The 57,671-nt window shown below is 44.6% G+C and carries 54 protein-coding genes (2 of these 54 cut by a window edge); 42 read left to right on the top strand and 12 right to left on the bottom strand.

Annotated features, from left to right (window positions below):
• From RT034_RS06140 to RT034_RS06115, 6 genes are all read left to right on the top strand, one after another.
• Window positions 1–843, top strand: partial view of a DUF475 domain-containing protein gene (locus RT034_RS06140; protein WP_313015033.1) — the 3' portion only. Its footprint begins 231 nt before the window's first position; the window shows 843 of its 1,074 coding nt (coding positions 232–1,074); the start codon falls outside the window, past its left edge; it ends in the stop codon at window positions 841–843.
• Between the two features lie 355 nt (window positions 844–1,198).
• Window positions 1,199–1,774 (top strand): TerD family protein, encoded by a 576-nt coding sequence (locus RT034_RS06135; protein WP_313015031.1) that lies wholly within the window; start codon window positions 1,199–1,201, stop codon window positions 1,772–1,774.
• A 192-nt stretch (window positions 1,775–1,966) separates the two neighbouring features.
• On the top strand, window positions 1,967–2,719 hold the full coding sequence (locus tag RT034_RS06130; protein WP_159675841.1) for a TIGR00266 family protein: 753 nt from the start codon (window positions 1,967–1,969) through the stop codon (window positions 2,717–2,719).
• Between the two features lie 75 nt (window positions 2,720–2,794).
• Window positions 2,795–3,400, top strand: a complete 606-nt coding sequence (locus RT034_RS06125) for a TerD family protein (protein ID WP_313015029.1) — start codon at window positions 2,795–2,797, stop codon at window positions 3,398–3,400.
• 277 nt (window positions 3,401–3,677) lie between these two features.
• Window positions 3,678–4,769 carry a hypothetical protein gene (locus RT034_RS06120; RefSeq protein ID WP_313015026.1) on the top strand — a complete coding sequence of 364 codons (1,092 nt, stop codon included), beginning with the start codon at window positions 3,678–3,680 and terminating at the stop codon, window positions 4,767–4,769.
• Window positions 4,766–5,038, top strand: coding sequence for an RnfH family protein (locus tag RT034_RS06115; protein ID WP_313015024.1), 273 nt, complete (start codon window positions 4,766–4,768; stop codon window positions 5,036–5,038). The genes RT034_RS06120 and RT034_RS06115 overlap by 4 nt, the downstream gene beginning before the upstream one ends.
• 89 nt (window positions 5,039–5,127) lie before the next feature.
• On the opposite strand, the gene RT034_RS06110 is transcribed toward RT034_RS06115, so the two are convergent.
• On the bottom strand, window positions 5,128–5,511 hold the full coding sequence (locus tag RT034_RS06110; RefSeq protein ID WP_309596628.1) for an outer membrane protein assembly factor BamE: 384 nt from the start codon (window positions 5,509–5,511) through the stop codon (window positions 5,128–5,130).
• 342 nt (window positions 5,512–5,853) lie between these two features.
• On the opposite strand from RT034_RS06110, the gene fur reads away from it, so the two are divergent.
• Complete coding sequence (fur, locus tag RT034_RS06105) at window positions 5,854–6,291, top strand: ferric iron uptake transcriptional regulator (protein WP_007115777.1); 438 nt, start codon at window positions 5,854–5,856, stop codon at window positions 6,289–6,291.
• Window positions 6,292–6,436: 145 nt separating this feature from the next.
• Here the strand turns inward: fur and murJ are convergent, their stop codons facing one another.
• Entirely contained in the window at window positions 6,437–8,023 is a 1,587-nt protein-coding gene (gene murJ / locus RT034_RS06100) for a murein biosynthesis integral membrane protein MurJ (RefSeq protein WP_313015020.1), read from the bottom strand.
• A gap of 161 nt (window positions 8,024–8,184) precedes the next feature.
• Window positions 8,185–8,790, bottom strand: coding sequence for a 1,6-anhydro-N-acetylmuramyl-L-alanine amidase AmpD (gene ampD / locus RT034_RS06095; RefSeq protein ID WP_409566328.1), 606 nt, complete (start codon window positions 8,788–8,790; stop codon window positions 8,185–8,187).
• A gap of 180 nt (window positions 8,791–8,970) precedes the next feature.
• Here ampD and RT034_RS06090 point away from each other — a divergent pair, with 180 nt between their 5' ends.
• The 8 genes from RT034_RS06090 to gshB all read left to right on the top strand — a co-directional run bounded on the left by RT034_RS06090 (window position 8,971) and on the right by gshB (window position 19,736).
• A complete protein-coding gene (locus RT034_RS06090) occupies window positions 8,971–12,111 on the top strand; it encodes a DUF2339 domain-containing protein (protein ID WP_313015017.1) in 3,141 nt (1,046 codons plus the stop codon).
• Between the two features lie 559 nt (window positions 12,112–12,670).
• Window positions 12,671–14,335, top strand: a complete 1,665-nt coding sequence (locus RT034_RS06085; protein WP_313015015.1) for a DUF3999 family protein — start codon at window positions 12,671–12,673, stop codon at window positions 14,333–14,335.
• Window positions 14,336–14,397: 62 nt separating this feature from the next.
• Entirely contained in the window at window positions 14,398–15,291 is an 894-nt protein-coding gene (nadC, locus tag RT034_RS06080) for a carboxylating nicotinate-nucleotide diphosphorylase (protein ID WP_313015013.1), read from the top strand.
• A 66-nt stretch (window positions 15,292–15,357) separates the two neighbouring features.
• On the top strand, window positions 15,358–16,269 hold the full coding sequence (locus tag RT034_RS06075) for an NAD-dependent epimerase/dehydratase family protein (protein ID WP_313015011.1): 912 nt from the start codon (window positions 15,358–15,360) through the stop codon (window positions 16,267–16,269).
• Between the two features lie 70 nt (window positions 16,270–16,339).
• Window positions 16,340–17,275: a hypothetical protein gene (locus RT034_RS06070; RefSeq protein WP_313015009.1), complete on the top strand. Its 936-nt coding sequence runs from the start codon at window positions 16,340–16,342 to the stop codon at window positions 17,273–17,275.
• Window positions 17,276–17,311: 36 nt separating this feature from the next.
• Window positions 17,312–18,034 (top strand): orotate phosphoribosyltransferase, encoded by a 723-nt coding sequence (pyrE, locus tag RT034_RS06065; protein ID WP_409566322.1) that lies wholly within the window; start codon window positions 17,312–17,314, stop codon window positions 18,032–18,034.
• A gap of 127 nt (window positions 18,035–18,161) precedes the next feature.
• Complete coding sequence (locus tag RT034_RS06060; protein WP_313015006.1) at window positions 18,162–18,743, top strand: toxin-antitoxin system YwqK family antitoxin; 582 nt, start codon at window positions 18,162–18,164, stop codon at window positions 18,741–18,743.
• Between the two features lie 42 nt (window positions 18,744–18,785).
• On the top strand, window positions 18,786–19,736 hold the full coding sequence (gshB, locus tag RT034_RS06055) for a glutathione synthase (RefSeq protein WP_313015001.1): 951 nt from the start codon (window positions 18,786–18,788) through the stop codon (window positions 19,734–19,736).
• Between the two features lie 49 nt (window positions 19,737–19,785).
• Here the strand turns inward: gshB and RT034_RS06050 are convergent, their stop codons facing one another.
• Window positions 19,786–20,520, bottom strand: a complete 735-nt coding sequence (locus tag RT034_RS06050) for a DUF72 domain-containing protein (RefSeq protein WP_313014998.1) — start codon at window positions 20,518–20,520, stop codon at window positions 19,786–19,788.
• A gap of 220 nt (window positions 20,521–20,740) precedes the next feature.
• On the opposite strand from RT034_RS06050, the gene RT034_RS06045 reads away from it, so the two are divergent.
• The 8 genes from RT034_RS06045 to lpxC all read left to right on the top strand — a co-directional run bounded on the left by RT034_RS06045 (window position 20,741) and on the right by lpxC (window position 31,823).
• Window positions 20,741–22,969, top strand: a complete 2,229-nt coding sequence (locus RT034_RS06045) for a PhoX family protein (RefSeq protein ID WP_313014996.1) — start codon at window positions 20,741–20,743, stop codon at window positions 22,967–22,969.
• A gap of 205 nt (window positions 22,970–23,174) precedes the next feature.
• On the top strand, window positions 23,175–24,293 hold the full coding sequence (gene murG, locus RT034_RS06040) for an undecaprenyldiphospho-muramoylpentapeptide beta-N-acetylglucosaminyltransferase (RefSeq protein WP_313014991.1): 1,119 nt from the start codon (window positions 23,175–23,177) through the stop codon (window positions 24,291–24,293).
• Window positions 24,294–24,441: 148 nt separating this feature from the next.
• Window positions 24,442–25,851, top strand: a complete 1,410-nt coding sequence (murC, locus tag RT034_RS06035; RefSeq protein WP_313015304.1) for a UDP-N-acetylmuramate--L-alanine ligase — start codon at window positions 24,442–24,444, stop codon at window positions 25,849–25,851.
• A gap of 231 nt (window positions 25,852–26,082) precedes the next feature.
• On the top strand, window positions 26,083–27,006 hold the full coding sequence (locus RT034_RS06030; RefSeq protein ID WP_313014986.1) for a D-alanine--D-alanine ligase: 924 nt from the start codon (window positions 26,083–26,085) through the stop codon (window positions 27,004–27,006).
• 197 nt (window positions 27,007–27,203) lie between these two features.
• Window positions 27,204–28,082, top strand: a complete 879-nt coding sequence (locus RT034_RS06025) for a cell division protein FtsQ/DivIB (protein WP_313014981.1) — start codon at window positions 27,204–27,206, stop codon at window positions 28,080–28,082.
• Between the two features lie 25 nt (window positions 28,083–28,107).
• A complete protein-coding gene (gene ftsA / locus RT034_RS06020) occupies window positions 28,108–29,388 on the top strand; it encodes a cell division protein FtsA (RefSeq protein ID WP_313014975.1) in 1,281 nt (426 codons plus the stop codon).
• A gap of 149 nt (window positions 29,389–29,537) precedes the next feature.
• Window positions 29,538–30,749 (top strand): cell division protein FtsZ, encoded by a 1,212-nt coding sequence (gene ftsZ, locus RT034_RS06015; RefSeq protein ID WP_135888536.1) that lies wholly within the window; start codon window positions 29,538–29,540, stop codon window positions 30,747–30,749.
• A 195-nt stretch (window positions 30,750–30,944) separates the two neighbouring features.
• Entirely contained in the window at window positions 30,945–31,823 is an 879-nt protein-coding gene (lpxC, locus tag RT034_RS06010; protein ID WP_313015300.1) for a UDP-3-O-acyl-N-acetylglucosamine deacetylase, read from the top strand.
• Window positions 31,824–32,161: 338 nt separating this feature from the next.
• On the opposite strand, the gene RT034_RS06005 is transcribed toward lpxC, so the two are convergent.
• The gene (locus RT034_RS06005) at window positions 32,162–32,650 is read right to left on the bottom strand and encodes a DciA family protein (RefSeq protein ID WP_313014967.1); all 489 of its coding nucleotides are present in this window, start codon (window positions 32,648–32,650) and stop codon (window positions 32,162–32,164) included.
• 174 nt (window positions 32,651–32,824) lie between these two features.
• On the opposite strand from RT034_RS06005, the gene RT034_RS06000 reads away from it, so the two are divergent.
• The gene (locus tag RT034_RS06000) at window positions 32,825–33,520 is read left to right on the top strand and encodes a M23 family metallopeptidase (protein ID WP_159675855.1); all 696 of its coding nucleotides are present in this window, start codon (window positions 32,825–32,827) and stop codon (window positions 33,518–33,520) included.
• Window positions 33,521–33,615: 95 nt separating this feature from the next.
• Here RT034_RS06000 and RT034_RS05995 read toward each other — a convergent pair whose 3' ends face one another.
• Together RT034_RS05995 and RT034_RS05990 are read right to left on the bottom strand one after the other, a co-directional pair.
• Window positions 33,616–34,389, bottom strand: coding sequence for a DOMON domain-containing protein (locus tag RT034_RS05995; protein WP_313014960.1), 774 nt, complete (start codon window positions 34,387–34,389; stop codon window positions 33,616–33,618).
• 7 nt (window positions 34,390–34,396) lie between these two features.
• Entirely contained in the window at window positions 34,397–34,714 is a 318-nt protein-coding gene (locus RT034_RS05990; protein ID WP_313014957.1) for a YhbY family RNA-binding protein, read from the bottom strand.
• A 330-nt stretch (window positions 34,715–35,044) separates the two neighbouring features.
• Between RT034_RS05990 and rlmE the strand changes: the two genes are divergently transcribed.
• From rlmE to RT034_RS05960, 6 genes are all read left to right on the top strand, one after another.
• Window positions 35,045–35,677, top strand: coding sequence for a 23S rRNA (uridine(2552)-2'-O)-methyltransferase RlmE (rlmE, locus tag RT034_RS05985; protein ID WP_065262589.1), 633 nt, complete (start codon window positions 35,045–35,047; stop codon window positions 35,675–35,677).
• 243 nt (window positions 35,678–35,920) lie between these two features.
• Window positions 35,921–37,822, top strand: a complete 1,902-nt coding sequence (gene ftsH / locus RT034_RS05980; RefSeq protein ID WP_040403605.1) for an ATP-dependent zinc metalloprotease FtsH — start codon at window positions 35,921–35,923, stop codon at window positions 37,820–37,822.
• Window positions 37,823–37,926: 104 nt separating this feature from the next.
• Window positions 37,927–38,808, top strand: a complete 882-nt coding sequence (folP, locus tag RT034_RS05975) for a dihydropteroate synthase (RefSeq protein WP_313014948.1) — start codon at window positions 37,927–37,929, stop codon at window positions 38,806–38,808.
• A gap of 47 nt (window positions 38,809–38,855) precedes the next feature.
• The gene (locus tag RT034_RS05970; protein ID WP_007116167.1) at window positions 38,856–39,122 is read left to right on the top strand and encodes an FAD assembly factor SdhE; all 267 of its coding nucleotides are present in this window, start codon (window positions 38,856–38,858) and stop codon (window positions 39,120–39,122) included.
• A 9-nt stretch (window positions 39,123–39,131) separates the two neighbouring features.
• Window positions 39,132–39,653, top strand: coding sequence for a hypothetical protein (locus RT034_RS05965; RefSeq protein WP_313014943.1), 522 nt, complete (start codon window positions 39,132–39,134; stop codon window positions 39,651–39,653).
• 173 nt (window positions 39,654–39,826) lie between these two features.
• Entirely contained in the window at window positions 39,827–40,549 is a 723-nt protein-coding gene (locus tag RT034_RS05960) for a YidB family protein (RefSeq protein ID WP_313014940.1), read from the top strand.
• 136 nt (window positions 40,550–40,685) lie between these two features.
• Here the strand turns inward: RT034_RS05960 and aroE are convergent, their stop codons facing one another.
• Window positions 40,686–41,504, bottom strand: coding sequence for a shikimate dehydrogenase (gene aroE, locus RT034_RS05955; protein ID WP_313014937.1), 819 nt, complete (start codon window positions 41,502–41,504; stop codon window positions 40,686–40,688).
• Between the two features lie 239 nt (window positions 41,505–41,743).
• Between aroE and RT034_RS05950 the strand changes: the two genes are divergently transcribed.
• The 4 genes from RT034_RS05950 (at window position 41,744) to tmk (ending at window position 45,549) form a co-directional block, all read left to right on the top strand.
• Window positions 41,744–42,490 carry a hypothetical protein gene (locus tag RT034_RS05950; protein ID WP_313014934.1) on the top strand — a complete coding sequence of 249 codons (747 nt, stop codon included), beginning with the start codon at window positions 41,744–41,746 and terminating at the stop codon, window positions 42,488–42,490.
• A gap of 60 nt (window positions 42,491–42,550) precedes the next feature.
• Window positions 42,551–43,492, top strand: a complete 942-nt coding sequence (locus tag RT034_RS05945) for an aminotransferase class IV (protein ID WP_313014931.1) — start codon at window positions 42,551–42,553, stop codon at window positions 43,490–43,492.
• 86 nt (window positions 43,493–43,578) lie between these two features.
• Window positions 43,579–44,895 carry an endolytic transglycosylase MltG gene (gene mltG, locus RT034_RS05940; RefSeq protein ID WP_313014929.1) on the top strand — a complete coding sequence of 439 codons (1,317 nt, stop codon included), beginning with the start codon at window positions 43,579–43,581 and terminating at the stop codon, window positions 44,893–44,895.
• Window positions 44,896–44,907: 12 nt separating this feature from the next.
• The gene (tmk, locus tag RT034_RS05935) at window positions 44,908–45,549 is read left to right on the top strand and encodes a dTMP kinase (RefSeq protein WP_313014926.1); all 642 of its coding nucleotides are present in this window, start codon (window positions 44,908–44,910) and stop codon (window positions 45,547–45,549) included.
• An 83-nt stretch (window positions 45,550–45,632) separates the two neighbouring features.
• On the opposite strand, the gene nadB is transcribed toward tmk, so the two are convergent.
• Window positions 45,633–47,330, bottom strand: a complete 1,698-nt coding sequence (nadB, locus tag RT034_RS05930; protein WP_313014925.1) for an L-aspartate oxidase — start codon at window positions 47,328–47,330, stop codon at window positions 45,633–45,635.
• A 496-nt stretch (window positions 47,331–47,826) separates the two neighbouring features.
• On the opposite strand from nadB, the gene RT034_RS05925 reads away from it, so the two are divergent.
• The 5 genes from RT034_RS05925 (at window position 47,827) to RT034_RS05905 (ending at window position 52,552) form a co-directional block, all read left to right on the top strand.
• Window positions 47,827–49,002, top strand: a complete 1,176-nt coding sequence (locus RT034_RS05925; protein WP_313014923.1) for a metallophosphoesterase — start codon at window positions 47,827–47,829, stop codon at window positions 49,000–49,002.
• Between the two features lie 225 nt (window positions 49,003–49,227).
• On the top strand, window positions 49,228–50,121 hold the full coding sequence (dapA, locus tag RT034_RS05920) for a 4-hydroxy-tetrahydrodipicolinate synthase (RefSeq protein WP_313014920.1): 894 nt from the start codon (window positions 49,228–49,230) through the stop codon (window positions 50,119–50,121).
• Window positions 50,118–50,417, top strand: a complete 300-nt coding sequence (locus RT034_RS05915) for a hypothetical protein (protein ID WP_313014918.1) — start codon at window positions 50,118–50,120, stop codon at window positions 50,415–50,417. Before dapA ends, RT034_RS05915 begins: the two co-directional genes overlap by 4 nt.
• A 134-nt stretch (window positions 50,418–50,551) precedes the next feature.
• Entirely contained in the window at window positions 50,552–51,280 is a 729-nt protein-coding gene (purC, locus tag RT034_RS05910) for a phosphoribosylaminoimidazolesuccinocarboxamide synthase (protein WP_050325481.1), read from the top strand.
• A 195-nt stretch (window positions 51,281–51,475) separates the two neighbouring features.
• Window positions 51,476–52,552 (top strand): FUSC family protein, encoded by a 1,077-nt coding sequence (locus RT034_RS05905; RefSeq protein WP_313014916.1) that lies wholly within the window; start codon window positions 51,476–51,478, stop codon window positions 52,550–52,552.
• Between the two features lie 105 nt (window positions 52,553–52,657).
• Here the strand turns inward: RT034_RS05905 and serB are convergent, their stop codons facing one another.
• Entirely contained in the window at window positions 52,658–53,653 is a 996-nt protein-coding gene (gene serB, locus RT034_RS05900; RefSeq protein ID WP_313014915.1) for a phosphoserine phosphatase SerB, read from the bottom strand.
• An 81-nt stretch (window positions 53,654–53,734) separates the two neighbouring features.
• On the opposite strand from serB, the gene RT034_RS05895 reads away from it, so the two are divergent.
• The 3 genes from RT034_RS05895 to RT034_RS05885 all read left to right on the top strand — a co-directional run bounded on the left by RT034_RS05895 (window position 53,735) and on the right by RT034_RS05885 (window position 56,084).
• Window positions 53,735–55,117 (top strand): hypothetical protein, encoded by a 1,383-nt coding sequence (locus RT034_RS05895; RefSeq protein WP_313014913.1) that lies wholly within the window; start codon window positions 53,735–53,737, stop codon window positions 55,115–55,117.
• Between the two features lie 109 nt (window positions 55,118–55,226).
• Window positions 55,227–55,463: a PA3496 family putative envelope integrity protein gene (locus RT034_RS05890; protein WP_007116151.1), complete on the top strand. Its 237-nt coding sequence runs from the start codon at window positions 55,227–55,229 to the stop codon at window positions 55,461–55,463.
• Window positions 55,464–55,544: 81 nt separating this feature from the next.
• Window positions 55,545–56,084 carry a UPF0149 family protein gene (locus RT034_RS05885; protein WP_313014911.1) on the top strand — a complete coding sequence of 180 codons (540 nt, stop codon included), beginning with the start codon at window positions 55,545–55,547 and terminating at the stop codon, window positions 56,082–56,084.
• A gap of 56 nt (window positions 56,085–56,140) precedes the next feature.
• Here RT034_RS05885 and argG read toward each other — a convergent pair whose 3' ends face one another.
• Together argG and greA are read right to left on the bottom strand one after the other, a co-directional pair.
• Window positions 56,141–57,505, bottom strand: coding sequence for an argininosuccinate synthase (gene argG / locus RT034_RS05880; RefSeq protein WP_313014910.1), 1,365 nt, complete (start codon window positions 57,503–57,505; stop codon window positions 56,141–56,143).
• 162 nt (window positions 57,506–57,667) lie between these two features.
• A protein-coding gene (greA, locus tag RT034_RS05875) for a transcription elongation factor GreA (protein ID WP_007116148.1) crosses the window boundary here: on the bottom strand, window positions 57,668–57,671 show its final stretch. It continues 473 nt past the right edge of the window; only the last 4 of its 477 coding nucleotides appear in the window; the start codon falls outside the window, past its right edge — the gene reads right to left on this strand; the stop codon is at window positions 57,668–57,670.

Below are 57,671 nucleotides of genomic sequence, written 5' to 3'. Positions count from 1 at the left end.
ATCGCGGTATTTGGTATGCGTCTAGTATTCCCGATTGTCATCGTCGCACTGACTGCCGATATGGGCATGATGGATGTCATCAACATGGCGCTCAACAACCCGAAAGAATACTCGGCAAAGCTCATTGAGCACCATGCTGAGATTGCGGCGTTTGGTGGTATGTTTTTATTGCTCGTCTTTTTAAACTTCTTGTTTGATGAAAAAGAAGTCATGTGGTTTAAATGGCTTGAGCGTAAATTGGCAAGATTTGGCAAAGTCGATGCCATGAGCGTTTTTGTGGCATTGGCGTTATTGATGATGACGCTGTTTTGGGTTGATCCAGCGCGTAAAGCCGCTGTATTGACCGCAGGTGTGTTTGGCATTTTGATTTATCTAGCCACCAATGTTTTATCAAGCCTTTTAGAAGGGGCGGACGATGATGATGAATCAACCCCCGATGTGATTGAAGGCAAAGAAGTCGCTGGCGCGATTGCCAAAGGCGGTATTGCAGGCTTTTTATACCTTGAAGTACTTGATGCATCGTTTAGTTTTGATGGGGTGATTGGTGCGTTTGCCATTACCAATGACGTGATTATCATCATGCTCGGTTTGGCAATTGGTGCGATGTTTGTGCGATCCATGACCATTTTCTTGGTAGAAAAAGGCACGCTCGATGAGTTTGTGTATCTAGAACATGGCGCGCATTATGCGATTGGTGCGTTGGCGGTTATCATGCTATTGGCAACTGTGCATATCGAAGTGCCAGAAATCGTGACGGGTTTGATTGGTATTGCCTTTATCGTATGGGCAGTGATTAATTCTATCAGCTACCGTAAACGCGAAGAAGCCTTGGCGAAACACTAAAAAACGCTAAAAGACGCTAAACAGACTGAGGCTCATGCCTAACAGTAGCGGTATTTTGTATGCTGACTTGAGCTTAATATCCCTTAAGCTTTTGACACATAAATATAACAGCTTAATGTAGCCGAATGGTGGACAAATTATATCACCAAAGGTATAGTTAAAACGTGGGTTTCGGCTCACGTTTTGTTTTTTTAGGCGATTTTTTACGGTGTTTGGGTCTTTTATTCTGGGCGTTTTTAGTCTGGGCGCGCTTTTGGTCTAGGCACTTGTAGTCTGAGCGTGAAAGGCACAGCGCATGACAACAGACATCGATTTTCTTACTTGATTTCAAAAATTTATTACAAAGGATAAAACAATGGCAATTAGCTTAACCAAAGGTGGTAATGTTAATTTATCAAAGGAAGCACCGAATTTAACCAACATGGCCGTTGGTCTTGGCTGGAACCCACGTGCCACTGACGGGCAAGCCTTTGACTTAGACGCGATCGCGTTTTTGGTCAATGAATCGGGTAAAGTACGGGCAGATGCAGATTTTATTTTCTTTAACAACCTAAAATCATCTGATGGCTCGGTAGAGCATACGGGTGATAACCGCACCGGTGAAGGGGATGGCGATGATGAAGTCATCAAAGTAGATTTGACTAAAGTCCCAGCCGATGTAAGCAAAGTGGTATTTTGTGCGGTGATTTATGAAGGTCAAGCGCGTAACCAAAATTTTGGTCAAGTAGCAAACGCTTATATTCGTATCGTCAATACCCAAGGCGGCGCTGAAGTGGCTCGTTATGATTTGTCAGAAGACAGCAGCACCGAGACAGCGATGATTTTTGGTGAGCTTTATAAGAATAATGGCGAGTGGAAATTCCGCGCGGTTGGACAAGGTTTTGCTGGCGGTTTAGGGCCATTGGCTGCGTCATATGGCGTTGCTGTTTAGTTTTTTGGCTAAAATCTTTTAACATTTTTTTAACAATGGGGTGGCATCGGCTTGCCCCTTTTTTTCAGCATAACTATTTTTTTAACCTGAGCGCTTTTTAAGCTTCAGCGCTTTTTTAAGCCAAGGGCTTTTTCAAACTTAGCTACTTTTATTATCATTTTTGCCACTTAGTCTATAAGGATACATTAACCTATGGCAGCGACGTTTAGTATGATTGGGACGATTGAGCCATTTTTGCATTGTAATCTCAAAAAAGGCGATTCGATTTATTGCGAATCCAACGCCATGGTCATGATGGAGTCAAATCTTGAGCTCAAAGGTCAGATGCGTGGCGGCATCATGCAAGCTTTGATGCGCCGATTTGCCAATGATGAGTCGATTTTTCAACAGCAAATTGAAGCGGTCAATGGTGAGGGTGACTGCTTACTGGCGCCCACGCTTGATGGCGATATGCAAATTTTGGACGTCGGCGCCAATCAGTATACGCTTAGTGACGGTGCCTTTGTGGCAGCGACTAATGGCGTTGATTTGCGTGCCAATATCCAGCGCAATTTAGGCGGCGCTGTATTTGGGGATACGGGTGGCTTTATGGTCATGCAAACGCAAGGTCAAGGTCAGCTCGTGGTATCGGGGTTTGGCTCTTTGTTTGAGATTGATGTCACGCCTGATAAAGATGTAATTATTGATAATGGTCACGTGGTATGCTGGGATAGCCGACTGCAATATAGCCTGTCAATGGCCACCAGCCAGAAAAAAGGCTTTTTGGGCAATATCATCAATTCAGTCACGAGCGGCGAAGGCATGGTACTAAAGTTCTCAGGTCAAGGCAAAGTAGTAATTTGCTCGCGTAACCGTGATACTTACCAAGGCTGGATTCAAAGTTTACTGGGGTCAAACTCAGGCGGACGCGGTGGCAATGAAGGTATTTTAGGCGGTTTTTTATAGTCATTTTGTGCCAAGCCTTTATGAACCGCTTAAAACATAGCTAGAATAGTAAAAAAATAAAATAAGGAAACCAACATGGCAGTGAATTTATCAAAAGGTCAAAAAATCTCGTTAGAAAAAGAAGCAGGTGGTGCACTTAACCAAATCAAAATGGGTCTGGGTTGGGATGTCGGTGCTGCGCCGCAAAAATCAGGTGGATTTTTGGGTGGCTTGTTTGGCGGTGGTGGCAGTGGCGGCAGCATTGACTTGGATGCGTCGTGTATCATGCTTGATGCCAACAAACAAATGGTGGATGCAATTTGGTTTGGACAATTGCAGTCAAAAGACAGTAGCATACAACACACAGGCGACAACCGCACGGGTGCTGGCGATGGTGATGACGAAGTGATTAATGTCAACTTATCTCGTATCCCTGACCATGTGCAAGCCTTGGTTTTTACTGTCAATAGCTTTACGGGTCAAACTTTTGCCACGGTCAATAATGCGTTTTGTCGTTTGGTGAATGCCAGCAATAACAGTGAAGTTGCCCGTTATGATTTGTCAGCCCAAGGCAGTCATACCGCGCTGATTTTGGCAAAAATTTATCGTCATAACGGTGAGTGGAAAATGCATGCCATTGGTGAAACCGCGTCAGGTCGTACCTTTCATGATTTGATGCCTGCGATTTTACCGCACGTGTAACCGCGCTTTTTGATGTGAAGCAATAATGTGCAGCCATAAAAAAAGCCCTGTGATACGCAGGGTTTTTTATTTTGACCACTATTTTTGACAAGTTTGTGTGGATTTTGCGTTGGTGGGTTTTGCATACGGTGTGGGTTTGCTAAAATAGCGGCGATTTAGTTTTGCACTGTTGAATTTTACAGTCATTTTTCTACAGTCAGTTTTTTAAAATCACTTTAGCGAATTGACTCAAATAATTTTATGACAACAACCCACCGCTACAAAGGAATCCAACACCATGCCATTTAATCGTTTACAGCCGATTTTGATAGCAAGTTTGCTGCCGCTGCTGGTTTTTACTTGGTTTAGCCGTGACTACATTGGGCAGATTGATTTTTGGCTGTTGTGGCTGGTGGCGATGACCTTGGTCGGGTTGCCATTGGTGTTTGCAGAGATTGGTTTGGCGCATCGTAGTGGTACGTCGCCGCTGGTCGGTCTGCCCATGCTGACCCGTGAAGCTGACGTGTCAACGGTTTGGCGAGGTTTTGGTTGGCTGACTATTGTGTTGTTGCTCGCGGTTGTGGGGCATTTACTGGCGAGTAGTGGCGAGATTATCCATCCGCTGGTGAGCAATATTGCTCTGCCTGCCTTGTTAGCTATCATGGTGCTGCTAATGATTGGTTTGAGTTTTATCAAGCATTTGGCAGGTTGGTTGGCGGTCGGTTTTGCCGTTGCGGCGTTGGTTGTCAATGTCATGCAGGGTGGGTTTGTGGCGTGGCAGATGACAGCGACGTCCTTGACGGAGTGGGCAGGTGCGGTAGTGTTGGCGCTGGTCTGTGTGGGCGCAGGTACAGGACTATACTGGCATGCGCGCACCCACCAAATGCTCACGATGAACACTACGGCGACAGATCAAGCACGCGAATCCGCGAGTCGGTATGTATTACCGGTGTGGAGTTTTCAGTTATTAGCGGGTGCGCTGATTGCCATGACTTTATCGCCAAACAGCTCGATGGCGGCAGTGCTGAATGCATTGGCGATGTTGGCAGGGGCGGCGTATTTACTGCATATTTTGACCCATCAAGTGTCATTACGTTGGCAGCAACAGCAATTTAATTTTTTGGCATTGGTGGTGTTGGCAGTGCTTAGTCTTGCGCTAGCCATGGTACCAACCGCTTGGCTCAATCAGCTAATTATCGTGATAAGTTTAGTCACGGCGGTATGGCTAGCCGTATTTGCAGGGTGGCAAATGAAAATCAGCCATTTGCGCAAATCATTGAATTTTAGCTCAGAAGGCTTATATAACCTTTGGCGCATTGCGGTGCGTATTATTGTGCCATTGGCGGTGGTTTTGGCGATGGTGGGGTGGGTGCTAGGATTGGCAAAATGATTACCGTAGATATAGCGTTTGCGCCCGATAGCCAAACACAGTTGCGGTTAACCCTGCAACTCGCCGATGATAGCCGGGTGATTGATGCAGTCAATGCCACAGGCTGGCAACAGCAGTATCCGCAGATTTTTAGCTATAGTGTCGGTGTGTTTTCCCATAAACTAGACTGGCAAAGTGCGATCAACACAGGCGATAGAATCGAAATCTATCGCCCTTTAACTATCGACCCGCAAAACAAACGCAAATTACTGTCCAAAAAATCCAAGTGATGAGGGCGTGACCCAGTATTATTGTGTATTGCATAAAAAAAGCCAATCACAGCATCACGGCAATGATTGGCTTTTTTAGTCAAAAAAACTTACTGAGTCACCGCTGGGCGCTCGATACGGGTGACAATACCATTTTGGTCAAAATAAATTTTGGCGTATTGTTGCGCGTTGTGAATCGCTGGCTTGTTGGCGCGTTTGGCGTTAGTACCTGGGGTAAAATCATACAGGTAATCCCAACGTACCGGATTTAGGGTGTCTCTAAAGGTTGGGCTACCTAGTATATACAGCACTTGATTGGCATTCATACCCACTTGCACTTGGCTTAATTTGTCTTCATGAATCGGCTTGCCTTGTGGGATATCGATTTTGTACACGCTAAACCATGAGCAACCTGGTAATACAGTGACGCTGCTAATTACGGCAACCAAAGGCAGGACTGCCAGTTTTTTTGATAGTGTTGTGATAGATGTCATTTGTCAAACCGCTTTGAGATGGTGAACGATAAAATTTACGACTTATCATACGTGATTTGGGTTTTTTTGCCTACCTATTGACCCCAAAATTTAAATTATTTTACATACAGTTAATGTTTGGGTGTAAAACACCGCGGTGTTTGGTGTTTGGTGTTTGGTGTTTGGTGTTTGGCGTTCTGGTGGTTGAAATACTTTGTGTATAGTCTGCCTTCGCCCGTCATCTGTTAACGGGCGCTTTTGCCAGTGATGTCACGTTTTTTTACTGTGGGATTTTATCGAATTTGTTATTATAGTGAGAATTTTCAGTTTATAAGCGACACCTGATAGGGTGTAAGGATTTATATGTCGTCTTTTACCAACCAAGATTTGCGTCGTGCCGGTTTGAAAGTCACGTTACCGCGTTTGAAAATTTTAGAATTGCTAGAAAAAGCCGAATCCCATCACATGAGCGCAGAAGATGTGTATAAAGCCTTGATGGAGCACGGTGAAGATGTGGGGCTTGCGACTGTTTACCGCGTGTTAACCCAGTTTGAACAAGCGGGGATTGTCGAGCGTCACAATTTTGAAAACAACTTGTCAGTGTTTGAAATCGCCAAAGATGAGCACCATGATCATTTGGTATGTGACCAATGCGGCAAAATCATTGAATTTCACAATGAAGAAATCGAAGCGCTGCAAGAAAAAGTCGCCAAAGACTTTGGCTTTACCCTATCAGGGCACTCGCTGGTACTGTATGGAATTTGTGACAACAAAGACTGCCAAAATTCAGTAAAACGCTAATGCCTTGGTGCCTTAATAGATGAATAGGTTAAAAAACTCACTTGCAAAAATCAGTCACAAAACTTAATTAAAAAAGCGGCTAGATAAATTTTATTTAGCCGCTTTTTTTTCTGTTGTCTGTTGTCCGTTGTTTATTGTCTATCATTTATTGAACACTATGATGCGGCTTTAGTTCTGATAATTTAAAGCCAGCGATTAATAGCGCTGCGCCGTACACCACAGCGCCCACCACACACAGCGCCAATAGCGCAACAATACGAATACCTTGATGCGCGGTAACGGGGAAAAAATGAATACCAGCGGCAAGTGCCAACCCCATTGCCCCATTTGCGATGGCAAAGATAACCGCTAATCGTCGCCAAGCCGCACCAAAGCGGTAAATACCTTGGGTATGTAAATAAAAATATAACAGCGCCGCATTGATAAAAGACGCCAGTGTATTGGCAAGCCCTAGCCCTGCATGGGGCGCGATTTGCCACTTTTTAAATAACCCAGCCAGTACGAGGCTTAGCACGACATTGGCAATCACGCTAATCACACCGACTTTGACAGGGGTGCGACTGTCATGACGGGCAAAAAAAGCCGGGGCAAATATTTTAATCAGCATAAATGCCAAAATCCCACCCGACAAGCACTGTAGCGCAAGCCCACTCATCATGGCATCTTGCCGCACAAATTCCCCATGTTCAAACAGGGATATCATAAGCACATTACTAATCATGCCAAGCGCGATGGATGCAGGTACCCCGACCAGCACCGTCAGCCGCGTCGCCCAATCTAGGGTGTGTCTAAATTGTTGATGGTCATCGCTTGCGATACTTTTGGATAGAATGGGCAAAATCACCGTGCCAATCGCCACCCCAATCAGCCCTAGCGGCAACTCACTCATCCGCTCTGCGGTATACAACCAAGAGACCGAGCCATCGACCATGGTTGAAGCCAGTACCGTGTTGACCAGCATATTGATTTGGGTGACTGATACCCCAAACAGCGCAGGCAGCATGAGTTTTAAAATCCGTCGCACGCCGGGATGACGAAAGCTGACCTTTGGCATCACGAGCAGCTGATGGCTGTGCAATTGCGGTAATTGAATCAATAGCTGCAGCAAACCTGCCACCGCAACGGCATAACCGACTGCCAAAATTGGCTTGGCAAGCAGCGGCGCTACCCAAATCGCGCCCACAATCATACACACATTTAAAATCACCGGTGCAAAGGCAGGCAAGGCAAACCGCCCCACGCTTTGCAAAATACTACTAGCAAACGCGGTCATGGCGATAAATAACAAATAAGGAAAAGTGATACGAAGTAGCTCAACGGCCGTGACAAATTTGCTAGGCTCATGCAGATAACCGACCGCAAACACAGCAATCACGGCGGGCGCGAAAATGACTATCACGGCGGTTAAGCCTGATAAAATCAACAATAACGTACCTGCCACCCGACTGATAAGAATTTGAATGCCGAGCAAGGCTTGTTTGCTATCGGTCATGTCGTTATTTTGGGCTTGGTGTTGATAATCGGATAGTACAGGGACAAAAGCTTGGGCAAAAGCGCCTTCAGCGAACAGCCGCCGCAAAAAATTGGGCAATTTGAAGGCTACCAAAAACGCATCCATCATGCCCCCCGTACCAAACACGCTCATCAATACCATGTCGCGAATCATGCCCAAGATACGTGAAAATAAGGTAAAGAAACTAACAATAGCGGTGGATTTGATAAGTTTTGACATGAAAGAATCGCTGCAAGTTTTGCCGAGAAGTGGGTGTTGTGATGGGATTTTGTAGTTTGATTTGGGCGCTGTTACTTTGGAAAATCGTTATTTTGCAAAATTGTCATCTTACAAAATCGTTATTTTGCAAAATTGCCATAGGATAAATGTTGGAAAATCATCTAATGGCTGATTTCACTTTTATTGACCATGTTTCTATTGACCATGCTTCTTAATTTCACCCAATCAAAATACAGACCAGGGTCGGACTTGCGGCCGCGTGCGATATCGCTGTGACCGGCTAGATGATTGATGGTTTTGGGATAAGCTTGATAAATCGCGGCAATCACGTCACTTAAAGCTTGGTATTGCCTGTCATCAAACTCGCTATAATCATCACCTTCTAGCTCAATCCCAATCGAATAGTCATTACAGTTTGGCACGCCCAAATAACTAGATTTGCCAGCATGCCAAGCACGCGCATCAAATCTCACAAACTGCGTGACCCTACCATCGCGCTCAATAAACAAATGCGCGGAGACCTGCTGCTGATAGATGGTAGCAAAATACGGATGCGCTTTGGGGTCTAACTGATTTTGAAAAAATGCACGAACAAAATGCTCGCCTTGGTCATTTTTTAGACCAAATTCACTGGGCGGCAAGCTAATGTTATGAATCACAATCAGGTGAATATCGTTAGGGTCGGGGCGCTCACCAAAATTGGGTGACGCCACAAACTCGCATGGGCTTAACAAACCCTGCTCAATGCTAAATCCCGACATAACCATACCCCGCCCAATCATCCAAATGGTGTTTAAAATAGTTGGTAAAACGCTACTCAATGCTGTGGCTAATTTAGCATAAAATGGGCTTATCATCACCTTAACTGAAAGACACAGTTAAAAAAAAGCAATTTTGCAAAAAAATGGTATGCTATCGCTAAGCTGATAAGAAGGGTAGGGCATCTGATGGATACGATTATAGCGGCGTTGATACTGGCAGTGGTGGGGGCGCTTTATAAAATTTTTGCCCAACAAAAAGCAATTACCCGGCTTGAATCCAAGCTCGACAACCTGCAAAAACAACTCGCTGACGTTATGGCAACCGTGTATATCTTAAGCAGCGAGTCCAAGCCATCATCTACCCAGCAATCGGCAAGCGATATCCGCCAAAATCAGCCTGTCACTGAACCTGTTACTGAAACTATTACTGACCCCATCACGCAGCCCATCGGTCAAACCTCTGTCTCAGCGCCCCTTCCAGTGCTCCTCCCAGCCTTAGACTCTTTGCCAATGGCGAACACGCTTGACGCTTCGGTTAGTTCAGCTCCGCCAACGGCAACGCAGCCGTCAGTGAATGACGCAGCCCCACCGTATCAACCTAGCGTATCACCTGCATCATCTCCTTCTTTAAAAGATGATGAAAGTGCTACCAATATTGTGACATCGCTTTGGGCAAGTGCCACCCAATGGTTCTTTGGGGAAAACTTGGTGGTGCGTGTCGGTGCACTGGTGTTGCTAGTGGGCGTGGTGCTATTACTCAAACTTGCCAGCCAATATATTGAGGTATCGATGCCTGTGCGCATGGCGTTGGTAGCGTTGGGTGGCTTGGTGATAACGGCAGTCGGCTATCGCACCACTGCCAAAAAACGCAGTTATGGGTTGACTTTGCAAGGTGTCGGCTTTGCGGTGATTTATTTGACGGTGTTTGCGAGTTTTAAATTGTATGGACTACTACCATCAACCTTAACCTTCGGCGTGCTTGCGTTACTGGCAGGGTTAACAGTGATGTTTTCGGTGTGGCAAAATGCGCTGCCGCTTGCGGTCTTGGCGTTCGGCGGGGCGTTTTTTGCGCCGATACTGGTCAGCCGACCTGACGGTAGTGTGGTGATGCTATTTAGTTATTATTTATTACTCAATATAGCGGTTGCGGTGATTGCCCATTATCGCACTTGGAAATTGCTCAATGCGCTAAGCCTAGCGGTGACTTTTGGGCTTGCGTATGTGTGGGGATTTCGTGCATTTAGTGGCAATAGTGAAGGTGCAGGCTGGCTGTCATTACGCTGGCAACTGCTCGGGTTATTGGTTGGGCACATGGCGCTGTATTTGTTTATTGCAGTTAGATACTCTCAGCAGGTCGTAAGTTATAACCAAACGCTGCTACAAATGAACACAGGGGTAGCCAAACGCCCGATTATATCGATAGATTCAGGATTGTTGTTTGGTACAGCGTTACTGGGGTTTGGGCTGATGGCAAGTTTGCTCAATGATTTGCCTTATCATCTGGCCTTTGCTAGCAGTGCGTTATCAGCTATTTATTTGAGTCTAGGATTGTGGCTGCTCAAACATCATCGCCGTGGCATCGCAGGTGACCCACAAGCCAACAACCACTTTGATAACAGCTTTGAGCTACTTATTGAAGCAAGCCTTGCGCTCGGCTGTGGGTTTTTGGCTTTGGTGATACCACTGGCGCTATCAGCCAAATGGATTAGTATCGGTTGGGCAGTGCAGGGTGCTGCATTGGTGTGGCTCGGTGCGCGTACCCAAAGACGCTGGACGGTATATTTTGGGTTGGCATTGCAAGCCTTTAGTATCCTGTTATGGGTGGGCTTTGATACCCTAATGCGGCATTGGTATGGGTTACTTGATCAATTATCTATTCCGCACCAAATGTCTATAGTGGCGGCTTCATCCACCTTGCCACTGACCGTATTGACAGCGTGTGTGCTGCTGTCTGCTTTTATGTTGCGTCAGCACAGGGGCAATATTGCGGCAGCTACACCCCAAACGGCAGCCACACCCCAAGCTAAAGCCCAACCTCAGCCTCAAACGCAACCTGCGGCAGTCAAAACGACGCATAAAAGGGTTCAACAAATCGCTGATAATGCCAGTCACAGCTTTGTTGCGACCGCGCTTGTGGTTGTTGGGTTTGTGCTGTATCTGTCGGCGATTTTATCTGCAGACCCCTTTTGGAACAACGGTGGCAAAACCACCACTATCAAAATTGCCGTGGGTATAGCGGTATTTTTAATTGTGGGACAGCTGATTCATCAGCGTTTTGTTTGGCGCAGTATGCGTAAGGTGAGCCGCTTGATTTTACCGTTTGCGATGATGAGCTGGGTGCTAGTCTGTCTCACCCATGTTAAGGTCGAGACGGTTGTAGACCTAAACGATTATCACATCAAAGCATTTAGCGGGTTGGGGCGTTATTTGCTCGCCATGCTCGGCTGTTTAGCCATCGCAAAATTGCTAGGGGGGTGGCTGCTTAGTCGCTGGTACCGCGACCGACTCGATACAAGCGTTGACGCGCTCGTTTGGTTTTTGGTACTGATTGCCATGCTAACTTGGATGCTGCAACAAGTGCCATTTAACTATTGGCAACATGCCCAAGAGCTTCGAGCCATTATCACTATTTTACCGACCGTGCTGGCTGTGCTTGGGTTGATGAGTTTGTTGTTGCTGCCAAAACTTCAGGCGTTTGCTGATCGTTTGCTGGGTTGGTTAGAGGTTGATACGTTGCTCAAGCACAGTGCTTATATTTTGGTACCGATGACCTTTATTTGGAGTTTATCTGCCAATTTCTCGTTAGATGGTCAGCTGTTGGGCGTTTATCTGCCGCTGCTCAATCCGCTGGATTTGACTTTAATCAGCATTTTACTGTACCAATCTTATGTGGCACTCAAAGTTGATAGCAACTATCGTACTATCGTTTTGGTGGCTTGCGGTCTAGGGGTATTTGTGACGGTCAGTAGTATGTTGGTACGTGGGTTTGCCAGCGGTTGGGGGACACCGACTTGGGAACATGGTGCTTGGTCAGTCAGTATGGTACAGACGGGGCTGACTATCTTATGGACCGTCATAGCAATGGTATTGATGTTCTTGGCAAATAAAAAAGCCATTCGCTTGGTATGGTTTGCCGGTATCGCATTATTGACCATGGTGGTTGCCAAGTTGGTATTGATTGATATGTCGAATACCAGTGCGGTACTGCGTGTGGTGTCTTTTATTGGGGCAGGCTTGTTGATGCTAGTCATTGGTTATCTTGCACCCTTACCGCCTAAGTCAAGTAAACCTAAGGCAGGTAAACTCAAGCCAAATAAACTTAAGTAAGACAAACCCAATGCAGCCAAAAAAAGCTAGGTAAACCCCTGCTAAAAATCGTGGATAACGTGGGTTATTTTTCGTATTTACGGCAGGCGGGCTTAGCTAAATACACAAGGACTTGCTGCCTAATTGTCTTCAAATTGTAACATCTGGCTAGAATTTATCCAAAATATCAGTTCTCTTGTTAGTGGTTTGTAGCACGGTATAGAAGTTTTGAGTGGGTATTGTTAATATCCTTATAGGGTAAAGCTTTGTATCAACCAAATTATAAATCTAATTACTATCAATGAGTTAGAATGCTATTGATCATTTTTCTAATATGACAAATTAAGGTTGATACTGCCTGCTGATGCTAACCATGCGATGCTAGGCTTTTCAAATTTTTTAGATTAGTTATAACTGACGGCTTTATGTCGATAACCCAAACATACGCTACGCTGCTTCTTGGGATGATTAATCTGGTAGGTCGGGGTTTTGTCAATGTGCTTCGCAATTTGCTAAGTTATAAAGCAACATAAATTATTAAGTAGCTATGCAGCTAAAATGAAGTAACAATGAAGCTAAAATGAAAAACAATAAGCACTGTCACGTGAGATTAGCCAAACACCGCGCCTGTATTTTATCGGCAACTTTAGTTTCGCCGCTATTGTTAGTAGCTATCATTTACACGCAGGCAGATGCCCAAAACCCCACGCAAACGGCATCCGTCACTGTTGCCTCGCAAAAAACCACCACGACCACGGTAGCGCCTGCCATCGTTGACAATTCAGAGCATGACACTGACAGTATCAGCTATGGCTTTGAGGCATTGCAAAATAGCTTTGCAATCGACATTGATTTACCGGGAGAAAATCAAGAGGACAATCCCAACAGCGCCCAACTGGTAAAATTTTCGTCGTTAACGCCCAGTTTGTTAGCTTTAATCATGCAGCAAAATGGCGTAAGTATTAGCGATAAACAAAATTACCGCTTGGTTGATGCCAAAGGCCATATTATGCCGATGGCGATTCGTCCTGTCAGTAAACAATCATCCGTCAATCAAGTATTGCAAGTAGTGAGCGTGGAGACGGATAACCCCAATGCGGTGGAAAAATTACGCCATGCGTTGACTGTACAGCTTGATAACCCAGACAATCAACAATCGATTAACATTGACCTTAGCAATTTACCTTCAAACCCAGTCGCTGCTGTTACTAATAGCCCGGTCAGAACTTGGTGGTTAACCAATCCCAACTTTGCCAAAACCCAACCTGCTTTATCAACCGCGCAAGCAGTCAATCTTTGGCTAAAATTTTTACCCGTGAATTCAGCCCAGCCCAGCAAGCGCCCACTGCAACTGCAAATTTATGGCAGTGATGACTTGCAAAGCTGGCAGATGGTCAGCCAAACCGTGGTCAGTCCCTTTAGCCCTAGCCAACGTGGTCAACCTAGCCAACCTAGTCAAATGGTAGCGCCGCAAGCTGACGGCAGCAATCAGCCAATAGCGACAGGCAATGCTATTGCCATCGAGCCGCAGCAAGCCAATTATCGGTATTGGCAAGTGGTGGCAAATCAGCCTATCAATCTTGAGGCAGCCAGCTTAAATCGCATGGTGAGTGAGGCAAGTTTCTTCTTGACTCGCGCCAGTTTTTCAAAAACTAAAGATGACGCGAACCAATGGCGGCTTAGCCTTGCTCAGCCCATGTTGACCACAGGGGTGAGTTTTTTTGTCCCCGAAAATCAGCTGTGGCAAGTGAGCATCAACGTGCCCGAGCAAGAAGCCAATCAATTGGCTAAAATCAACAAAACCGCCAATGTAAGTAATGATAAAACTTTAGCCAATTCACAAATTGATAAAAACCATACTACGGTCAGTTGGCAACCCACATTGACCAAGTCGCTGCAATTGGGCGGTCAAATGCAGCAAGATGATTTACCAGTTGATCTGTTAACGCCCATGTATGAGATGTACTTTTTAGCACAAGGCACAGCGCCTTATCGACTGGTGATTAACGAGCCACCCGTATTACAACAACCCAATATCACGCTATCCAACCAACAACTCACCAGCCTCGGCAATACCGTTGAAGGACAAATGCAAAATATCGAGGCATTGAACAATCCCAACGCGTCATTTGAACGCTATAAAACATGGGCGCTATGGGGTGTGCTCGCCGCGATTGTAGCCGCTTTGGCGTTGATTGCCCTGCGTTTATATCAACAAACTACTACCCAAGCCCCCAAAGAATAGGCGATAATACAATCAAACATACTTCATAGAAAATGCCCCATCGAAAATAAGGGATTATTTGCATGTCTGCTGCTAGCCAAACCATTAGTGACACTTCGACCACCACGCCCCAAATCAACTCACTACTCCGTATTGAAATCGCCAAACAAGTCTCACTTGCGCTGCAAGAAGACATCGCGACCGGGGATATTAATGCCCAGTTAATACCAGACACACAGCGCGATACGGCAACCATTATTTGTCGTGAACCGATGGTGGTCGCGGGTAAGGCATGGGTGGATGAAGTATTTCGCCAGCTTGACCCCAACATGCAGCTTGATTGGGCAGTCAAAGATGGTGATGCTGTGGCAGCCAATCAAGTTTTGGTGACGCTCATCGGTAACACCCGGGCGCTGTTGACTGGTGAACGTACCGCGCTCAATTTTTTACAGACCTTATCATCCACTGCCACTGTGGTTGCCAACCATGTGGCGGTCATCGCGGACCTGCCGACCAAATTGTTAGACACGCGTAAAACCCTCCCAATGCTGCGCCATGCGCAAAAATACGCCATGTTATGTGGCGGCGGCAATAATCATCGTATCGGGCTATACGATGCCTTTTTGATAAAAGAAAACCATATCATGGCGTGTGGCGGTATCGCCCAAGCAGTCAGTCAGGCGCGTCAGATTGCCAATAAGCCAGTGGAAGTTGAAGTAGAAAATTTTGATGAGCTGCATCAAGCCATCGCTGCCAATGCCGATATCGTGATGCTCGATAATTTTACCATTGAAGATACCCAAAAAGCGGTCGAGCTGGTTGCTAGTCTTGGCAAGCCTTGCCATCTTGAAGCTTCAGGTGATATTAGCCTTACCAATCTACGCCAAGTGGCAGAAACCGGGGTGGATTTCATCTCAATGGGTGCATTGACGAAGCACATCAAAGCCATTGATTTGTCAATGCGTTTTCAGCAGTAAATCGGTTAAAAATACATCGATTAAAAATAGTCAGCTTTTTTAATGCCATTCGCGATAGGTCATAGCATGATGCAAACCATTTTAATGATTGGACTGGGCAAAATTGGTTTACCAGTTGCTAAGCAATTAGCGGCGCAGGGGCATTGCGTGATTGGTGTCAGCCGCTCCACGCCTACAGATTTGGCTTCCTGCAGCCCCGTGACAACCAAGCTGCCACCCGATAATGACCATGTATATCAGGAAAATCTACATTTTGTTGCCAGTGATGCGCGCACGTTAGCTATTGCGCAGCTAAGTCAATGGTCAAGCCAAATCAGCCAAATCTGTATCATTGTCAGTCCAGATACCTTGTCGCTACAAGGTTACCGTGACAGTTATTATGCGATTGCCGAGCATGTGGTGCGATTGGGTGACCATCTGCCAAACCTTAAGCGTGTGGTATTTATTTCTTCGACAGGCGTTTACGGACAAAACGCGGGCGAAATCATTGATATCAATACGCCTGTGTTCGCGCCAGCGAGTGCAACGTCTCAAGTGATTTTGCAGACTGAGCAGTTGTTGCAGCAGCACTTTGAAGATAAAAGCGTCATCATTCGCCCAAGTGGGATTTATGGGCAGTCACGGCTGCGTTTACTGACCATGGCAAAACAGTTAGCAGCGCAGTCGCCAAATACGGCTAGCGATTATCCTAGTAACACATGGACTAATCGTATTATCGATACAGACTTGGTGAGCATCATTGTCACTGTCATCAATGCAGGTCAGACCGTGCCAGTTTATTTGGCGACAGATAACGCGCCAGTCCCGCTCTATACTGTGCTAAACTATTTAGCGACTGCACAGGGCTTGAACTTATCGCTGCCCTGTATGGAGCCAACAAAGGGCAAACGCATTATCAATAACTTGCCAGCTAGTTGGCTCAACTACCCAGATTGGCAGTCAGGCTATCAGCATATTTTGTCGACTTTAAGCGATTAGTGATGGGTGGTGGGTTTCAACAAAAATTTTTCAGCATTTACCTATTAGTGATTTTATAGCCGTGTATGCCATGACTTATTCCAACACCGAGCGCCAAGCCGCAAAAAACCAAGTGGTTAAAGACAGAGGCCAGCTACGCCATCCCAATGTGATGACAGAGGCAGAAAGATTGGCTTTGCCCGATCCTTGTCGCCCGATTGATAAGCGCGTCATACCTGCGCGTCATACCATTGACGTCTATATGCAAAAACCGCTTTCATCGTCAGTGGCGAATACCAACAACAACATCACCGCTAGTGTAAAAGACGTTGCCAAGCCCTATCCAATGAGGGATAACACAACAAAAACCCTTAAAAAAAATCCGCAAAGTCATCAATCTGACATGCTAGAGCAGTTACTGTCTGAGCAAAGCATTGAGATGCGGCACTTTATCCAGCAGCAGCAACAGCAGGCCAATAGCAGCCAAAGCAAACACCCGTCATTGCATTTACCGCTATCTTTGTTGCCACGGCTCGTCAATGACAGCAGTATTTCACTGATGAAAGAGGTGATGGGTCAATACCCACATTTAGCAAGTATGAGTACGCTTACCACATCCTTGTCACAGCAGACATTGCAAAATTCCTGCGCACATCAAGCCAACGATGCCCCCAGCACACAGTCTGACGCCACCTATAACCAAGCGCTACTCAATATCGAAACCAAACTGTATCTAATGGGACAAATGTACCATATTATGCTTTGTGTGTTTTTGCTATGCCAATGCAAATCACGCAAATCACTCAACCCCCAAATCACCTTGCAAGACTTGGCTGATGCTATCAATCAATACATCGAGGCGCATCGCACCCAATTGCATTTTTTGACTCGGCATAACGATTTATATATCGAGCCGACGCATGTTGAGCTCGCTGCCCTTGCCATGGATTGGCAAGTGGGTAAGCAAACAGCCATCAGTAAACGTACTGTCACCATTAGCTCGCAAAACCCAATCACAGGCGGCTAACGGTATTTTTTAACTTGTTCTTTTTTGGAGTCGCGTATGTCCCAATCATTTCAAACCCAATTATCTCAAGCCCAGTCCTCTCAAAACCAAACCGCTCACGCACTGCAGTTTATTCCTCAGCATTTTATTGAAGTGGCACTCAAAAACAATGTATTAAAATTTGGCGAATTTACCCTAAAATCAGGTCGTATAAGCCCGTATTTTTTTAATGCAGGTTTGCTATCAACAGGTGAGCTATTGTCGGTGTTGGCAAATGGGTATGCTGATGCCCTTGCCAAGCAGCTACAATCTACCGAAAGTAGCGATTTGGTGATTTTTGGGGCGGCATATAAAGGTATTCCGTTTGTGGCGGCGACCGCGCAAGCACTGTGGAACAATCACCAAATCAATGCCGATTGGGGCTATAACCGCAAAGAAGCCAAAGACCACGGGGAAGGCGGTATGCTGGTTGGCGCCGATCTCAAAGGCAAATCGGTTTGGGTGATTGATGATGTGATGACCGCAGGTACGGCGATGCGTGAAGTCGTGGCACTCCTAGAAAAATCAGAGGCCAAAGTCGCGGGGATTATCGTTGCGCTGGATCGTAAAGAAAAAGGTCAAAGCGAACAATCTGCCATTCAAGAATTGGCGCAAAGCCTCAATGTACCGGTACTTGCCTTGGTCACGATGGATGACATTACTGAGTATGTCGCCAAAAATGGCACGCAGGAGGAACTTGCCAAAATGCAAGCTTACCGCGAGCAATACGGCGTTCAGTAAGCGGTTGCCATCATCGTGGGTGATGATGATTTCACAAGATAGTTTTTTACATCATGTTATATAAACGTCATCACCCAACCCCGCTAATCATAGATTGTTTTTAAATTAACCATTGAAGAGGACGGCTATGTTGACAAAAGCCTTGCCCACCACACTAACAACGGCGTACCTTTTACGTGTCGGCACTGGACTCATCTTATCGGCAATATTATTTGCGCTTGCGGGTTGCAGTAGTATCAATGAACTCATGGCAGAGGGTAGCAAACCGCCTGCGATTGTCAGTGTGGCAACTGACCAACAGCCGTTTTATGATGCTTTAAATAGCCTTATCTTGCCGCCAAAATCGCCGCAAGCTGCGCCACAAGGCATTGCCGATGGTCCTTATAATGGCGTGATGCCAGAAGGCGAGCAATTTACCACCTTTGTGAAGAACGGTTACTTCGATGAATTTTTGGTGGTGTACTACCCAAACTTTGTGACCCAGCTTCGCACCGACTTGGTTAACGGTTTATATCATGGTTGGGTGACCTATCGATTGTCCGATAGCCGTATCAAACAAAAAGTGTTGTTCCGTCAGGGTGTGGTACAAGAAGCGATTGTTTACAGCCAAGCCGGAAATCCTGAATACCATTTTTGGTTTACCAATGAACAACCGACCAGCGGTATGCGCTATGATAATAATGGCAACGCGGTTGAATCGATGTTTTAATAGCAAAACGAATAATTAATAAAAATTGAACAAGGATCATAAATGAAACCACTGAATTTTCTGATCGTCATGGACGATATCCACACCATCAACTACAAAAAAGACACCACGCTCGCGATGCTATGGGCGATTGCAGATCGTGGTCATACAGCGCATTATTGCCAAATTCACGATTTGTGGCTCGATAATGGCGCATTGCAAATTGATAGCCAGTCGCTCAAAACGTTTAAAGACCCTGCACATTTTTATGAGCTTGGTGAAAAAACCACGCAGCCTGCTAGCGAATTTGACGTCATCTTGATGCGTAAAGACCCGCCGTTTGATATGCAGTTTTTGTATAGCCTGTACTTGCTAGAATATGCTCAGCGAGCAGGCGTATTGGTGGTCAACAATCCAGAAAGCGTACGTGACTGTAACGAAAAATTGTTTGCGACGCAATTTCCTGAGCTAATGACACCGACGATTGTCACCAACAAACAAACGCATATCCGTGATTTTATCAAAACCCACCAAGATGTCATCGTCAAACCGCTTGATGGTATGGGGGGAATGGGTATTTTTCGTCTGACTGCCGATAGCCCTAATATTGGTTCAACCCTTGAGATGCTAACCCAGCTTGAAAGCTTGCCTGTGATGGCGCAAAAATACTTGCCTGAAATCAAGGACGGCGATAAACGCATTTTAATTGTCGGTGGCAAGCCCGTGGATTATTGCTTGGCGCGTATCCCAAGCCAAGGTGAAACGCGCGGTAATCTAGCCGCAGGTGGTCGTGGGGTTGCCATGCCACTGTCAGAGCAAGAGCGCCAAGTTGCCGAACAAGTGGCGCCTGTGCTACTGCAAAAAGGCTTGTACTTTGTCGGACTTGATGTGATTGGTGGCAAAGTGACAGAGATTAACGTGACTAGCCCCACCTGCGTGCGTGAGATTGACGACCAATGCGGCACGCATATCGCAGAGGATTTTATTGCGTTTATTGAAGGTCAAATCATTTAAAACGTTGAATAAAAAGGATTAAAGAGCTTAGTTTTAATCCTTTTTTAACTCAGTTATTTAACAGTTTATTCAAAAACAACGCATTTTTTATCCCTGCGATACCAAAGGTATTGTTAAAAAACACATACCTTTGCCCATTAAAATTTTTTAATTCTTCCGCCAAAGCCGTTAATTCTGCTTCACTATACTCAGATTTAAACATCACGGGTACGCCATGTAGTCGATAATAAAGTCTGTCATCCTGATTGATGATGACATCATTTGGGATTGGATTATCCGCACTTTTGAGCAGAATGGATACCCCCGCCATCACAATATTGGCTTCTTTAAGTGCGATTATAACCTCATCACACCACCAGCTTACATGGCGAAATTCAACTACATTGATAAATCTGCTGTCGATAGTAGCAACTACCTTTTGCAGATTTTCGTCAGTATATTTGAACGAGGGCGGCAGCTGAAACAACAAGCCCGCCAATTTATCCTGCAATCCTGCATAAATATGCTCGCAAAACTCAACCGTCATATCGTGGGTATCAACCAGTTTTTGCAGATGGGTGATGGTTTTTGGCATCTTAATAAAGAATTTGAAGGTAGTAGGGGTGGCGTTGTACCAGTTTTGTAAGGTCTTTTGGGTCGGTTTGCGATAAAACGTGGAATTGATTTCGACTGCGTTTAAGTGCTGCGCGTAATAGCTTAAATACGCTTTAGTGGCTAATGCTTCTGGATAAAAAAAGCCTTGCCATAGTCGCTCAGAAAATCCTGAACAGCCGATATAGTTCATGAGGTTTTCTCTATTATTTTTATCAGATAGCTAAGTCGCTAAAACCCTGTAATTCGTATGGCAAACTGTATTAATTATAAAGGATTTAATCAACCTGTCATATAACGGTCAAGGATTTGTCACATCATCTTGCTACTCTTTTTCCATAATTTTATAAGTGTGTCTAACAGCTTACTAACTTATTTCATGAATTTATCAATTATTAGCCTGAGGTATCGCCATGACCCAATATAACCATTTTGACCATGACTTTGTAGAAGATTCTAACACATCAAATAACCCAGAATTTAGCCAAATTGTTGCCAAACGCATGAGCCGTCGTACCATGTTAAAAGGTGGTACAGGTCTGACTGCAGCAGCGTTTTTTGGTACATTGCCGCTCGTAGGCTGTGGTAGCGATAACGATAGTAATACAGGTTCAACGGGTAATGGTACAAGCCCTGCTATACCCGCTACTGGCGACATGAAACGTCCTACGCAGCTGAATTTTACTGCTGTGGCTCATTATACTGGTAACGATATGATGGTTGCTGACGGCTACAATGCTGAGGCTATCTTACACGTTGGTACACCTTTTATGAGCGGTATCGAAGATTGGAAGGATAACCGTGAACAAACTGGTGAATCTTTCCAATATCGTATGGGTGATAATCATGATGGTATGTGGTTCTTTGGTAAAAACGGCGAAAAGTATGATCCAAAATCGTCAAACAATGCTTTATTAGTCATGAATCATGAATATACCAATGAGACTATTAACCCTGCGGGTACTTTTTCTACACCAAATCCAGATACCACTGCGCCAGCTATTTTCAAAAATATCCGTAAGGCAACTGATGTACGTCGTGAGTGCTATGCCCATGGTGTGAGTGTTGTTGAGATGAAGCGTCGCGCCAATGGTGTCGGCTATGAAATGGTTAAAGATTCAAAATTTAATAAACGCTATACCAGTGCCTCAGAAGTTAAATTGTCAGGTCCAGCCGCTGGTTCAGATTTGTTGAAAACCAAATATGATCCAACAGGTACAAAAACCCGCGGTATCAACAACCAATGTGGTGCAGGTCTTTCACCTTGGGGTACTTACTTAACCACCGAAGAAAACTTCTTAAACGTCTTTGCCCGTGGTGCAGACAAAGCCATTATTAGTGCGAAAGAAGATACTTCTCGTGTGCGTTATGGTTTACCAGAAAATGGTTTGGGCGGTGGTTACTTATGGCATACACCATCTAAAGTTGATGAAAAATTTACAGATGAATTTGCACGTTGGAACAGTGCAGCCACGGGTGGAAACGCGCTAGAAGACTATCGAAACGCATTTAACACCTTTGGTTATATCGTTGAAATTGATCCATTTAATCAGTCAGCAATGGCAGTTAAACGCACGGCGCTAGGTCGTTTTGCGCATGAAAACTGTGCCTATGCACCTGTCGTTGAAGGCAAACCAGTTGTGATGTATATGGGTGACGATGCGCGTGGCGAATATATCTATAAATTTGTCTCAGACGCAAAATGGTCAAACGCTGATATCGGTGGTGGTCTAAAAGCAGGTGATAAATACTTAGACAAAGGTACTTTGTACGTTGCAGTATTTAAAGATGATGGTACAGGTGAATGGAAAGCGCTAACGCACGGTCAAGGTGCATTAACCAATGCGAATGCAAAATATGCCTTTGCTGACCAAGCCGATGTTTTAATCAATGCGCGCTTAGCGGGTGATGCATTGGGTGCAACCAAAATGGACCGTCCAGAATGGGTATCAGTAAGCCCAGTAACGGGCGAAGTTTATGTTACTTTAACTAATAACAAATATCGTGGCACCAATATTGCTCCAAAAGATTTAGACAAAGGTTTATCTCAACCGATTGATGCAGCGAATCCACGCAGTTATAATGCTAAAGGAAATAACAACGGTCACATTATCCGTTGGGCAGAAAAAAATAACGACCACACAGCTACCAGCTTTAACTGGGATATCTACCTATTTGCAGCGCCAAATGATTTAACCGCAGAGAACCTATCAAGCTTAAATGCCAATAACGATTTGTCTTCTCCAGACGGACTATACTTTGACCCACGTGGTGTTTTATGGATTCAAACCGATGATGGTGCTTACACCAGCAAAACCAACTGTATGTTACTAGCAGCGTTGCCTGGTAAAGTCAATGATGGTAAAGAAGTGACCACATCTGCAGGTATTAAAACTCGCGTTGGTATGCAAGCCAATGACCAAAACATCAAACGTTTCTTTGTGGGTCCAAAAGGTTGTGAAGTGACGGGTATCACCTTAACCCCAGACTTTAAAACCTTATTTATCAATATCCAACATCCAGGCGAAGATCAACCAGGGGTCACATGGGGCGCGATTTCTGGTGGTACTACACCGCGTTCAGCGACGGTGATGATTACCAAAAAAGACGGCGGTGTGATTTTAGGTGAGTCATTAAAATAAGTTAAACTTTCACTAAAGTTATCAAAAACCCTTGAACAGTGATTCAAGGGTTTTTTTATTAAATAACCTTTTATCTTTTAAAGGTATAAAAAAAATGCTATGATTTTGCCATTTTTATGGTGATTGTTTTTCCCGATAAACGGTCAGTCATGCGGGGTTTTTTAATCCCCACCTCACCTAGATTGGATTGGTCAAGGATAATAAGATGAGTGAGCCAACGATGCAAAAACCGCGCGTGCTGATGATGGCAGCAGGCACGGGTGGGCATGTGTTTCCAGCGATTGCGGTGGCTCAAGCGTTACAACAATCAGGTGCCCAAGTGCATTGGCTCGGCACCCTAGTCGGTATGGAAAATGAGTTGCTACAACATTACGACTTTACCTACCATGCCATCAATATGCAGGGGTTACGCGGTAACGGTATCAAACGCTTATTTAAAGCCCCGTCAACCTTACTCAAAGCAACATTAGCGGCTATCAAAATCATCAAAACCAATAAAATCGACATCGTGGTAGGGTTTGGGGGTTATGTGACCGCACCCGGCGGATTGGCCGCCAAATTTTGTAAAATACCAATTTTAATTCATGAACAAAATGCCATCGCAGGCATGAGTAATAATTATCTATCTAAGCTTGCTAATCAAGTGTTAGAAGCCTTTCCAAATACCTTCACCGAACTACCTTCTAATAAAGTAATGACAGTTGGCAACCCTGTACGTGAGGCTATCGTACAAGTACCGCCACCAAAAGCCCGTATCGATGTCAATGATACCAGTCCTTTAAAGCTATTGGTCATTGGCGGTTCTCTGGGTGCTCAGGCATTAAATAATCATATCGCGCCCACGCTAAAAAAATTAGAAAGTATGCCAGATGCCAAGTCATGGCAAGTGCGGCATCAATGTGGTAAAAACAACCAAGAGGCTACCCAAGCGGTATATAGCGAAGCACAGCTCCAATCAACCCAGTATGAGATTTTGCCATTTGTCAAAGATATGGCAGAAGCATATAGCTGGGCAGATGTGATTGTCTGCCGTGCTGGGGCGCTCACGGTCACAGAAGTTGCCACGGTTGGATTGCCTGCGGTGTTTGTGCCGCTGCCCCATGCAGTCGATGATCACCAAACGGCCAATGCCAAAACCCTATCAGAACATGGCGCCGCGTTTTTAATGCCGCAAAAAGCATTAACGGCAGAGAGTTTAAGTGCGATTTTAGCCAAGCTCGACCGTCATCAAATTTTAGCGATGGCAGAAAAAGCGCGTGAATTTGCCAAACCCAATGCCACACAGCTGGCTGCCGATGCCATTTTATCCCAGTTAAAACCTTAATTATTTTTTACAATTTATAAGTCATTTATCATTGAGCCTGTCTATGTCAAAATCAGCCAAAACTGCCACTGCCCAATCCACTGAAAAACCTGAAAAAACCAACCGTGTCACCAAAAAAATTGCCAAGCGCGTGGTCGAAATCCCAGAGATGCGCCGTATACGCCACGTGCATTTTGTCGGTATTGGTGGGGCAGGGATGTGCGGTATTGCCGAAGTCGTCCATAATCATGGTTATATGGTTAGCGGTTCGGACATCAAACAAAGCCCAGTGACCGACCGTTTGACCCAAATGGGCATTCAAGTGTTTATCGGGCATGATTCCAAAAATATCAGTGAAGCCGATGTGGTCGTGGTGTCATCAGCCATTGATCATACCAATCCAGAAATCCAAGCTGCCTTGTCAGGACGTATTCCTGTGGTACGCCGCGCCGATATGTTAGGTGAGCTGATGCGTTACCGTCATGGTATTGCAGTAGCGGGTGCGCATGGCAAAACTACCACCACTAGCCTGCTTACCATGATTTTAACCGAAGCGGGTTTGGATCCTACTTATGTGATTGGTGGCAAACTTAACGCGTCAGGCAAAAACGCGTCATTAGGTCAAAGCCGTTATTTGGTGGCGGAAGCGGATGAGTCAGATGCGTCGTTTTTATCGCTGCGTCCGATGGCAGCGATTGTCACCAATATTGACCAAGACCATATGGAAACCTATGGCGGCAGTTTTGACAAACTAAAAGCCGCGTATGTGCAGTTTTTACAAAATATGCCGTTTTATGGGTTAGCAGTATTGTGCGGTGATGACAAAGAGTTGTACGGACTGATTGATAAAATCGCGCGCCCTGTGTTGACTTATGGGTTAGAAAAACATAACGATGTGCAAGCCATTGATGTGGTGGCAGATGGCACCAAAACCCATTTTACTGTACTGCGTAAAGACCGTGAGCCACTGCCGATTACTTTGAACATTCCCGGTATTCATAATGTCTATAACGCGTTAGCGGCTATCACCATCTCCACCGATGAAGGTGTCAGTGATGAAGCCATTTGTCAAGCAGTCAAAAAATTTGCCGGCGTGGGCAGACGTTTTGAAAACAATGGTAACTACCCTGTCAAAGATGGCGCAGGCGATGTGCTATTGATTGACGACTATGGTCACCACCCAACCGAAGTGGCAATGACCATCAAAGCGGCTCGCCAAAGCTATCCCGATCGCCGCTTGGTGATGATTTTCCAGCCTCACCGTTTTACCCGTACCCGTGATTGCTTCGATGATTTTGTGGACGTATTGTCACAAGTCGATGTGTTGATGCTACTCGATGTGTATAGCGCAGGTGAAGCCGTGATTGAAGGCGCGGACAGTCGCAGTCTTGCCCGTACCATCCGCACCCGCGGACAAGTTGAGCCAATTATGCTGAATATCAATGACATGGATCAAATCCGTCAGGTGTTAGGTAGTATGTTAAAAGGCAATGATTTGCTGATTACCCAAGGGGCGGGTAATGTGGGGCAACTCTGTCTGGATTTGGCAAAAAACAATTTATTTCTAAATGAAAAATAACGGCTTGATTGAACAACCGCTTGATTGAAAAACCGATTGGTTAAAAAACCAGGCGGTAAGCGGTTATGAAACTTAAGGTATTGAAAAGCTGTTGTAGCTTGCCCATGCTGCCAGCAGGCGATTATTTTATGGGTGAAAAAAATTGCCAAGTCATAGCCAAGCGATAGTTTAAAAAATTTGTGTGAAATAATTATAGCAATAAATTCGGTTAACAAAAGATTAGGAATCAATATGTCAGAGCTTATCGATGTCAAACAATTTGGTAAAGTAGCGGTTGTCTGTGGCGGCTGGAGTGCCGAGCGTGAAGTGTCGCTAACTAGCGGTAAAGCTGTGCTTGATGCGCTACTCGCTAAAGGCGTGGACGCCCATCACTTTGACCCCAAAGAAACAGATATCTCAAAACTGCGCGACTATGACCGCGTATTTAATGTGCTGCATGGCACTTTTGGCGAAGATGGTAGCCTACAAGGGGTGCTAGACGGTTTTAATATTCCGTATACGGGTTGTGGTGTGTTAGCCTCTGCAATTGCCATGGATAAGTTTCGCAACCGGCTAGTTTGGCAAGCGTTAGATTTACCAAACGTACCTTACGTCGTGCTTGATGACAATACCGATTTTACCGCTATCGAACAGCAGCTAGGTTTACCACTGTTTGTCAAACCCGCCGCCGAAGGCAGTAGTGTCGGCGTCTTTAAAATTAAAGAAGCGGGCGAGCTTGCCAAGACCTACCCACAGCTCAAACAATACCACGGCGCTATTTTGGCAGAAAAAGCCATCACAGGCGGTGAGTATGCTTGCTCAATCCTCGGTGATGAGGTATTGCCCAGTATTCGTATCATCCCTACGACCGAATTTTATGACTACGAAGCCAAATACAATCGTGATGATACCGTCTACCAATGCCCATCAGATTTGAGCGAGGCGCAAGAACAAACCATACAACAAATCGCAAGAAAAGCGTTTGCCGCCATTGGGGGCAAAGGTTGGTCACGCGTGGATTTTTTAAGAGATGACGAAGGCACGCTATATCTGCTTGAACTCAATACGGTGCCAGGTATGACCAGTCATAGTCTGGTGCCGATGGCAGCAAAAGCGCGTGGCATGGATTTTGCGACGCTATGCGTGCGTATCTTAGAACAAACGTTGAGCGAATAAGTCGTTTTCGTTTATATTTGTTTACAAAAAAAGTACTTGAATTGTCTAGAAGCGTATTATCTATTTACCATTCATTTCATTGAATTTGCTATGATATGCTTCTAAGCATAAATCCTTGTAATATTTTTAGTTATTTTGATTTTTGTTGTTGAAATTTTAGTAATTAATAATTTTAGACCGAGTTATGATTGGTCAATATGGCAAATTCATTTGTGGCAACTGCTTCTCTAGATACTACGCTCCCTAATCGCTTTCATCAGCTGCTGCCAAAGTTGTTAATGCTTGGCGTTGTGCTATTGTTGCTGATATTAGCGGCTTTGGCGATTAATGTGTTCAATAAATTACCCAATGCGGCGATTAGTTTGCAGCATAAAGGGTTAAATACCCAGCAAACCCTGCAGCTTCAGCAATTATTGGGCGAAAAAGCCGACACAAATTTACTCAAGGCTGATTTGCAAAGCTATCTAGCAAAACTTGAGACGGTAGATTGGGTAGGGCAAGCCGATGTGCGCCGTGATTGGCAACAAGGTATTGTGGTCAATGTAGTACCGCGCCAAGCCGTTGCCAAGTTTGGTAGTGAACGTTTAGTCGATGCCAATGGTACGGTATTTAAGCCCGCCGATAGCAATGACTTAAATAACGCCAGCTTGATGCAGCTACAAGGCGATAGCCAAAATGCCGTTGTCATGATGCAGCAAATCAAGCAAGTTAGTGATTGGTTTATGCCACTGGGTATGAAAATTGAAGAAGTCATCGTAACGCCCAGAATGGCATGGTTATTTCGCTTTGATAACGGACTTCGGGTACTGGTTGATAATGACAATACGTCAGAAAAACTGTATCGACTGAGCATCATGTTACAAAATCAGCTTAAACCACAGCTTAAAACGCTGCAAACGGTGGATCTACGCTATAAAAATGGCATGGCAATTACCAAACGACCTGTAATACAGCAAGCCAGTGATACAACTGCCATCAATGCCAAATCCACTGATACTAAACCGGTGACCGAGGCCAACTCAACAACCGATTCGAAAACCAAAGCCTTAAAAACTCCAGCCAACCCCAGCCATTAGGTGAAACATAATTTTGTAGTGTTCTATGAAAAAGCCAGATTTGATTGTCGTCGTCCACCTAAGTGCTACTGCTATTCATACTGTGATTGGTCAAATCCACAGTGCGCAAGATATTCGTATTATCGGTTTATCTACCGTCAAAAACCATGATTTCGCCCAAGGTACTATTCGCCACCGCGAACGTCTAAAATCTGCCATCAAACAATCTATTCAAAACGCTGAAGACATGGCAAATTGCCGTGTGAACAGTGTTTGGCTGAGCTTTTCTACCCCAGATTTGCAAAGCGTCAATAGCGTGGGTGAAGTCAAAATCAAACATGACATCGTACAAGCCAAAGACGTGGTCGCCGCGCTAACCCAAGCCAAAACCAAACATCTTACAGATGATTTGTATTTGATGCATTATGCCCAGCAAGGTATTGCTTTAGATGGCAACGCTGAGATGATTGATGATGCGATTGGCATGCAAGCGAGTGACTTGATGGTGCTCTATCATCTGATGATGATGCCCGTCAAAGGTCGCCAAAATTTGCAGCAACTGCTGCAAGAATGTGATGTTAGTATTGACCAAATGCTATTTGATGCGGTATCTACCGCCGAATACGGCTTATTGCCTGAAGAAAAATACCATGGCGTATGTCTAATTGATATTGGGGCATCGACCACCAGTGTCTGCGTTTACCGTGAAGATAAGCTGATTTATACCCATTGTTTTGCCGAAGGCGGACATCACGCAACGCTGGATATCTCTATGTTGCTAGACGTCACCATTGCTGAAGCGGAAAATATGAAAAAATCCCAAGCCAATGTCGATCGTCATGGGATTGACTCAAGCCAATTTTTTACCATCAAGCGCTCACAGCATGACGATGAAAAAACCATTAATATGCTTGAGCTACTTGAAGTCACTGAAGCTCGCTATATCAGTATTTTAGGCAATATTAAAAAAGAGCTGGATAAAGAAGGGCTGAGTGAGTTTTTACAACAAGGCTATGTGATCACGGGCGGTGGTGCTGAAATGCGCGGATTATTGCCATTGGCCAAAAAAATCTTTGCCAATAAAGTCAACAAGGTCAATCAACACGCAGCGATTTCTGCCTATACCCAATACGGCGATGATGATAAGCTTCGCACCATTGCGACGATGATTGGTGAGCGTAAATACCAAACCGCGTTTGGCACACTGTTATATAGTCAAAGTGAGGCATTTCATCATAGCGAGAAAAGCTCACCCGACTCTTTGCAGGTTCAGCCCATGCGAGAAAAACTCAAAATTGTGAATAAATTTTTTGGTAAATTTTTCTAAAAAAGAGATGTTTAGTATTTTAAGAGTGCTCATGTTATGATTGACTCTAAAATCCACTAATTGTGTAATGATTTAATTGATATTTAATTTAATATGTTTGCTATTTATGCTGCTCAAGCCTACTTGACAGTATACGGAGATTTTCAATTATGGAAGCGAAGTTTAGTATTGTACAAGATCACACGGATACATTTGCCGATTCAGCCCGTTTAACCGTCATCGGTGTCGGTGGTGGCGGCGGAAACGCGGTAGAAACCATGGTACAAAATGGTGTAAAAGGCATTACCTTTGTCTGTGCCAATACCGATAGACAAGCGCTTGACCGCCTGTCAGCGCCCAATAAAATTCAGCTCGGTATCAAAAATAACAACCGCGGCTTGGGGGCAGGTGCCAATCCAGAAGTGGGTCGTGAAGCAGCTGAGAGCGATGAAGAACAAATTCGCCAATTGTTAGAAAATTCTGACATGGTATTTATTACCGCGGGTATGGGCGGCGGTACAGGTACAGGCGCTGCGCCAGTCATCGCCAGACTTGCCAAAGAGTTGGGCGTCTTGACCGTTGCCGTGGTGACCATGCCATTTACTTTTGAAGGTGGCAGACGTAATAAAGTGGCTAGAGAAGGTATTGAGCAGCTTTCTAACTTTGTCGACTCCATCATCACTATCCCTAACGATAAATTGATGACAGTGTATGGCAAAATCTCTATGAAAGATGCCTTCAAAAAAGCCGATGAAGTGTTACTTCAAGCGGTGCAAGGTATCTCTAATATGATTTCAAAAGATGGTTTTATTAACATCGACTTTAACGATATTCGCACGGCAATGACCTCAAGGGGTCATGCGATGATGGGTATCGGTAAAGGCAGTGGGGAAGACCGCGCCGAAATCGCCGCTGAAAAAGCCATCAAAAGCCCATTACTTGACAACTTATTGCTTAAAAATGCCAAAGGTCTATTGGTCAACGTGGTGGCAAGTTCAGACTTCAATTTTGAAGAACAAGAGCGCATCACCCAAAAAGTGCATAGCTTGGTGGATATTGACGAAGCCAACATCTTCTACGGCGTGGTATTTGATGAAGACATGGGCGATGAAATCCAAGTGACAGTGGTGGCAACGGGTCTTACACTAGATAATACCCCAAAGCACCCAACTAGAGATTTTGTCTCAGATGCCTCTAGCACCCACAAAGTGGAAGCAGGCACGCATGAACCTGCGTATGCGGCGCGCCCACAGCCCATCCCTGCACCTCAGCCATCTGTACAGCAAGCTATCGAGCCTGCGCCAGCACAACCGCAATCCTCGCAGCCACAACGCACAGGCAACAGTATTCAAGACTATCTACGTCGCCAGCAAAATCGCTAAGATACCGTATGATTTTTTAAAAGCCTCACAGCTTAATCGGTGTGGGGTTTTTTTATCACTGTAGTCAATCATAAAGGTCGATAAAATCAATCAAGCATCACTATGATGTGGAAAGAGACAATGGTAGAATAGCAAAATGTAACAAATTATATCAACCTAGCTTTGGCTAAGGATGAATGCAATCTACTAGGGGGCATTATGCAGCAGCGTACTATTCAACAACCCATCGATCTTGAAGGCATCGGCTTACATAGCGGTAACCCTGTACAGCTGCGCTTTTCTCCTGCACCCGTTGACTATGGGATTCAATTTTTACGTAGCGATGTCCCACAGGCAAAACCCATTCCTGCTATCTATCATGCGGTAACCGATACCATGATGTCCTCAAATCTCACCAATGAGTTAGGTCAGCGCATTGGGACAGTCGAGCATTTGATGAGTGCAATCGCTGCGCTTCAAATTGATAATTTACAAATCGAAGTGTCCGCCCCTGAAATTCCAATTATGGATGGTAGTGCCATCGAATTTGTACAAGTATTGCAACAAGCGGGTATTGCTGAGCAAACGTCTGCCAAACGCTATATTCAGGTGTTGCAACCAATTGAGGTTCGCGTGGAGGATAAAGTCGCAGGATTTCGGCCCTACGATGGATTTTTATTAGATTTTCAAATTGACTTTAATCACCCTGCTTTTAATGCCTCACATCAAAAGTTTAAATTGGATTTTAATGAAGGCAATTTTATCGAGCATATTGCCAAAGCGCGCACATTCGGCTTTTTAAAAGATATTGAGTACCTAAAAAGCAATAACCTAGGGCTTGGGGGTAGTATGCAGAACGCCATTGTTTTAGATGATAGCGGCGTACTTAATCCTGAAGGGTTACGCTTTGACGATGAATTTGTGCGCCATAAAGTACTAGATGCGATTGGTGACTTATACCTTGCCGGTCACCAAATTTTGGGTGAATTTTACGCTTACAAGTCAGGTCATGCACTCAATAATAAATTATTACACGCTTTATTCAGTGATGAAACTAACTATAAAGTTGTAACAAAAAATGACAATGTTAACTAGATTTATTTAACTTTATTAATTTTATTGTGTATTTTTACTAATCAAAAAATTTTACATATGTCTTGATTAGTAACATTTTTTCATCAAGAAATTATCATTTTATTACACTAATTAAACCCAACCATCCAATTTTATCATTCAATTTTTGGATATCTTTTTTTAGCCATTGGCTACTATAAGCGCCCTAAAAATAAAAAAAAAGATATCTTTATCTCTCCTATTAATTGTAAATTTTTTTCTACTTTTTTACTTTCACTTGCACAAGCCATCAATGCATTGATAAATCTTACTATATGAGTAACATAATTTACATAAAATTACATTGTAACTTGGCTTCTTTAGTCTTTTATCAGTTTTTGTAACGCCGTTCTAAGCGGCTCGTTGTCCGTGACAAGGTCACATAGCTGTGTTATATTTCGCTTCGTAGATTCGCTTAGCTCACAATTATTTACATTGTTAACATTCTGGTTACACTGTAAGTTTGGTATTTGCGAGCCATGAATAGGTTTGACAATCACTACTCGAAATCGTAACTGATTAAATTGATGAAAATTGTTGTCGAACGCTTGCAGTGTTGATAGTAGCTGCTGCTGGTTGTAATTGAGATGATTGGCCAGGGTATGACTATTTGTACTCACCACAAGCCTAAACGATTCACAAGCAATCACTTGTAAGCTTGCTAAGACTTCCTGAGGCAACAGGTTTTGCCAAGCGCTGCGAATATCATCCGTCAACTGCTGTAACTGTTGCAGCTTTTTTTGAAACGGTAATTGATAGTTGGCAAGACGCTCAATGCGAGAGGCAAGATGGTTGGTTGGTTTTTTCATAGTCAATGCGCAGTGTGGTGGGTAGTTAAGCGACAAAAATTTTGATTTAGTCTTAGTGTTAGGTCTTAGTGTAGGTGATTTTAAGACCAAATTATAGTGAATTAAATCTTGCCAATGCGTTCAAATGACATTGGCACAGGGTTTAATAGCATAAGGTTTAACAAAGGATAAAAGATGAAGTTAGCTCTAATCGCATTACCAGTTGTTGCTTTAACCACAATGAGTGTTGCACAAGCTCAAATTCTATCGATTACCAATGCCGGTAAAACCAGTCAAGTTATTGTTCGTGAAGACGATGGTGAAGATTATTATCTGCCTTCAGACGCCGTCAATGCCGCTATCAAAAATCTAAGCCAGCAAACCCAGCAAAAAGAAGACCGCCTCGCAAGTTTAGCACAAAAGCTATCGACTCAGCCAACCACCATTATCAACATGCCGGCAATGGGCAGCTATGCAGGTAATGGCATGTTGACCGTACGTCCGATTGCTTCATCTGCGCGTATGAGTTCAGGTTTTGGCTATCGTATCCACCCGGTCACTGGTAAATCAAAGTTTCATAAAGGGATGGACTTTGCTGCTCCCATTGGCACCCCTATTTATGCCACCGGTAATGGTGTGGTGACTTTCTCAGGTTGGGGTACCGGGTATGGTCGTTATGTTGAAGTAGATCATGGCAACGGTACTGTCACGCGTTACACACATACCTCTGCAAACTATGTTAACGTTGGCGATACGGTGTATGCAAACCAGCAAATCGCGGCAGTAGGCAACACGGGTCGTTCAACAGGCGCCCACTTACATTATGAAGTGCGCCAAAATGGTCAAGCCATCAATCCACAAACTTACTTAGCAATGGCGCCAGCGCGTTAATCGTGACACTATCTTGGTATAAAAAAACTGGCTTATATGCCAGTTTTTTATTTTTCGCTGTGCTATGGTTTAAAACGGTTTAAAACCATCATAATTTAGATGTTTATCCAGTGTGCCTTGTTATGAAAGTCCGCTGGGTGTGCATGCTGTATGGCCCAATAACTCATTTCATCGACGGTTGGAGCTGAGCTATCTGCTAATCCACTGTCTGGCGGTCGCTGAATCACACGCGTTGGATTTAGCGCATAATTACCATTTGCACCAACCAACTTGTCCAATGCTGATTTGGCAAATGTCATACCGACACGAAAAGTACCAGTACTAAACGCATATTGCTGTTCTACCGCTTGTACATGGGTGAGTAGCATTGGACTTGCAGAACACCAAAAAACAAGCGGAAGCTCGGTATCTTGTGTAACCGCCTGGCTAAAAAAATTGATATCCTCACCATAAGTCAGCGCTGTGATAGGCAAGCGCCGAGGGGGTAATGCATTCGGTGTCCGATAGCTGTCAAAATAATAAAGATTAAACTCACCATTGGTCGCCAAATTGACCTCAAGATACGGGCTATCCGCTTGGTTATCCTTGGCAATAAAACACTCAAAACAATCTGCTTGCCATAAATAATCTTGGCGCATCAAACGTTGAAGTGCCAATGGGCTAAATGTCGGAAAATTTGCCCATAGACCAGCTTGGAGAGCGGTTTGACTATCATCAATCTTGGGATGGGCAGCATCAAATAAGAGAGTCAAAAATTTACTATCAGTGACCACATGTACTGAGAGCCGGTAGTCCACCAGTGTTGCCGATACGGTAAGTGGTTCAACCGCGCTCGTCAGTGCGAATGTCATACCCTGTAAGGTGTCCATTGGAGCCTTAGCCAAAACGTACCAAGTTTGATAACTTAGGATTGGCGTCCAGATTGCGACGTAGTAATAACACCATACGCCCGATACTGGTGACCAAAATCGCATCAGTGGCTTCAGCAATCGCATTTGCCACAGCGTCACGATCTGCTTTGCTACCGGCTGGGATTTTTACTTTAATCAGCTCATGATCGGTCAGTGCGCGCCCAATTTCTTCAATAACGGTTCGGGTAACGCCTTGACCCCCAATCATTACCACAGGGTTCAGCTGGTGACCGATGCCTTTTAAATGTTTGATATCAGCATTTGATAAGCTTGAATTTGCCATAACTGTCAATTGACCTATAAAAAAATTAGCTAGCATTATACCATATTAATCATTTTGCCTAATAAATTATGGGCAATACATAGGCAAAAACACATAGGCAAAAACGCTCCCATGACTTATCAATCTACAAAAATCACTGAATTAAAAAAATCAATAGCCAATCCATGAGTTAACACAAGCTAACTGGGTGAAATATGCTAAAATAACAGCCTTAACCCTTGAGATTGTCAAAATTTACCGATGGTCATTCTAGGATGGCTTTGGGTTTTTTAGCCAAATCGCAAGTGAAGAATTTTTAAACTATATATAAAGGGTAGTTTGTAGAGAATTATGGCAACGCGTATTACCAACAAAAAATTGTCCAAAAGTAGCCGTGCGTGGATGAAAGAGCACATTGACGACCACTATGTCAAACTTGCCCAGCGCGATGGCTATCGGGCAAGAGCGGCTTACAAATTGCTAGAAATCAACGAAAAACTGCAGCTGATCAAAAAAGGCATGACGGTGGTCGATTTGGGTTCTGCCCCAGGCAGCTGGTCGCAAGTTGCTGGCAAACTAGTCGGTGACACTGGCAAACTCATTGCCTCAGACATCTTGCCAATGGATACGCTAGAGAATGTGACCTTTATCCAAGGGGATTTTCGTGAGCAAGCAGTGTTTGACAAAATTATGGCAGAAGTCGCTGATAAAAAAGTGGAAGTGGTGCTATCTGATATGGCGCCTAATACCTCTGGTTTTACCGCAGTCGATCAGCCACGCATGATTTATTTGTGTGAGCTTGCCATGGACTTTGCCGAGCAAGTGCTCCCGGAAGGTGGCACCTTAGTGATTAAGGTATTCCAAGGCGAAGGCTCTGATGCTTTACGAAAAAATATGCAGCAGCGTTTTAGTAAAGTGCGTAGTATCAAGCCTGCAGCGTCACGCGCACGCTCAAAAGAAATGTATTGGATTGCTACCAAATAAGGTAATTTGCTTTAGTCTATCCATGAAGTTAACTGGATAAAAATTGGTAATATGTTTTTACTAGAAAATAACAGAGAATTCGCTTGATAATGTTAAGGTAAATCCATATATCATGCTATATTGAAAGATTAATGTAACGTCTATTTTTGGTGAAACATCTACCTATCTTTGGTAAATATTTTGATTTAACCCCACTTTTTAATCAACCCCCTAACGCGAAGGATGAAAAACAACGTGAGCGACATGGTAAAAAATACCTTATTGTGGTTAGTTGTGATAGGGGTATTAGTGCTAGTCTTTAGCAATTTTGATACCCGCAATGAACCTGATAAGCTCAATTACTCCCAATTTGTCACTGCAGTGGCAACTGACCAGGTCAAAAGTGTCAAAATTGATGGTGAGCAAATTTCTGGTGAAAAGAAAAACGGCTCAACTTTTGAGACAGTGCGTCCGGCGGTCACTGACACCGAGCTAATGCCAAAGCTTATCAAGCATAATGTTGAAGTTCAAGGTGCTACACCTGAACGTCAAGGCGTGATGATGCAATTACTGATTGCAAGTTTCCCAGTGCTATTGATTATTGGTTTGTTCTTGTTCATCATGCGTAACATGAGCGGTGGTGGTGCAGGTGGTGGTCGCGGCATGGGTCCGATGAGTTTTGGTAAATCTAAAGCCAAAATGTTATCAGAAGACCAAATCAAAGTGACTTTTGCAGATGTGGCAGGGTGTGATGAAGCCAAGCAAGAAGTGACAGAAATTGTCGACTTTTTACGTGACCCAGAAAAATTTACCAAACTTGGCGCGACTATTCCACGTGGTGTGTTGATGGTAGGTCCGCCAGGGACAGGTAAAACCTTGCTTGCCAAAGCGATTGCAGGGGAAGCCAAAGTACCCTTCTTCTCAATTTCAGGTTCTGACTTTGTTGAGATGTTTGTGGGTGTCGGTGCAAGCCGTGTGCGTGATATGTTTGAACAAGCCAAGAAAAACGCCCCTTGTATCATCTTTATTGACGAGATTGATGCTGTTGGTCGTCATCGCGGCGCAGGTATGGGCGGCGGTCATGACGAACGTGAACAAACTTTAAACCAGTTATTGGTTGAAATGGATGGTTTTGAAGGCAATGATGGGGTAATCGTGATTGCTGCAACCAACCGCGTCGATGTACTCGATAAAGCGTTGTTGCGTCCAGGTCGTTTCGATCGTCAAGTACAAGTTGGCTTGCCTGATATCAAAGGCCGTGAGCAAATTCTTCGTGTTCACATGAAAAAATTGCCCTCAACGATTGGTGTCGATATTCGTTCATTGGCGCGTGGTACGCCAGGTTTTAGTGGTGCGCAATTAGCGAATTTGGTGAATGAGGCAGCGCTATTTGCTGCACGTAACAACAAAGCGTCAGTCGATATGAATGACTTTGAAGAAGCTAAAGACAAGCTGTATATGGGTCCAGAACGTAAATCGATGGTACTGCGTGAAGAAGAGCGTCGTGCAACGGCTTATCATGAAGCAGGGCATGCCTTAGTGGCTGAAATGCTACCGGGTACCGACCCTGTTCATAAAGTCACTATTATGCCCCGTGGCTGGGCGTTGGGTGTCACTTGGCAATTGCCAGAGCATGATCAGACCAGCGTTTACAAATCAAAAATGCTAAATGACATTGCGATTTTATTTGGTGGTCGTATCGCTGAAGAAGTCTTTATCAATCAGCAATCGACTGGCGCGTCAAATGACTTTGAACGTGCTACTAAAATGGCACGTGCGATGGTTACCAAATATGGTATGTCAGATGCCATGGGTGTGATGGTGTATGAAGAAGATGAAAACCAAGGTTACTTTGGTGCCTCATCTCGTACTATCTCAGAAGCGACTCAGCAGAAAGTGGACGACGAAGTTCGTCGTATCCTAGAAGCGCAGTATGATATCGCACGTGCATTAATTGAAGGCAATGCGGACAAAATGCATGCTATGGTCGATGCTTTGATGAAATGGGAAACTATCGACCGTGACCAATTGCAAGACATTATGGCGGGTATCCCACCACGCGAGCCTAAAGTTTATCAAGAGCCTGTTAGAGTAAATTTTGATAAACCAAGCAATCCACCGTCAAGTGGGTCAGGCTTAACCCCACCGCCGTTACCTGCAATGTAAATTATCCATAATCTGAGTTACCCAAAAACCGCTATCAACTTGATAGCGGTTTTTTTGTTTTTGACTTAAAATAGTAGAAAATTTTAGCCATCATTGCGGACATCATGCAGTTACAGCCCATTCCCAACTTTGCCATTCATTATCATAATCAGACGCTCGATTTGTCTTATCCCCATATCATGGGCATTTTAAATGTCACCCCAGACTCATTTTCTGATGGTGGTCGATATAATCATATCGACCAAGGCTTGCGTCATACCGAGCAGATGATCAAAGACGGGGCGACGATTATTGATGTGGGGGGTGAATCTACTCGCCCAAATGCCAGTCCCGTGAGTGAGCAAGAAGAAATTGACCGAGTCATTAAAGTGGTTGAAGCGATTAATCATAACTTTGGTGAGCAAGTGTGGGTGTCGGTTGATACCAGTAACCCGACCGTGATAACCCTAGCCAGTCAAGTGGGCGCCAAAATTTGGAATGATGTACGAGCCTTGACGCGCCCCGATGCCATTGCTACCGCTGCCAAACTAGATATCCCTGTCATGCTCATGCATATGCGCGGTGAGCCAACGACCATGAATCAGCTAGATAATTATCAAGATTTATATACCGATGTTATTACTGAGTTACAGCAGCGCATTGATGAGGTTATGGCGGGTGGGGTCAGACGTGACAATCTTATCATTGACCCAGGGTTTGGCTTTGCCAAAAACGCCCAGCAAAATCTGGCATGGCTGAATGAATTTTATCGGTTGCATACGTTTAACTTACCTGTCATGGCGGCATTGTCCCGTAAACGCTTTGTTGGGGAAATCCTCAAGTCAGCCAATCTACCCCATGACCCTACCGATAGAGATGTTGCTAGTATGGTTGCAGCCTTATTTGCTGTGCAGCAAGGGGCGTGTATATTGCGCACCCATAACGTAGCAGCGACTAAAGCAGGGCTTGCGATGTGGCAAGCGACGCAACAGGCAAAAGCTTTATAAAAATTTAAAAATTACATGAATTTAACGCGCAACAACAAGGATTTATCATGAGTGACAACCAGCCAGAACCTACATTAGAGCAGCGCAAAGTTATCTACCGTGCCAGACGCGGTCTAAAAGAACTTGATTATTATTTTGATCCGTATGTGAGAGCGCACTATTTACAAGCCGACTCACAAGAGCAGCAAATTTTTGCAGAATTAGTGAAAGAAGAAGATCCTGATTTGCTAGACTGGTTTTTACACAATCAGCCGACCAAGCCAGAATTTGCTGATTTGATAGCCAAGCTCAAATCATTAAAAGCTTCTTCTTAATTGACTTAGATGAACGAGCGCTACTTATCGCGTCATAACACCTCATTTATTGACATTGATGCCACGCTCAAACCCAGTGTGGATAAAAAACTGCTTTGGGGGGCTTGTTTATGGGTGGTAGTTGGCATTTTAACCCTGGTGCCTTTGGCGCTTATTTATAAACTTTTGCTAGGTATGGTCGCTATAGCCAGTCTTTGGTTAGGGCAAATATCCAGTTGTCACTTATTGGCTATTTCATCGTTACACGCCAAACCGCAAACTAACAATCAAACCTCACCCTATGACAATTTTGATTTTTTAACCTGGCAAATCCAGTGGGTACGTGGGGTTATCAAAGCACCTAGACAGAGTAAGCAAGCGGTGTGGCAGGCAAGCTTGCTGGGCATCGCTGATATGGGGTGCCTAGTGATTTTAACGTTTGAGTTGATAGAATCAGTACCAGCTAAAATCAGTGTAACCATTTGGCAAGACCAAGTGGACCGCGATACATGGCGGCAATTTAAGGTGCTAGCAAACACGCTGGGGCGATAACAAAAATGGTATATAAGTTATATTCAATATTGCTACAATTGAATCAACCAAGTGTTGAGGCGACAGCGCATTTTAGTTTGAACTTAAGTGCAGTTGGCAATGGGCGTGCGTCAGCGCGGTATTATTGGTGATATACAACAATCATTGAAAAAGATAAATAAAAGGGAACGACCATGGGTCTATTAACAAGTCTAGTAACACAAGTGACGCAAAGTGCCATTCAAAGCAAAATGGGACAAAGCAGAATGGGCGGTCAAAGCCAAGCGGATATGGGCGGCCTAGGGAATATTTTTGGTAATGTTTTAGGCGGCGGGGCACAGCAACCACAAATGCAATCAAACGGTTTTGGGTTGGATGATATCATCGGTATGGCGATGAACCAGAATCAAGGTATGTCCCAAGGTGGCGTGCTAGGACAAGTGCTGGGTAGCGTGCTAGGGGGAGGCATGGGCGGCGGCCTAAGCGGTGGTATGGGCAATAACGTGGGTATGAACCAATTTCCACAAAGCCAAAGTGGCTTTGGTGGTAAGGGTATGTTAATGGCGGCTTTGTTGCCAATTGCGTTGATGTTTATTCAGCGTAATGGTGGTCTATCAGGCGCTTTTAATAAAATCCAAAATATGGGATTTGGCCATCAAGCCAACTCTTGGATGAGTGCTGACCAAACAAACCAACCATTGGATGCCAATGATATCAATCAGCTATTTGATAATAATGAGTTGGCGCAAGTTGCGGCACAAACTGGTGTTGACCAAAGCGAAGTCCGTCAAAGTATGGCGGAGCTTCTGCCACAGTTATTTGACAACTTGACACCACATGGTAACACCCAAACCGAAAGCCAAGCCAATAAAGAAATCAGTGATATTTTATCGCAATTAGGCAATGCGAATCGCTAAATTAGCCTGACTAAAAAAAGCCAGTGACAAAACTGGCTTTTTTTATTGGGTTTTCCTGCGCTCTCTTGGGCAAATTTTGGTTTTGTCTATTTTATCTAAAGCGTAGGCGAGTGCGTAGTGCTTTTTTATGAGAAAGCTAAAACTGAAAACTCGTCAAATCGACTTGTTTACCCGTCCAAAGCGCAAAACTTAATGCCCCTTGATTGACCAGCATTCCCAAGCCATCCGAGGTTTTGGCATGTTTCGCTTTAAAAAAGTCCAAAAACGCCGAGGGCTTGCCATACATCATGTCATAGGCAAAATCGACAGTCATATCCTTGGCAAATGGCAATGTGTCACCGGTTAGACCTATCGACGTTGCATTGATAATGACATCAATAGCGTTGGGCAAATCCGTCAAACTTGAAAAGGTGAGCTTATCGGTATCAAATAATCGGGTTAAATTCTCTGCTTTTTCTACTGTGCGATTGGCAATATGCAGCGATTTTACTTGCGCATCTAGCAACGGCAAAATCGCGCCACGAGTCGCCCCACCTGCTCCCAAAATAACAACGTTTGCGTCTTTTAACCTAACGCCTTGCGACAATAAATCCGCCACCAAACCGCGACCATCGGTATTGTCGCCATACAGTTTGCCCGCTTTGATAGCAAGGGTATTGACTGCACCCGCCAAGCGCGCGTATTCAGATAGCTCACCGCGCTGCTGGCAAAGCGCAAATGCCATCTCTTTAAAAGGTACGGTCACATTTGCCCCTGTGCCACCGCCTGCAAAAAATGCTTCGACGACAGCGGTAAAGCTGTCAACATCATTGGGACAATATTGGCGTTGGTAAGACAAGGTGATGCCAGTTTGTTTGGCAAAGGCTTGGTGCAAATCAGGCGATTTGCTATGGGCAATCGGATTGCCGATTACCATGCAGTGATAACGGACGTTTGAATCAGGAATTGATGACATGGGAAAACCTATAATACGATGAGTAAAATTACCAATTGCCACCACTTTACAATAACTATGGCTGCGACATCAATGCTGGGTTTTGATTGGCTAGGTATTGATTGGGTGGGTGTAAAGCGTAGCATTTCATCGATTTGGCTAAAAATAACAACAAAAGCGTACTGTTAACTGCTGTCAATGCCTTGTTACAATGCGCTATTCACACCAACCCGTTATACAATATACGTTTACAATACACAATGAAGCTAATTGCCCGCAAACCGCTTTTTTTATCGCGTCAAAACCGCTCAGAATATCCGATAGACGCTACCCAAAAAGACGCTACCCAAAATAAACGCACTTGGCTAAACAATCTTGGCTGGGGTTGCGTTATCCTAACACTCACCTTAACTGGCTGTGATAAGGTCAAACAAATCGCCTCACAACGCAATGCCAGTGTGACCGCTAGCACTACCGCATCGACCACAGCCGCCAATCCGTCTATCAACCCTACCTCGCAGCCAACGCCTGTAGTCTATCCCATCAATGAATGGCAGCAACAAACGCTGGCAAACAAAGTCAGTATCCACGATACCGAAGCCATGACGTTATTATTGGGTCAACCCATTACCATTGATACGCAAAGCTTGGATTACCGAAGCAATGTGGCGAGTAAATATAGTTTTGCCAAAATCGGTGAGCCGTATTTTGATTTACTTGATTCGCCTATGTATATCGAGTTACAGTGGTACTATGCCAGTGCCTATGACAATGCCAGCGTTAAAAACCTCAGTATCCAGCATGCCAAAACAGCGTTTCACCTGACCCAAAATTGGTTTGGACAAGATGGCTCAGACATTGTTGCCCACATGGTGCAAGGACAGCCGATTAAAAATACGAGCTACCATGGAATTTTGGTAGAATTAGCACGCTGTGACAATTATCATTGTGATTTGGTGGTCAGAAAACCCACTGTCACCGCTAAAACCGCTAAAAAAAGCGGCTAATTACTGCGGCTTTCACTGTCATACAGTCAACTATTAATTTAATCAAGTAGCCAAATAACCATGTGGTATTCATTATCTGATGCTCAGTATGCCAAGCAAACGCCAATCACCGCTATCGATATTGATTCACGGGTCATAGCCTATGGCGATGGGTTTTTTACCACCATGGCGGTGGTTGCAGGACAAATCAATTGGCTCAATTACCACTTAGATAGAATCGACGAGAGTGTCGATGCGTTACAACTCAATTTAACCAACGCTCACCTAGACGCAGCCAGTTTAGACGCCTCCAATTTAGACGCCTGCAATTTAGAATCCCCCAATCATACTATCCGCGCATACTTTAATAGCCAATTAGCCAATTTTGCCAAAACCCTCAATCACGGTATGCTCAAGCTGATAGTCTGCCGAAAAAACCAACCTATCAAAGGCTATGGATTTTGCAACTGTCAATTTGATGCTTTTATTAAGCTCATGCCTACCGATAAGCCATTATCACCGCAAGCCAATCAAGTCATCATCCAACCTGCCGCTACCGCGATTTGTCTTACGCAGCAAATTGCATGTCTACCAAAACCTTTGGCAGGACTTAAGCTACTAAACGCCCAAGATAAAGTGATGGCAAGTCACGAGCTGTGGCAGCACCAAACCCAAAATGCGCAAATGATTGATGGGCTGGTACAAGATGTGATGGGGCATTGGGTGGAAGGTACCTTTTGCAATGTGTTTTATCAGCTTAATCATGAAAACATGTGGTACACACCGCCCATCAACCGCTCAGGGGTAAAAGGGGTGATGCGGCAGGTGTTATTGGCTAAGTTTGCCGATTCCGATAGGGGGCATGAGGAGCGATATTTAACCAGCGAGGATTTAGTCAATATCACAAGCTTGTTTTTTTGCAATGCTGTACGGGGTATTTTGCCCATTCAAGCATTGATGCTACCCAATGGGCAGTCAACCGCGCTTGATTTGGCCCCAATCTATGCGCAAAAATTAACTTAAATCGTGTTGCTAGTAACCAAAAAAAATTGCTATTTTTGTCATTAATTGTTAAATTCTCGCTAATTGAGTCAATATAAGCTTTCTCTATGAACGACCAATCTAATAATAATATGTCTAATAACTCAGAAGGTTCTGAGCATCATCCTACTCAGCACAGTGACGCACCTCACGCCGCGGATATTCCAGATTCTCAATTGCAGGACAATCATAGCAAAGATAAGGGTATCGATGACAAGGATATAACGAATAAGGATGACGAAGACCCTCATAGCAAAAACGTCAATATTAATGATGCTTGTCTGATTAATCGTTCAACGCGAGAATTCAATGACAACATCACCGGTAGAAACAAAAAAAATAAATACCGTCTACTGGGGCTAGTGGGGTTTATTGTATTGGTGCTAGGCTGGTTGTTATTTGCTTGGTATAACACCCTCTATGGCACTATTACCCAACCAAAGCAGATGGTGACTATCAATAAAGGTCAAACCTACTATGCGCTGGTAGACGACTGGGATAAAAAGAAAAAGCTGTTCGTTGCGCCACTTGCCAAACTATATATCAAAATGACGGTGGATAAACCGCTTCATTCAGGGGTCTATCAACTGCCTGAAAATCCAAGTTTTGCCAATTATTTAGCCATGCTACAACAAGGTGAAAAAGTCGCTTTTATCAAAGTGCAAATCATTGAAGGCAAAACAGCCAAAGATTTATATCAACATTTGATGGACAATAAAGGGATTAAAAACGAAGTTATCCATGGTAGCAAAGTTGACGTCGATAAACTTGGGCTCAATATCCCTGCTGACTATCACCCGAATGGCAACCTTGAAGGTTGGTTTTCACCGGACACCTATTATTTTAATGAAGGCAGCAGCGATAAAAAAGTGCTAACGGATTTATTTACCCGTCAACACACAGCATTGATGGAAAACTGGAACAATCGCCAAGCCAATCTGCCGTACAAGACACCGTATGAAGCGCTGATTATGGCATCGATTATTGAAAAAGAAACCAGTGTCGAAAGTGAGCGTGGTGAAGTCGCAGGCGTGTTCGTCAATCGTCTGAAGAATAATATGCGCCTACAAACCGACCCCACCGTGATTTATGGCATGGGCGATCGTTACGATGGCAATATTCGCAAATCTGACCTTGAAGAAAAAACCGCTTATAACACCTACCAAATTGACGGCTTACCACCGACACCCATTGCCTTGCCAAGTATTGCATCCATTAAAGCAGCACTTCACCCAAATCAGACCGATTCGCTATATTTTGTGGCGACGGGCAATGGCGGTCATAAATTTACCAGTAATTTAGAAGACCATAACCAAGCGGTGCAAGACTATCTGCGGGTGATGCGTGAAAAACGCGCCAGCCAAAACAGCCAATTAGGTCAGTAAAAAACGATACCCATGCAAACAGCTGCGAAAGCCCCTATTAGCGAAAAATTTATCTCATTTGAAGGTACCGAAGGGGTGGGTAAGTCCACCTTGATTGCCAATGTCGCAGCGCATTTGACCGCGCAAGGCATCGACTTTATCCAGACCCGAGAACCGGGTGGCAGTCCGTTTGCTGAGCAGTTACGCGCCATGTTACTTGACCCATCAACGACCATGACAGAGGACAGTGAACTCTTATTGATGTTTGCGGCGCGTGCCGATCATGTGGCGCAAGTGATTTTGCCAGCGCTCGCTCAGGGTAAATGGGTGCTGTGCGACCGCTTTATCGATTCCACCATTGCCTATCAAGGGTTTGGGCGCAAACAGGGCGATAGGGCAGAACTTAGCAAAATCGAATTACTGATTCAGCAGTTTGTGGCAAAAATGCCAGATATGACCATTTGGCTAGATTTACCGGTAACAGAAGGGATGAGCCGTGCCAAAAATCGCGGCAAACTAGACCGCTTTGAGCAAAATCAGCTAGAGTTTTTTGAGCGGGTGCATCAAGGGTTTGCTTATCAAGCAGCACAGCAACCGCAGCGCGTCAAACGCATTGATGCGCATGGTACAGCCGATGAAGTGTTGGCCAAAGTGCTAACACAGCTGGGTATTTAATGTCGTTATTTAGTGTTATAAAGCTTTTACAATTATTATGAAAAAAGGGGATGATAAACTTCCCCTTTTTTATTTAACCCATACTATGGCATAGATGGCGTTAGAATCACATCTGCCGCGACTGGCAAAGTTTGTGGAAAGTCTTTGTTGTAATGCAGTCCGCGCGATTCGTGGCGACGTAGCGCGGAGCGCACAATGAGCTCAGAGACTAGCAGCAAATTACGCAATTCAATCAGATTTTTGCTGACCACAAAGTTGGCGTAGTAATCATTTACTTCTTGTTTTAACAACAAAATGCGGTTGAGTGCGCGATGTAGGCGTTTGTCTGAGCGCACAATACCAACGTAGTGCCACATGCTTTGGCGCAATTCATCCCAGTTTTGCAGCACGATGACTTCTTCGTCAGGGTCGGTTACATGTTGGCTGTCCCAATCAGGAATAGCAGGAATGGGGGGGACGCGATTTTCTGCAAATGCGGCGGCAATATGGCGCGCTGCAGTCATCCCATACACAAAACATTCTAATAGCGAGTTGCTCGCCATGCGATTGGCGCCATGCAGACCCGTAAATGACGTTTCGCCCATGGCATATAGATTGAACACATCGGTTTGGGCGTTTTCATTGACCATCACCCCACCACACGTGTAGTGAGCGGCGGGTACCACGGGGATTTTATCTTGGGTCATGTCAATGCCCAGCTCTAGTAGCCGCTCATATAACATAGGGAAATGACCTTTAATAAACGCTGGGTCTCTATGAGTAATATCTAACCAAACATGACGTATTCCCAAACGCTTCATCTCAAAATCGATGGTGCGAGCCACGATGTCACGCGGTGCCAGCTCACCCCGTTCATCGAAGCGAAGCATAAAGCGCTCACCTTCTGGATGTTCTTTGGTTGCTGGTAGGCGCAGGTAGGCACCTTCACCGCGCATGGCTTCGGTGATTAAAAACGAACGCGCTTCTGGATGATAGAGACAAGTAGGATGGAACTGATTAAATTCCAAATTCGCAACGCGGCAACCTGCGCGCCATGCCATCGCGATACCATCCCCCGTGGCAATATCTGGGTTGGATGTATACAAATACGCTTTTGAGGCCCCGCCGCATGCCAAGGCGATAAAGGGCGCGGTAAAGGTAATGACTTGATTGGTGGCCAAATCAAGGGCGTACAGCCCCACGGCACGATTGGGCTCGCTAATCGGACTGTAGTTGTGTTTGCTAAGCTTATTGGTGGTGATGACATCAATGGCAGCGACATACTCAAACAGTTTGACATTCGGACATTGTTTGACACGTTTGACTAACGTGGTAGAAATGGCCACCCCAGTGGCATCTGCCGCATGGATGATACGACGTTTGGTATGACCACCTTCACGGGTCAGGTGTAAGGTTTCGTTCTCATCCAAGGTAAACTTGACACCTTGTTTGAGCAAAAACTCCACCGCTTCTCGGCTATGCTCTACCGTAAAACGTACCGCATCTTCATGGCAAAGACCTGCTCCTGCAATCAAGGTATCATCGACATGCTCATCAACCGAGTCATCATCCGATAGTACCGCTGCCACGCCGCCTTGGGCATAAAAAGTGCTGGCTTCAGTGAGCTTGTCTTTTGCCAAAACAGCAATCGATAGATGGCTTGGTAAGGATAAAGCTAACGATAAACCTGCACCGCCACTGCCAACAATCACCACATCAAATGCGTGGCGATGGTTAGCCTGTGCTTGCGGCTTTGTAGTTTCTTTGATAGGGGGGGGTGACACATTAACGCTTGCTGTCATAAGGCTGACGTCCTTCAAATTAATGAGTTAAAGAGCCAAAAAAACTAAGCAAGCGCTGAGCAAATTGGGTCAGCGTGCTACATTTAAAAGGCTGTGTTTAAAAGCTATGGTTAAAAAAGCTAGGTTTAAAAAGCCATGTGAAAATAAGCTATCATATCAGCTTTTATAAATGATGGCGGATTTTTTCTATGGTTTGTTTTTTAAGTAGCTAGTCCATCCAAATCGCCAATGGTTAAGGCTAAACAGGGTGCGACGTATGCAAACGCGCTCGTCTTTGTTTTGCCGTCGCTACTAGACAATGGGGGAAAAATGCAAAATCAGGCGTTTTTTGAAGCAATTTAATACAAAAAACTCGCCTAGCTGTTCATCCATTTTTTGCGATATGATGATAGTTTAAATTGTCATATTCATCATTGCCATTTATAATGGGCGCTTTTTTTATACGTATTTGTCACCCAAATTATTGATTATTCTGTAAATTTAGGTAACGCTTTATATGGGTAGTAGCATGATTGGCAGTTGGCTAGGTCATCTTGGAGCGCTCATTGCCGTCTTGGTAATCCTATGGTCGTGCCTAAAAACCGTGCAACTCAAAGCGCGGACGGATAACCTGCAAATCCTGCTGCAGCTGATCAGCTTTTACGCGCGCTATTGGTTTGTTTGGTTGTTGCTGTGGGCAAACGTGCAACTGCTGTATGACAACCAAATCATCTACTGGCTGCTTATCGCGTTATCGCTATTGTATATCTATATGAGCTGGGTTGAGCCCAATCGGCTGCGCGTTTCGCGTTTTTCAATCAATTTGACCGCATCTGCGAACTATCAGCCTGCGACCGATATTTCACTGGCTGCGTCATCGTCAAAACCTATCAAACGACAACCTATCAAACGACAAGCTGCAAAAATTGCGGTGCTGAGTGATATCCATATTGGTATATTTTCTAACCCCCATCAGTTAGCGCGTTTGGTGAAATGCCTTAATCGCTTAGAGGTTGATGCGGTGCTGATTTTGGGTGATTGGTTATATCAAGCGACAACTTTGGATGCCCAACTAAGCCCATTTAAAACGCTGAATAAGCCTTGTTATACCGTCCTTAGCGATGCCGACACCCAGCAGGTTGTCGATGATGCGCAAAATAGCGAATCTGCTAGCAGCACGTCATTAATCAATATCTTGCCAGCCTTCGGTATTCAATTATTGCCTGAGCAAGGCTTGCGCATTGCCGGGATAAAAATCATAGGCATTCATAATGGCAGTACAATGGATTTACCGCGCGTGATTGAACAGCAGCGCAGCGCGGGGCAGCCATTAGTGATTGCCACCCATGATATCAAGCAGTTAGAAGCCAATCCGCGAACCTTAAGCGACGCCAACAACGATACTTTGGTGATTGCGGGGCAAACGCATGGTGGGCAGGTCAATATACCTGTATTGACACCGCTGATGGTGAGAGCATTGACAGGTAATAAACTGGCGGCAGGGTTACGCAGACCAGATACAGCCAAACAATCCGACTATCATCCCAAAGCATTCAATGCGGCTAACAAACCCAGCAAACGCTACCAAGTATGGGTGAATACTGGGATTGGCATGACAGGGTTGCCGTTTCGGTTTAACTGCCCGCCTACCATTGATGTGCTAACCATCCAGGTTCAAACGGTTGATGCTTAACCCATACCATTCGCCACTGTAAGGCAGCGACTATAAACCAGTTGCTGCCTTATTATCTAGTTGAGTGAGGTCTATAACCTGATTGGCTACAGCGGTGGAGAAACTTGCGTTTGCTATCAAAGCGCTTAAACTTCGCCCCAAATGTATGCTACACTAGACAAAAATTTTCAAAAAATTGTCGCAGCTGTTACATATTCTACTTAAGGTTTTGTCCAAGGTATTGTTATGACCCCCATTTTAGATAAACTACAAGGCTCTATGGTCGCATTGATTACACCTATGCATAGCAATGGTGACGTCGATTGGCAATCATTGGCAAATCTCATTGATTGGCAAATCGAGCAAGGTACGGACGTACTGGTATCGGTTGGTACGACCGGTGAATCCGCAACCTTATCCATGCAAGAGCATGTGGATGTCATTGAATTTACCATGAAGCAAGTGGGTTGTCGTATTCCCGTCATCGCGGGTACCGGCGCTAACAATACAGTTGAAGCCATTGAGCTGACCCAGCACGCCAAACAGGCGGGCGCTGATGCCGCGCTGCTTGTAGTGCCTTACTACAACAAACCGACCCAAGAAGGGCTATACTTACACTATAAAGCCATTGCCGAAGCCGTAGACATTCCCCAAGTGCTATACAACGTACCCGGGCGCACTGTTGTTGATATGCAGCAAGCCACTGTCGAGCGCTTAGCGGACATCGAAAATATCATCGCGATTAAAGATGCGACGGGTGACGTGGCGCGTGGTGCCAAACTGATTGAAGCAGTAAAAGGTCGCATGATTGTATTGTCAGGAGATGATGAAAGCGCGTTAACGCTGATGCGTCATGGGGCAAAAGGCAATATCTCAGTGACCGCCAATGTCGCGCCAAAAATCATGAGCCAAATTTTTGGCTTGGCACTCAAAGGTGAGTTTGAACAAGCCGAAGCATTAAACCAAAAAATAACCCATTTACATCAAGATTTATTTATCGAGTCAAGTCCCATTCCTGCAAAATATGCCTTATACAAAATGGGTCATATTGAGCAAGGTATCCGTTTACCATTAACTTGGCTTACCCCAGAACACCAACAAGTGATGGATGAAGCACTTGCCAAAGCAGGTTTATTATGAAAAAAACACTCAGCGCTAACCACAATCGATTCAACGCCCAGCTAGCCCTAGCGATTATTGCCTCTGCTAGCATTGCTATGACAGGCTGTACTACTTTTAAACGTAAAGTTGGCGACAATTCTTTGAACTATACCAAAACCAAAAAACTTGAACCCATCCAATTACCGGCAGATGCACAAACGCTACCTTTTACGCCAGTTTATGCAGTGCCGCAATCGGGTGAAAATACGTTAAAAATCACAAAAGAAGGCAGTAAGCGTTTTGAGCTACCGCGTCCAATTAGTACCGTAAAATAGAGAGTGGCTGACCGCATCTATGATAGTTTGCAGCTGGTGTTGCTAACCGCGTATCAGCCAATCAATGCAACTGTCATAAATTAGCTACTCTGAGCCAACCTTAGCCAATCTTAAACAGCCATTTGGGAATTACCATGCAAAAACTCGATTTACTTTATAAAGGCAAAGCAAAATCAGTCTTCGAAACTGACAATCCAGATTATCTGATTTTAGAATTTCGTGATGATACCTCTGCGTTCAACGGCGAGCGTATCGAACAGTTAGCGCGTAAAGGCAAAGTCAATAACCGCTTTAATGCCTTTATCATGCAAAAACTCAGCGAAGCAGGCATCGAAACCCATTTTGAACAGCAATTATCAGATGAAGAAGTGCTGGTCAAACGCCTAACAATGATTCCCGTCGAGTGTGTGGTACGTAACTATGCAGCAGGCAGCCTAGTACGTCGCTTAGGCTTACAAGAAGGTCAAGCGTTGACGCCACCTACCTTTGAATTATTTTATAAAGATGACGGTTTGGGCGACCCGATGGTAAATGATTCGTTAGCGGTATCACTTGGCTGGGCAACGCAAGCACAACTGGATGAAATGAAAGCCTTAACCTTTAAAGTCAATGACGTGTTATCAAAAATGTTTGATGACGGTGGTTTGATGTTGGTGGATTTCAAACTAGAATTTGGGGTATTCAAAGACCGTATCGTACTGGGCGATGAGTTCTCGCCAGATGGTTGCCGCGTCTGGGACAAACAAACCAAGAAAAAACTGGATAAAGACCGTTTCCGTCAAAGCCTAGGTGATGTGGTCGAAGGTTATGAAGAAGTTGCCCAACGTATTGGCGTGTCTTTGGTTGATGAGTCAGGTCGATAAATCGGACGCATTTATCAAGCTAGCTAATCGCTACAGCGAATCTAATTAAGTCCAATTAAATTTGGATGGCATGTGAAATAGATAAACATCTAAAACTGGGGCTTGCTCCAGTTTTGTGTTTTTAGCAGGTTATTTAAGTTTAAATTTAAGCTTAATTTTTTATCCCTCAATATGATTAATAAAAGAGTCTTTCATTTGGCCAACCCTATCACTCATCAATATATCAAGCACCCGCTTACCACCTTGACCCAATTCAATCGCAATCCCAGACCTTGGCATATGCCGTTGTTTGTGGCATTTGCGATTAGTTTTCCAGTGATGGTCGGCGCGTATCTGGGTGATTTGCGCATGGGGCTACTCGCGTCACTCGGTGCGATGGTGATTTTAAACTTACCCTATACTGGGTCGTTATTGTCTCGCATGACCACGGTATTGGCGTGTAGTTTTGGGATGGTCGCGTGTTTTGCCGTTGGTTTGGTCGCCCACAACGTACCCATCTTGACAATTCCCTTGATGTTTTTTGTGACCTTTTGGTGTACGCTGTTTAGCCGTTATTATAAGTTACCACCGCCTGCTGGGCTGTTTATCATCATGGCTTCAGCGATTGCGCTGTTTATGCCTGCACCCGTGTCACAAATCCCACAGCTGATTGGCGTGGTGGCATTGGGCGCGTTGTTTGCGGGGATGGTGGCGTGTTTTTATGCGTTATTGCTGATTTATAATAAGCCTATCTTACCGGTAAAGGCACCGATGCCCGTGCGGGAGATTTTGGGTGATACGCTCATTGTATCGGCGTTTATCGCTTTATCATTGCTGCTCGCGCTGTGGCTAGAGATGCCTAAGCCCTATTGGGTGCCGATGAGCTGCTATGTCATCATGCAAGGGATGAATTTTCAAAGCATGTGGATCAAGCAGATACATCGTATTGTAGGTACAGCGATTGGTATGCTGCTAGCTTGGCTATTGCTATCGGTGCATTTGAGCGATATGGGGGTGGCGCTAGGCATTTTTGGCATGATGTTTTGTATTGAGACTTTTGTGGTACGCCATTATGGGGTGGCGGTTATTTTTATCACCCCACTGACCATCTTTTTGGCAGAGTACAGCGCGGTGCAGCCTACCTCAATCAGTGAGATTATCGTCACGCGGCTTTGGGATACCGTGCTCGGCTGTCTCATGGGTGTGCTAGGCGGTATTGTCATTTTATCACCGATAGTGAGGCAAAAATTACAAGTCATCGTCGATAAAGTCGTGGCGAAATTGCCAATATAGCTTTTTTATCCAAAAAAACAAAAAAGCCACTCGATAATCTGGGTGGCTTTTTTATAATCTTTAAAATTCATTGTTAAAAATAATCTTTAAAACTAACCACTAGCATTAATCGCTCAATCCCAAGACAGTCATCACCCCATCGAGTCCTGCGACCGTTACCGCATAATTCGCTTGGTCGCGCACAATCGGTTTGGCGCGATAGGCAATACCGATATCGGCTAGTCCTAGCATTGGCAAGTCATTAGCGCCATCGCCGACAGCAACAGTCTCTGACAGCTTAATGCCTAGACGCTGTGCTACGGCTTGCAAAATTTCGGCTTTACGCTTGCCATCTACAATCGCTGAGGTGATTTCACCTGTCACTAGATTATCGACGATATCTAGGTCATTGGCATAACTCTCATCCATCCCTAAGCTGTTTTTCACGTATTCGGCAAAATAGTTAAAGCCGCCTGAGACCAACACCACATAGTAACCATGATTTTTTAGTGTGCTAATCAAGCGTTTTGCCCCTGGGCTAAAGGTAATGTGATTGGCAATAATATCTTCGAGCACCTCACTGGATAACCCTTTAAGCAAAGCCACACGGCGAGTAAAGCTTTCAGCAAAATCAATTTCCCCGCGCATGGCAGATTCGGTGATCGTATCGACTTGCTCACCAATCCCCGCTTTTTTTGCCAATTCCACAATCACTTCTTGCTCAATCAACGTCGAATCCATATCAAACAACGCCAGTTTATGCGGGCGCACCAATGTCGCAAGGGGCATGACATTGATATCTACGTGATAGAGGTTGTTGGCGGCGATTTGTTTGATCCGTTGCGGTAAGTCGCTGATATCGCTATCTAATTCTAGCGTCACAATCCAGCGAATCGTCGTCACAGGGCTGGTTTGCTCAGCTTGGGCGCGTGTGTCATTGGCTTGCCAATCAAGCTCATTGACTAAGGTGTCTTGATGTAAGAGGCGAATGGCAGGATGAAGGTTTGCAAGGGTTTGGCTAATTTGGCTCAATAGCCCCAATTCAAACTTGGCAGCGCTTAGGGTAATCGCGTAACTATGGGGAAAATGCTGATTAAGTTGATACAAAAAATTTGTCGTCATGGTAGTTTACCCCTTGTATGCCAAAAAAATAAACATGATAATGTAGCATTTAATCGCTCCTAAAGAAAGTTTAATCTACCCATGAATCATCTAGCCCCCCGTCAAGGCAAATTCGCTATTGTACTACTTATTAGTTTTTGTTTACATTTTTTGATGCTTACTTTTAGTAGTGAAAAATCCCAATACGAGCAGCGTACCCAAAAGGGTGAAAAAATTGTTGAACAGTTAGCCAAAGAAGCCATGGTGGGCATCACCAGCCAAGATAGAATTAGCCTGAGTGTCTTGGCAAACCGCTACCAAGTTGATCAGGAAGTCGCCAAGCTTGTCATCAGTGATCAAAACAATAAGCCGCTGGTGCAAACGGGACAAGCGCAAAACGAAGTGGGGCAGGTGATTGACAAACCCATTATCCAAAACAACCAAGTTCTCGGTCACGCCACCATCATTATGAAAGCGGTCTCCAAAGGCGAGATTGTCAGTAGTCAATGGTTGTTTGTATTAGGGTCAGCAATTTTGCATGGGTTTTTATGGCTGATTTATGGCTATATGGCGCGCCCAACGCAGGAACAGCTTGCGCAATTGGGTGAAAAAGTCCAGCAGCATATCGCGCTTGCGCGTGGTAGCCTAGCATCTACCAACCCTGCATTGACAGCGGATGGTGAATTGCAGTTAGACGAAGACACCTTGTACAATAAAGCAGGGGATAGCAGCGCGACCGCGCAACCTGCCGCCACTGGCAAAACCATCAATGATTTTTTAAATCGAGAAAAATCAAAATCTGCTAAAGACATTCCCCAAACCCAGCCCACAGCGACTAAAGCGACTGACAATCTGGCTCAAGAAACGACGATAGACAGCCAAAAACAACCCGAAATCGAATTACAAATTCATTTTTATGACCAGTATCATCTGCTAAAACGGGTGGCACCTGAAGTTGCAAAACCGTATTTTCAATTGTGTAATCAGCTATTGATGCGCGCATCAAACAGCTTATTTAATTCCTCAAACAATGTGTTAAATCGCTATATCAAAGACGTGTATATCAAAGACAACTCGCATTTTAATGCCAACGGCGCGGTCATTCATCTAGCAGGTAAAGCCGAGCAATTGCCACTGGCAGCGGTGTTATTGTCAAAATTGTTGATTATCCTCAACCAAGTGGTATACGAAAAACACCGTGAGCTATCGCGTTTTGCCTTGCCATTAACCATCGGTACTAGTATCAGCCATCAATTCGATGACGTACAAAAACTGATGGCAAACCACGCCAAAGAAGATGGTTTATTACTCCTGTATCCGCTCGATTTGCTTAAAACTTTAGATGGTAAAGTGCAGTTTAAAAACCTGCAACATCCGACCACTATCACAGAGCGTGAAATGGTTTGGTACAACGGTTTATCAGAAACCTTGATGACCGAACTCATTGCCAAACGCGATGATATTTTGACCGCCACAGAAAAATAAAAGAATCATGGCTATTTTTTATTTCGCCACTTGACTTGACTGACAAAACCCATTATAAGGCTTTATGAAATTGCAAATTTATCGAATCGACCAGCGAAAGGAGCACTAAATGGCTGATCCAGATATTGATGATAGCTTTGAAGATGACAATTTTGATGATGACGATGACGCGCGACTCGTAGATGACGACGCATCGGGTCGAAGTCGGGCAAGTAGTCTTGAAAAACGTCGTTTGATTGATAATTTATTGGAAGAAAAGCGTCTAGAGCGCTCACTCAAAGACAGTTTTGATGACGATCTTGATGACTTAGACGATGACGACGATTTTGACGATGATGAGTTGTAAGTCAAGCAAAAGGTTAATACACTAGGTATTAACCTTTCTTTTTTCAATCCGCTTTTTTGATAGCATACTAGGATAACCACCATGGATTTTGATGATTTAATCGATTTTTTAGACAGTGATGACAATGAATTTGGGCTATCGAGCATCGCTACACACGGCTTTTTAACCGCCTCTATTGTCGGCAAACCTTTAGACAATTGGCAAACCTATCTTTTTGAAGGGCATGAAAAACAAGTCAAGCCAGATGTGCTATCAGCCATTGTACAGTGGCGTGATGAGCTGCAAGCCATGCTGCAAGATGAGCGTGAAATTGAGCTGCCTTTTGATGTCGACGAAACTGACTATCTCGATATTGAAAACTCAGAAATTAGCGAATGGTCGGTGGGTTTTGTTGATGCCATGTATGCCAGCGATGACGAAGAAGATGATTGGTTTGATGATGACGACAGCGAAGAAGATGTGGCAATGCTGACGTTACCGATGATTTTGTTTAGTGGCATTGATGAAGACCAACCGGATATGCAAGAGCTACTCAAAGACCCAGAAACCATGAGTCAAATGGCACAAGCCATAGAAAAAAATATCGTTGAGTTGTTTTTGTTATTTCATACCAATGACTAAATGATGGGTTGTAACAAACTAAGGGCGTATTAAATACGCCCTTTTTATTTACCGCATTATTTTTGCTCTAGTTGCGGTACGTCTGAGCCGTGGGCATTGGATAACAAACCTGATTGGCTATATAACGCCAATTTAGCCCGGGTATCTGAAATATCTAGATTACGCATGGTCAGCTGACCGATACGATCCATTGGCGTGAACGCCGCATCTTCCACTTTTTCCATTGATAGGCGCTCTGGTTGGTAGGTCAAGTTGTCGGACTCGGTGTTTAAGATGGTATAGTCATTACCGCGGCGTAGCTCGATGGTGACTTCACCCGTGATAGCTTTGGCGACCCAACGCTGTGCGGTTTCACGAAGCATCAAGGCTTGTGAGTCAAACCAGCGACCTTGGTACAACAAGCGACCTAGGCGTAAGCCATTGATACGGTACTGCTCGATGGTGTCTTCGTTATGAATCCCAGTGACCAAACGCTCATAGGCAATGTGTAACAGCGCCATGGCAGGGGCTTCATAGATACCCCGTGATTTGGCTTCGATGATACGGTTCTCAATTTGGTCACTCATCCCAAGACCATGACGACCGCCGATTTCGTTGGCTTTTAAAATCAAATCCACTGGGCTATCAAAGGTTTCGTCATTGATTGCCACGGGCATGCCTTGTTCAAAGCGTACTGTTACCGTTTCTTTGTCGATTTTGACATTTTCATCCCAAAATGCCACACCCATAATCGGCTCAACGATGTGCATGCTGGCATCCAAAAATTCCAAATCCTTGGCTTCATGCGTCGCGCCGAGCATATTTGAGTCAGTTGAGTAGGCTTTTTCTTTGGACATTTTGTAGTCAAAGCCATTGTCGATTAAGAACTGTGACATCTCGCTACGACCGCCCAATTCATCAATGAAGGTTTGGTCAAGCCACGGTTTATAGATTTTAAGGGCAGGGTTAGTGAGTAGACCATAGCGATAAAAACGCTCAATATCATTGCCTTTATAAGTTGAGCCATCGCCCCAAATGTTGACATCATCTTCTTTCATGGCGGTGACTAGCATGGTGCCTGTGACCGCACGACCCAGTGGCGTGGTGTTGAAGTAGGGCATACCACCGGTGCTGACATGAAACGCACCACATTGAATTGCGGCAATACCTTCAAGCGCCAATTGCAAACGGCAATCAATCAAACGCGCTTTGACCGCACCGTATTGGTCGGCTTTTTTGGGAATGGCGTTGTAATCGTCTTCGTCAGGTTGACCTAAGTTCGCGGTATAAGCGTATGGCAGCGCGCCTTTTTGCTTCATCCAAAGTAGCGCAGCTGAGGTGTCAAGTCCGCCTGAAAACGCGATACCAACTTTTTGTCCGACGGGGACAGATTGTAAAATGGTGGCGTTATTGGTGGCATTGTTTGTGGTATCGTGGCTCATAACCTTTCCTATCAAGTCATCAAAAAATAATGTGCAAAATCAACCTATCGAATTATTGTAACATTTTTGTCAACGTGTTTTTCGCCATTTTTTGACAATTACCCATAATTTGTCGCAATAAAAAAGCCAATCATTTGATTGGCTGTATCGGCTAAATCGCGGTTAT

It is taken from the genome of Moraxella sp. CTOTU48841 (genome assembly GCF_032061225.1).
Lineage (GTDB): Bacteria > Pseudomonadota > Gammaproteobacteria > Pseudomonadales > Moraxellaceae > Faucicola > Faucicola cinerea.
This window is presented reverse-complemented; position numbering and strand designations above follow the sequence as displayed.

Bases quoted from the DNA above. Each gene is read 5' to 3' on its own strand.
- RT034_RS06045 (WP_313014996.1), top strand. From the start codon at position 20,741: ATGACCCAATATAACCATTTTGACCATGACTTTGTAGAAGATTCTAAC.
- argG (WP_313014910.1), bottom strand. From the start codon at position 57,505: ATGAGCCACGATACCACAAACAATGCCACCAATAACGCCACCATTTTA.
- RT034_RS05990 (WP_313014957.1), bottom strand. From the start codon at position 34,714: ATGGCAAATTCAAGCTTATCAAATGCTGATATCAAACATTTAAAAGGC.
- RT034_RS06090 (WP_313015017.1), top strand. From the start codon at position 8,971: ATGGATACGATTATAGCGGCGTTGATACTGGCAGTGGTGGGGGCGCTT.
- RT034_RS05925 (WP_313014923.1), top strand. From the start codon at position 47,827: ATGGGTAGTAGCATGATTGGCAGTTGGCTAGGTCATCTTGGAGCGCTC.
- tmk (WP_313014926.1), top strand. From the start codon at position 44,908: ATGCAAACAGCTGCGAAAGCCCCTATTAGCGAAAAATTTATCTCATTT.
- RT034_RS06075 (WP_313015011.1), top strand. From the start codon at position 15,358: ATGATGCAAACCATTTTAATGATTGGACTGGGCAAAATTGGTTTACCA.
- RT034_RS05970 (WP_007116167.1), top strand. From the start codon at position 38,856: ATGAGTGACAACCAGCCAGAACCTACATTAGAGCAGCGCAAAGTTATC.
- RT034_RS05950 (WP_313014934.1), top strand. From the start codon at position 41,744: ATGAAGCTAATTGCCCGCAAACCGCTTTTTTTATCGCGTCAAAACCGC.
- RT034_RS06070 (WP_313015009.1), top strand. From the start codon at position 16,340: ATGACTTATTCCAACACCGAGCGCCAAGCCGCAAAAAACCAAGTGGTT.
- RT034_RS06025 (WP_313014981.1), top strand. From the start codon at position 27,204: ATGGCAAATTCATTTGTGGCAACTGCTTCTCTAGATACTACGCTCCCT.
- nadB (WP_313014925.1), bottom strand. From the start codon at position 47,330: ATGACAGCAAGCGTTAATGTGTCACCCCCCCCTATCAAAGAAACTACA.
- murC (WP_313015304.1), top strand. From the start codon at position 24,442: ATGCGCCGTATACGCCACGTGCATTTTGTCGGTATTGGTGGGGCAGGG.
- murJ (WP_313015020.1), bottom strand. From the start codon at position 8,023: ATGTCAAAACTTATCAAATCCACCGCTATTGTTAGTTTCTTTACCTTA.
- RT034_RS05890 (WP_007116151.1), top strand. From the start codon at position 55,227: ATGGCTGATCCAGATATTGATGATAGCTTTGAAGATGACAATTTTGAT.
- RT034_RS06005 (WP_313014967.1), bottom strand. From the start codon at position 32,650: ATGAAAAAACCAACCAACCATCTTGCCTCTCGCATTGAGCGTCTTGCC.
- aroE (WP_313014937.1), bottom strand. From the start codon at position 41,504: ATGTCATCAATTCCTGATTCAAACGTCCGTTATCACTGCATGGTAATC.
- RT034_RS06110 (WP_309596628.1), bottom strand. From the start codon at position 5,511: ATGACATCTATCACAACACTATCAAAAAAACTGGCAGTCCTGCCTTTG.
- RT034_RS06050 (WP_313014998.1), bottom strand. From the start codon at position 20,520: ATGAACTATATCGGCTGTTCAGGATTTTCTGAGCGACTATGGCAAGGC.
- RT034_RS06030 (WP_313014986.1), top strand. From the start codon at position 26,083: ATGTCAGAGCTTATCGATGTCAAACAATTTGGTAAAGTAGCGGTTGTC.
- RT034_RS06130 (WP_159675841.1), top strand. From the start codon at position 1,967: ATGGCAGCGACGTTTAGTATGATTGGGACGATTGAGCCATTTTTGCAT.
- ftsH (WP_040403605.1), top strand. From the start codon at position 35,921: ATGGTAAAAAATACCTTATTGTGGTTAGTTGTGATAGGGGTATTAGTG.
- RT034_RS06115 (WP_313015024.1), top strand. From the start codon at position 4,766: ATGATTACCGTAGATATAGCGTTTGCGCCCGATAGCCAAACACAGTTG.
- fur (WP_007115777.1), top strand. From the start codon at position 5,854: ATGTCGTCTTTTACCAACCAAGATTTGCGTCGTGCCGGTTTGAAAGTC.
- mltG (WP_313014929.1), top strand. From the start codon at position 43,579: ATGAACGACCAATCTAATAATAATATGTCTAATAACTCAGAAGGTTCT.
- purC (WP_050325481.1), top strand. From the start codon at position 50,552: ATGCAAAAACTCGATTTACTTTATAAAGGCAAAGCAAAATCAGTCTTC.
- RT034_RS05945 (WP_313014931.1), top strand. From the start codon at position 42,551: ATGTGGTATTCATTATCTGATGCTCAGTATGCCAAGCAAACGCCAATC.
- RT034_RS05885 (WP_313014911.1), top strand. From the start codon at position 55,545: ATGGATTTTGATGATTTAATCGATTTTTTAGACAGTGATGACAATGAA.
- gshB (WP_313015001.1), top strand. From the start codon at position 18,786: ATGAAACCACTGAATTTTCTGATCGTCATGGACGATATCCACACCATC.
- RT034_RS05895 (WP_313014913.1), top strand. From the start codon at position 53,735: ATGAATCATCTAGCCCCCCGTCAAGGCAAATTCGCTATTGTACTACTT.
- murG (WP_313014991.1), top strand. From the start codon at position 23,175: ATGAGTGAGCCAACGATGCAAAAACCGCGCGTGCTGATGATGGCAGCA.
- RT034_RS06125 (WP_313015029.1), top strand. From the start codon at position 2,795: ATGGCAGTGAATTTATCAAAAGGTCAAAAAATCTCGTTAGAAAAAGAA.
- folP (WP_313014948.1), top strand. From the start codon at position 37,927: ATGCAGTTACAGCCCATTCCCAACTTTGCCATTCATTATCATAATCAG.
- ftsZ (WP_135888536.1), top strand. From the start codon at position 29,538: ATGGAAGCGAAGTTTAGTATTGTACAAGATCACACGGATACATTTGCC.
- RT034_RS05960 (WP_313014940.1), top strand. From the start codon at position 39,827: ATGGGTCTATTAACAAGTCTAGTAACACAAGTGACGCAAAGTGCCATT.
- ftsA (WP_313014975.1), top strand. From the start codon at position 28,108: ATGAAAAAGCCAGATTTGATTGTCGTCGTCCACCTAAGTGCTACTGCT.
- ampD (WP_409566328.1), bottom strand. From the start codon at position 8,790: ATGGTTATGTCGGGATTTAGCATTGAGCAGGGTTTGTTAAGCCCATGC.
- RT034_RS05965 (WP_313014943.1), top strand. From the start codon at position 39,132: ATGAACGAGCGCTACTTATCGCGTCATAACACCTCATTTATTGACATT.
- RT034_RS05995 (WP_313014960.1), bottom strand. From the start codon at position 34,389: ATGGACACCTTACAGGGTATGACATTCGCACTGACGAGCGCGGTTGAA.
- pyrE (WP_409566322.1), top strand. From the start codon at position 17,312: ATGTCCCAATCATTTCAAACCCAATTATCTCAAGCCCAGTCCTCTCAA.
- dapA (WP_313014920.1), top strand. From the start codon at position 49,228: ATGACCCCCATTTTAGATAAACTACAAGGCTCTATGGTCGCATTGATT.
- RT034_RS06000 (WP_159675855.1), top strand. From the start codon at position 32,825: ATGAAGTTAGCTCTAATCGCATTACCAGTTGTTGCTTTAACCACAATG.
- RT034_RS06135 (WP_313015031.1), top strand. From the start codon at position 1,199: ATGGCAATTAGCTTAACCAAAGGTGGTAATGTTAATTTATCAAAGGAA.
- rlmE (WP_065262589.1), top strand. From the start codon at position 35,045: ATGGCAACGCGTATTACCAACAAAAAATTGTCCAAAAGTAGCCGTGCG.
- RT034_RS06085 (WP_313015015.1), top strand. From the start codon at position 12,671: ATGAAAAACAATAAGCACTGTCACGTGAGATTAGCCAAACACCGCGCC.
- RT034_RS05915 (WP_313014918.1), top strand. From the start codon at position 50,118: ATGAAAAAAACACTCAGCGCTAACCACAATCGATTCAACGCCCAGCTA.
- RT034_RS06120 (WP_313015026.1), top strand. From the start codon at position 3,678: ATGCCATTTAATCGTTTACAGCCGATTTTGATAGCAAGTTTGCTGCCG.
- nadC (WP_313015013.1), top strand. From the start codon at position 14,398: ATGTCTGCTGCTAGCCAAACCATTAGTGACACTTCGACCACCACGCCC.
- serB (WP_313014915.1), bottom strand. From the start codon at position 53,653: ATGACGACAAATTTTTTGTATCAACTTAATCAGCATTTTCCCCATAGT.
- RT034_RS06060 (WP_313015006.1), top strand. From the start codon at position 18,162: ATGTTGACAAAAGCCTTGCCCACCACACTAACAACGGCGTACCTTTTA.